53 protein-coding genes and 1 tRNA gene (2 of these 54 cut by a window edge) are annotated in these 57156 nt (G+C 63.0%); 34 read left to right on the forward strand and 20 right to left on the reverse strand.

Annotated elements, in window-relative coordinates; all coding sequences use genetic code 11:
* Positions 1–795: the start of a DNA repair protein RecN gene (gene recN / locus B058_RS0101495; RefSeq protein ID WP_018506695.1), read on the reverse strand. Its footprint begins 861 nt before the window's first position; only the first 795 of its 1656 coding nucleotides appear in the window; its start codon is at positions 793–795; its stop codon lies off the left edge, out of view.
* 19 nt (positions 796–814) lie between these two features.
* A complete protein-coding gene (locus tag B058_RS0101500; RefSeq protein WP_018506696.1) occupies positions 815–1687 on the reverse strand; it encodes an NAD kinase in 873 nt (290 codons plus the stop codon).
* A gap of 98 nt (positions 1688–1785) precedes the next feature.
* Here B058_RS0101500 and hrcA point away from each other — a divergent pair, with 98 nt between their 5' ends.
* The 3 genes from hrcA to B058_RS0101515 all read left to right on the forward strand — a co-directional run bounded on the left by hrcA (position 1786) and on the right by B058_RS0101515 (position 4406).
* A complete protein-coding gene (gene hrcA / locus B058_RS0101505; protein ID WP_018506697.1) occupies positions 1786–2802 on the forward strand; it encodes a heat-inducible transcriptional repressor HrcA in 1017 nt (338 codons plus the stop codon).
* Positions 2802–3905, forward strand: coding sequence for a ferrochelatase (gene hemH, locus B058_RS0101510; protein WP_018506698.1), 1104 nt, complete (start codon positions 2802–2804; stop codon positions 3903–3905). The genes hrcA and hemH overlap by 1 nt, the downstream gene beginning before the upstream one ends.
* Before the next feature lie 189 nt (positions 3906–4094).
* A complete protein-coding gene (locus B058_RS0101515) occupies positions 4095–4406 on the forward strand; it encodes a hypothetical protein (protein ID WP_157265461.1) in 312 nt (103 codons plus the stop codon).
* 47 nt (positions 4407–4453) lie between these two features.
* Here B058_RS0101515 and B058_RS0101520 read toward each other — a convergent pair whose 3' ends face one another.
* The 7 genes from B058_RS0101520 to aat form a co-directional block, all read right to left on the reverse strand.
* Positions 4454–4792 carry a zinc ribbon domain-containing protein YjdM gene (locus B058_RS0101520; RefSeq protein WP_018506700.1) on the reverse strand — a complete coding sequence of 113 codons (339 nt, stop codon included), beginning with the start codon at positions 4790–4792 and terminating at the stop codon, positions 4454–4456.
* 78 nt (positions 4793–4870) lie between these two features.
* Positions 4871–5113 (reverse strand): hypothetical protein, encoded by a 243-nt coding sequence (locus tag B058_RS16225; protein ID WP_018506701.1) that lies wholly within the window; start codon positions 5111–5113, stop codon positions 4871–4873.
* A gap of 76 nt (positions 5114–5189) precedes the next feature.
* Positions 5190–5690 carry a dihydrofolate reductase gene (locus B058_RS0101530; RefSeq protein ID WP_018506702.1) on the reverse strand — a complete coding sequence of 167 codons (501 nt, stop codon included), beginning with the start codon at positions 5688–5690 and terminating at the stop codon, positions 5190–5192.
* A gap of 28 nt (positions 5691–5718) precedes the next feature.
* A complete protein-coding gene (locus B058_RS0101535) occupies positions 5719–6513 on the reverse strand; it encodes a thymidylate synthase (protein ID WP_018506703.1) in 795 nt (264 codons plus the stop codon).
* Between the two features lie 12 nt (positions 6514–6525).
* The gene (locus tag B058_RS0101540; RefSeq protein ID WP_018506704.1) at positions 6526–7362 is read right to left on the reverse strand and encodes a hypothetical protein; all 837 of its coding nucleotides are present in this window, start codon (positions 7360–7362) and stop codon (positions 6526–6528) included.
* Positions 7359–8081: an arginyltransferase gene (locus tag B058_RS0101545; protein WP_018506705.1), complete on the reverse strand. Its 723-nt coding sequence runs from the start codon at positions 8079–8081 to the stop codon at positions 7359–7361. The genes B058_RS0101540 and B058_RS0101545 overlap by 4 nt, the downstream gene beginning before the upstream one ends.
* Positions 8068–8760 carry a leucyl/phenylalanyl-tRNA--protein transferase gene (gene aat / locus B058_RS0101550; protein ID WP_018506706.1) on the reverse strand — a complete coding sequence of 231 codons (693 nt, stop codon included), beginning with the start codon at positions 8758–8760 and terminating at the stop codon, positions 8068–8070. The genes B058_RS0101545 and aat overlap by 14 nt, the downstream gene beginning before the upstream one ends.
* Positions 8761–8865: 105 nt before the next feature.
* Here aat and B058_RS0101555 point away from each other — a divergent pair, with 105 nt between their 5' ends.
* From B058_RS0101555 to panD, 13 genes are all read left to right on the forward strand, one after another.
* Positions 8866–9441 carry an OmpW/AlkL family protein gene (locus B058_RS0101555; RefSeq protein WP_018506707.1) on the forward strand — a complete coding sequence of 192 codons (576 nt, stop codon included), beginning with the start codon at positions 8866–8868 and terminating at the stop codon, positions 9439–9441.
* 78 nt (positions 9442–9519) lie between these two features.
* The gene (locus B058_RS16230) at positions 9520–12009 is read left to right on the forward strand and encodes a heavy metal translocating P-type ATPase (protein ID WP_081616703.1); all 2490 of its coding nucleotides are present in this window, start codon (positions 9520–9522) and stop codon (positions 12007–12009) included.
* Between the two features lie 12 nt (positions 12010–12021).
* A complete protein-coding gene (gene ccoS / locus B058_RS0101565) occupies positions 12022–12198 on the forward strand; it encodes a cbb3-type cytochrome oxidase assembly protein CcoS (protein ID WP_018506709.1) in 177 nt (58 codons plus the stop codon).
* Positions 12199–12248: 50 nt separating this feature from the next.
* Positions 12249–12878 carry a DsbA family protein gene (locus tag B058_RS0101570; RefSeq protein WP_040723154.1) on the forward strand — a complete coding sequence of 210 codons (630 nt, stop codon included), beginning with the start codon at positions 12249–12251 and terminating at the stop codon, positions 12876–12878.
* A gap of 51 nt (positions 12879–12929) precedes the next feature.
* Positions 12930–13607 carry a peptidylprolyl isomerase gene (locus B058_RS16235; RefSeq protein ID WP_018506711.1) on the forward strand — a complete coding sequence of 226 codons (678 nt, stop codon included), beginning with the start codon at positions 12930–12932 and terminating at the stop codon, positions 13605–13607.
* Between the two features lie 6 nt (positions 13608–13613).
* Positions 13614–14540 (forward strand): FecCD family ABC transporter permease, encoded by a 927-nt coding sequence (locus tag B058_RS0101580; RefSeq protein WP_018506712.1) that lies wholly within the window; start codon positions 13614–13616, stop codon positions 14538–14540.
* Positions 14537–15271: an ABC transporter ATP-binding protein gene (locus tag B058_RS0101585; protein ID WP_018506713.1), complete on the forward strand. Its 735-nt coding sequence runs from the start codon at positions 14537–14539 to the stop codon at positions 15269–15271. The genes B058_RS0101580 and B058_RS0101585 overlap by 4 nt, the downstream gene beginning before the upstream one ends.
* Before the next feature lie 39 nt (positions 15272–15310).
* Positions 15311–16702 (forward strand): polynucleotide adenylyltransferase PcnB, encoded by a 1392-nt coding sequence (gene pcnB / locus B058_RS0101590; protein ID WP_018506714.1) that lies wholly within the window; start codon positions 15311–15313, stop codon positions 16700–16702.
* Positions 16699–17205 carry a 2-amino-4-hydroxy-6-hydroxymethyldihydropteridine diphosphokinase gene (gene folK / locus B058_RS16240; RefSeq protein WP_018506715.1) on the forward strand — a complete coding sequence of 169 codons (507 nt, stop codon included), beginning with the start codon at positions 16699–16701 and terminating at the stop codon, positions 17203–17205. The genes pcnB and folK overlap by 4 nt, the downstream gene beginning before the upstream one ends.
* Positions 17202–17843 (forward strand): deoxynucleoside kinase, encoded by a 642-nt coding sequence (locus tag B058_RS0101600; protein ID WP_018506716.1) that lies wholly within the window; start codon positions 17202–17204, stop codon positions 17841–17843. The genes folK and B058_RS0101600 overlap by 4 nt, the downstream gene beginning before the upstream one ends.
* A gap of 2 nt (positions 17844–17845) precedes the next feature.
* Positions 17846–18634, forward strand: coding sequence for a 3-methyl-2-oxobutanoate hydroxymethyltransferase (gene panB, locus B058_RS0101605; protein WP_018506717.1), 789 nt, complete (start codon positions 17846–17848; stop codon positions 18632–18634).
* Positions 18634–19479 (forward strand): pantoate--beta-alanine ligase, encoded by an 846-nt coding sequence (gene panC / locus B058_RS0101610; RefSeq protein ID WP_018506718.1) that lies wholly within the window; start codon positions 18634–18636, stop codon positions 19477–19479. The genes panB and panC overlap by 1 nt, the downstream gene beginning before the upstream one ends.
* A gap of 74 nt (positions 19480–19553) precedes the next feature.
* Positions 19554–19934: an aspartate 1-decarboxylase gene (gene panD, locus B058_RS0101615; protein WP_026240548.1), complete on the forward strand. Its 381-nt coding sequence runs from the start codon at positions 19554–19556 to the stop codon at positions 19932–19934.
* Between the two features lie 67 nt (positions 19935–20001).
* On the opposite strand, the gene B058_RS0101620 is transcribed toward panD, so the two are convergent.
* The 8 genes from B058_RS0101620 to pgi are packed head-to-tail and all read right to left on the reverse strand — an operon-like array spanning position 20002 to position 33318.
* Entirely contained in the window at positions 20002–22497 is a 2496-nt protein-coding gene (locus B058_RS0101620) for a glycogen/starch/alpha-glucan phosphorylase (protein WP_245539235.1), read from the reverse strand.
* Positions 22494–23951 (reverse strand): glycogen synthase GlgA, encoded by a 1458-nt coding sequence (glgA, locus tag B058_RS0101625; RefSeq protein WP_018506721.1) that lies wholly within the window; start codon positions 23949–23951, stop codon positions 22494–22496. Before glgA ends, B058_RS0101620 begins: the two co-directional genes overlap by 4 nt.
* Positions 23952–23996: 45 nt before the next feature.
* Positions 23997–26222 (reverse strand): 1,4-alpha-glucan branching protein GlgB, encoded by a 2226-nt coding sequence (glgB, locus tag B058_RS0101630; RefSeq protein ID WP_018506722.1) that lies wholly within the window; start codon positions 26220–26222, stop codon positions 23997–23999.
* On the reverse strand, positions 26219–27571 hold the full coding sequence (gene malQ / locus B058_RS0101635) for a 4-alpha-glucanotransferase (protein WP_018506723.1): 1353 nt from the start codon (positions 27569–27571) through the stop codon (positions 26219–26221). Before malQ ends, glgB begins: the two co-directional genes overlap by 4 nt.
* Positions 27568–29301: a glycoside hydrolase family 57 protein gene (locus tag B058_RS0101640; protein ID WP_040723160.1), complete on the reverse strand. Its 1734-nt coding sequence runs from the start codon at positions 29299–29301 to the stop codon at positions 27568–27570. The genes malQ and B058_RS0101640 overlap by 4 nt, the downstream gene beginning before the upstream one ends.
* Positions 29285–30604: a glucose-1-phosphate adenylyltransferase gene (gene glgC / locus B058_RS0101645; protein WP_018506725.1), complete on the reverse strand. Its 1320-nt coding sequence runs from the start codon at positions 30602–30604 to the stop codon at positions 29285–29287. The genes B058_RS0101640 and glgC overlap by 17 nt, the downstream gene beginning before the upstream one ends.
* A 22-nt stretch (positions 30605–30626) precedes the next feature.
* On the reverse strand, positions 30627–31628 hold the full coding sequence (locus tag B058_RS0101650) for a glucokinase (RefSeq protein ID WP_018506726.1): 1002 nt from the start codon (positions 31626–31628) through the stop codon (positions 30627–30629).
* Positions 31629–31635: 7 nt separating this feature from the next.
* Complete coding sequence (gene pgi, locus B058_RS0101655; protein WP_026240550.1) at positions 31636–33318, reverse strand: glucose-6-phosphate isomerase; 1683 nt, start codon at positions 33316–33318, stop codon at positions 31636–31638.
* A 425-nt stretch (positions 33319–33743) separates the two neighbouring features.
* On the opposite strand from pgi, the gene B058_RS0101660 reads away from it, so the two are divergent.
* The 6 genes from B058_RS0101660 (at position 33744) to B058_RS18235 (ending at position 42844) form a co-directional block, all read left to right on the forward strand.
* A complete protein-coding gene (locus B058_RS0101660; protein ID WP_018506728.1) occupies positions 33744–34727 on the forward strand; it encodes an NAD-dependent epimerase/dehydratase family protein in 984 nt (327 codons plus the stop codon).
* Positions 34728–34738: 11 nt separating this feature from the next.
* Positions 34739–36124, forward strand: a complete 1386-nt coding sequence (locus B058_RS0101665) for a glycosyltransferase family 2 protein (RefSeq protein WP_018506729.1) — start codon at positions 34739–34741, stop codon at positions 36122–36124.
* Positions 36121–38442, forward strand: a complete 2322-nt coding sequence (locus B058_RS0101670; RefSeq protein WP_018506730.1) for a tetratricopeptide repeat protein — start codon at positions 36121–36123, stop codon at positions 38440–38442. The genes B058_RS0101665 and B058_RS0101670 overlap by 4 nt, the downstream gene beginning before the upstream one ends.
* 51 nt (positions 38443–38493) lie before the next feature.
* Positions 38494–39444: a polysaccharide deacetylase family protein gene (locus tag B058_RS16245; RefSeq protein WP_040723387.1), complete on the forward strand. Its 951-nt coding sequence runs from the start codon at positions 38494–38496 to the stop codon at positions 39442–39444.
* Position 39445: 1 nt separating this feature from the next.
* Positions 39446–40492, forward strand: a complete 1047-nt coding sequence (locus tag B058_RS0101680; protein WP_018506732.1) for an endo-1,4-beta-xylanase — start codon at positions 39446–39448, stop codon at positions 40490–40492.
* A 189-nt stretch (positions 40493–40681) separates the two neighbouring features.
* The gene (locus tag B058_RS18235) at positions 40682–42844 is read left to right on the forward strand and encodes a YecA family protein (RefSeq protein ID WP_018506733.1); all 2163 of its coding nucleotides are present in this window, start codon (positions 40682–40684) and stop codon (positions 42842–42844) included.
* Positions 42845–43053: 209 nt separating this feature from the next.
* On the opposite strand, the gene B058_RS0101690 is transcribed toward B058_RS18235, so the two are convergent.
* The 3 genes from B058_RS0101690 to B058_RS0101700 all read right to left on the reverse strand — a co-directional run bounded on the left by B058_RS0101690 (position 43054) and on the right by B058_RS0101700 (position 45119).
* On the reverse strand, positions 43054–43803 hold the full coding sequence (locus tag B058_RS0101690; protein WP_018506734.1) for a YceI family protein: 750 nt from the start codon (positions 43801–43803) through the stop codon (positions 43054–43056).
* Positions 43804–43813: 10 nt separating this feature from the next.
* A complete protein-coding gene (locus B058_RS0101695) occupies positions 43814–44695 on the reverse strand; it encodes an SRPBCC family protein (protein ID WP_157265463.1) in 882 nt (293 codons plus the stop codon).
* A gap of 337 nt (positions 44696–45032) precedes the next feature.
* Positions 45033–45119, reverse strand: a tRNA-Leu gene (locus tag B058_RS0101700).
* 95 nt (positions 45120–45214) lie between these two features.
* On the opposite strand from B058_RS0101700, the gene queA reads away from it, so the two are divergent.
* From queA to B058_RS0101760, 12 genes are all read left to right on the forward strand, one after another.
* On the forward strand, positions 45215–46240 hold the full coding sequence (gene queA, locus B058_RS0101705) for a tRNA preQ1(34) S-adenosylmethionine ribosyltransferase-isomerase QueA (protein ID WP_018506736.1): 1026 nt from the start codon (positions 45215–45217) through the stop codon (positions 46238–46240).
* Complete coding sequence (gene tgt, locus B058_RS0101710) at positions 46237–47340, forward strand: tRNA guanosine(34) transglycosylase Tgt (RefSeq protein WP_018506737.1); 1104 nt, start codon at positions 46237–46239, stop codon at positions 47338–47340. Before queA ends, tgt begins: the two co-directional genes overlap by 4 nt.
* A gap of 46 nt (positions 47341–47386) precedes the next feature.
* Entirely contained in the window at positions 47387–47704 is a 318-nt protein-coding gene (gene yajC, locus B058_RS0101715) for a preprotein translocase subunit YajC (RefSeq protein ID WP_018506738.1), read from the forward strand.
* Between the two features lie 121 nt (positions 47705–47825).
* Complete coding sequence (secD, locus tag B058_RS0101720; protein ID WP_018506739.1) at positions 47826–49640, forward strand: protein translocase subunit SecD; 1815 nt, start codon at positions 47826–47828, stop codon at positions 49638–49640.
* 10 nt (positions 49641–49650) lie between these two features.
* Entirely contained in the window at positions 49651–50583 is a 933-nt protein-coding gene (gene secF / locus B058_RS0101725; RefSeq protein WP_018506740.1) for a protein translocase subunit SecF, read from the forward strand.
* 74 nt (positions 50584–50657) lie between these two features.
* Entirely contained in the window at positions 50658–51254 is a 597-nt protein-coding gene (locus tag B058_RS0101730; protein WP_018506741.1) for a DedA family protein, read from the forward strand.
* A 383-nt stretch (positions 51255–51637) separates the two neighbouring features.
* Positions 51638–53110 (forward strand): DUF4118 domain-containing protein, encoded by a 1473-nt coding sequence (locus tag B058_RS0101735; RefSeq protein WP_051081996.1) that lies wholly within the window; start codon positions 51638–51640, stop codon positions 53108–53110.
* On the forward strand, positions 53107–53796 hold the full coding sequence (locus tag B058_RS0101740; protein WP_018506743.1) for a response regulator: 690 nt from the start codon (positions 53107–53109) through the stop codon (positions 53794–53796). The genes B058_RS0101735 and B058_RS0101740 overlap by 4 nt, the downstream gene beginning before the upstream one ends.
* Before the next feature lie 15 nt (positions 53797–53811).
* Complete coding sequence (locus tag B058_RS0101745; RefSeq protein ID WP_018506744.1) at positions 53812–54666, forward strand: electron transfer flavoprotein subunit beta/FixA family protein; 855 nt, start codon at positions 53812–53814, stop codon at positions 54664–54666.
* A 15-nt stretch (positions 54667–54681) separates the two neighbouring features.
* The gene (locus B058_RS0101750) at positions 54682–55773 is read left to right on the forward strand and encodes an electron transfer flavoprotein subunit alpha/FixB family protein (protein ID WP_018506745.1); all 1092 of its coding nucleotides are present in this window, start codon (positions 54682–54684) and stop codon (positions 55771–55773) included.
* Positions 55770–57071 carry an FAD-dependent oxidoreductase gene (locus tag B058_RS0101755; protein WP_018506746.1) on the forward strand — a complete coding sequence of 434 codons (1302 nt, stop codon included), beginning with the start codon at positions 55770–55772 and terminating at the stop codon, positions 57069–57071. The genes B058_RS0101750 and B058_RS0101755 overlap by 4 nt, the downstream gene beginning before the upstream one ends.
* Positions 57072–57080: 9 nt before the next feature.
* Positions 57081–57156 carry the 5' end (the start) of a ferredoxin family protein gene (locus tag B058_RS0101760; protein ID WP_018506747.1) on the forward strand. The gene runs 224 nt beyond the window's last position, so only the first 76 of its 300 coding nucleotides appear in the window; its start codon is at positions 57081–57083; its stop codon lies beyond the right edge, outside the window.

Below are 57156 nucleotides of genomic sequence, written 5' to 3' on the forward strand. Positions count from 1 at the left end.
CTCCCCCAGGCTGCCGTCCACCGCCTGCATGGCGTCGAGCCGCGCGCACATTTCACCGAGACGGCTCGACAGCGCCCCCTCGCCCTCGTCCAGCCCCTGGATCAGTGCCTGCCCGCCTTCGATCAGCGTGGTGACATGCGCCAGCCGCGCGTGTTGGGCCTGGATCTCGTCCCAGCGTGCGAGGTCGTCGCCCAGCGCGCGCAGTTCCTCCACGGCAAGGTGCAAACCTTCGCGCTCGATCTGCCGCGCCTGGCTGTGGGTTTCGGCATCCTGGCGACGTTGCCGCGCGGCCTGCCAGGCATGCCAGGCCGCACTCACGGCGGCGGACAGCGCCTGCGCACCGGCATAGGCGTCGAGCACCTCGCGCTGGGCCTGTGGGCGCAGCAGGGCGTGGTGCGCATGCTGGCCGTGGATGTCGAGCAGATATTCGGCCGCGTCCTTCAACTGCGACAACGGCGCCGCGCTACCGTTGATGAACGCGCGCGAACGTCCGCCGGCCTCGATGACGCGTCGCAGGATCAGCGTGCCGCCATCCGACGCGAAGCCGGCTTCGTCGAGCCAGGCAGCCAGAGTCGGCACCCCCTCGATCGCGAATTCAGCGGCAATTTCGGCGCGCGGCGTCCCGCTGCGTACCACTCCGCCTTCGGCGCGGTCGCCCAGTGCCAGCGCCAGCGCATCGACCAGAATGGACTTGCCGGCGCCGGTCTCGCCGGTCAGAACGGTCAACCCCGGCGCAAAATCGAGCTCGACTGATTCGACCAGCAGGTAGTTGCGAATGGAGAGATGGACGAGCATGGAATGCGCGGTCCGGGCGCTAGAGTTTCTTGCCCCAGTGCAGCTTCTGCCGCAGGGTATCGTAGTAGCTGTAGGAGTGGGGGTGCAGCAGCGTGACCGGGCGGCTGGCGCGGGTGATCCACACGTGGTCGCCGCTGAGGAGGTCGAAATAATGCTGGCCGTCGAAGTGCACGCGTGCATCGTCGGCATAGGTGAGATGGATTTCGATGCGCGAATGGCTGCTGACCACGATCGGGCGCGCCGACAGGGTATGCGGGCAGATCGGTACCAACGCCACGGCTTCGAGCGTCGGATGCACGATGGGGCCGCCGGCCGACAGCGCATACGCGGTGGTGCCGGTCGGGCTGGTGACGACCAGGCCGTCGGCACGCTGACTGTAGACGAACTCGCTGTTGATGGCGATTTCCAGATCGATCAGGCGGCCCGAGCCGCCCTTGCCCACCACGACGTCGTTGAACGCCGTGGCCTCGAACACAAGTTCGCCCCCACGGCGAACCTGCCCGTTCAGCAGGATGCGCTCCTCCGCCACGTACTGGCCGCTGAGAATCTCGGCAACGGCATCGAACATGTGATCGACCGTGATGTCGGTGAGAAAACCCAGCCGCCCCTGGTTGATGCCGATCAGCGGCGCGCCGTTCGGCGCCAGTTCGCGCGCGATCGACAGCATGGTGCCGTCGCCGCCCAGTACCACCACGACATCGCTTTCGGTCGCCAGGTCGTGCAGATTGCGCGTGGGGAAGTCCGTGATCCCGAAATGTTCTGCCGTCTGGCAGGCCAACAGGGCCTCGTGCCCACGCGCCTGAAGGAATTCCGCCAGTGCCCGAACCGAGGCTTCCATGCCCTGATTGTCGTATTTGCCGACCAGGCCGACAGTGTGGAAAGGGATTTGCATGAGGGGCGATTATAAGGGGTGAGCAGTGAGCGGTGAGCGGTAAGCGGGAATTCCGTTCACCGTTCACCGCTCACTGCTCACCCCTATATAATCAACTCATGCTCAACGACCGCGCCCGCATCCTGCTGAAAACCCTGGTAGAACGCTACATCAGCGAAGGAGAACCCGTCGGCTCGCGCACCCTGTCGAAGCATGCCGGGCTGGACCTGTCGCCCGCCAGCATCCGCAACATCATGGCCGACCTTGAGGAAATGGGCTTCGTCACCAGCCCGCACACCTCGGCCGGACGCATCCCGACGCCGCGCGGCTACCGTTTCTTCGTCGACACCCTGCTGACCGTGCGCCCCCTGGCGCAAGTCGAGGTCAACCAGCTCGAACACAGCCTGACCTCGTCCGACCCGCAGCGGCTGATGACCGCGGCCTCCACCCTGCTGTCCGATCTCAGCCGGTTTGCCGGACTGGTGATGACGCCGCGCCGCAGCCCGGCCTTCCGTCAGATCGAGTTTCTCAGCCTGTCGGACAAGCGCATCCTGCTCATCATCGTCACGATGGAAGGCGAGGTCGAAAACCGCGTCATCGTCACCGAGCAGCCCTACAGCGCCTCGGCGCTCACCGAGGCGGCCAACTACTTCAACCAGAATTTCGCCGGCCACAGCTTCGACCAGGTGCGCAGCAAGCTGCGCGACGAACTCGGCCGCATGCGCGACGACATCACCCAACTGATGGCGGCAGCGGTGGACGCCGGCAGCCAGGCGCACGACGCCAGCCAGGACAACGTGGTGGTGTCCGGCAGCCGCAAGCTGCTCGACGTGCAGGATCTCTCCAGCAACATGGGCAGCCTGCGCCGCCTGTTCGACGCCTTCGAGAAGAAGACCGGCCTGCTGCAACTACTCGACCAGTCGCGCACCGCCGCCGGCGTGCAGATTTTCATCGGCGGCGAGTCCGAACTGCTGCCGCTCGACGAATGCAGCCTGGTCACCGCGCCCTACTCGGTCGACGGCCAGGTGGTCGGCACGCTCGGCGTCGTCGGTCCCACCCGCATGGCCTACGAGCGCGTGGTGCCGATCGTCGACGTCACCGCCAAACTGCTATCCAGCGCGCTATCCCATCACTGATGTCCTATCTCAAAGAGCCCGGGTCTCCCCACGGCCAGCTGTTCAGAACCGGTATCCTGCTGGTCAACCTCGGCACCCCCGAAGCACCGACACCCAAGGCGCTGCGCACCTACCTCAAGGAATTCCTGTCCGACCCGCGCGTAGTGGAGATTCCACGCGCCGTGTGGTGGCTGATTCTCAATGGCATCATCCTCAACACCCGGCCGAAAAAATCCGCTGCGAAATATGCCGCAATCTGGACCCCGGACGGCTCGCCGCTGAAGGTGCACACCGAGAAACAGGCCAAGCTGCTCAAAGGCTGGCTGGGCGAACGGATCGCCAGCCCGTTCATGGTCGACTACGCGATGCGCTATGGCCAGCCGTCGATTCCCGACACACTGGCGCGGATGAAAGCCGCCGGCTGCGACCGCATCCTCATCCTGCCTGCATACCCGCAGTACGCCGCCTCCAGCACCGCCACCGCATTCGACGCCGCGTTCACCTGGCTGCAGAAAGTCCGCACCCAGCCGGCCCTGCGCACACTCAAGCATTATCACGACCACCCCGCCTACATCCACGCGCTGGCCACCAACATCCGCGACTACTGGCAGATGCACGGCCGTCCCGACCTGCTGCTGCTGAGCTTTCACGGCGTGCCGCGCTACACGCTGGAGAAGGGCGATCCCTATCACTGCGAATGCCAGAAGACCGGTCGCCTGCTGACCGAAGCGCTCGGACTCGACCCGAAGCAGGTTCGCCTCACCTTCCAGTCGCGCTTCGGCCGCGCCGAATGGATCAAGCCCTACACCGACAGGACGCTGGACGAACTCGGGCGCGCCGGTACCTGTCGGGTCGACGTGGTTGCGCCAGGCTTCACTGCCGACTGCCTGGAAACCCTCGAAGAACTGGCGATGGAAGGCCGCGCCACCTTCCTCGCGGCGGGCGGCAAGGCATTCCACTACATCCCCGCGCTCAACGAGCATCCGCAATGGATCGATGCGCTCGGCCATATCGCACTGGAGAACCTGGGCGGCTGGATCGCTGACACCTGGGACCGCGATGCCGACGAGCAGGCGCGCCAAGCCGGCAAGAACCGCGCGCTGGCCATGGGCGCGCGCAGCTAGACACGAACTGTTCGACACGCATGAACACGAACGGGGCCGCGGCCCCGTTTTTTTATTGCGCATCTGCCTTCTTCAGCGCGTTGCCGGATGTATCCGCATTTCGGAATCAAAGACGGTGGTTGTCGCCGAACGGATTGATGACTATTTTTAAGTCATCCAGACGGATACTTTCAATTCAGGAGAATGGGCATGACTGAAACACCTAAAATGAATCATCTGATCCAGCAGCACATCCTCGAACACGAAATGCGTCTGAGGCATGTGGATACCCTGCTCGAACGCGCCCAGCATGGGATTGCCAAGGCGGGAAACAGCGACGTGACGACGCGGTTGGCAAGCGCAAAGACGGAGCGCGACAAACTCTCCAGCCAGGTCGAAGCATACAAACAGCGTCCCGTGGGGCAATGGTCCGAAGCCGAATTCGAAAACAAGGGCCCCATGATCGTCTGGGATACCCTGGCCCAGCAGCTGGAAAAACTGGTCGAACGCATGGAACACTAGACCTGCCGCACACTACACCCAACAGGTTCCATGTACGGTAGACAATGCTAGGCCTTCTTCACGAACGCCGACTTCAGCTGCATCGCCCCGACGCCATCGATCTTGCAGTCGATGTCGTGGTCGCCCTCGACAAGGCGGATGTTCTTCACCTTGGTCCCCACCTTGACGACCAGCGACGAGCCTTTCACCTTCAAGTCCTTGATCACCGTCACCGTGTCGCCGTCCGCCAACACGTTGCCGTTGGCGTCGCGCACGATCTTTGCCTCGTCGGCTGCTGCTGACGCATCCTTGCTCCATTCATGCGCACATTCCGGGCACACGTACTGGGTGCCGTCCTCGTACGTAAATTCGGAGCCGCACTGGGGACACTTGGGCAAACCATTCATGCTGTACGCCCTTGCGGAGTTGCATTACTGTCAATTACATTCATTCGGTTTTCCTTGAAATTTCAATTGGCCGGCATTTCACGCCGTCTTATCCGCATCCAGCGCGTCGTTCCAGATGTCGTAAGGCCCTTTCGGCCGCGGAACCAGCGTCAGCAGCAAGGAGAGATCGGAATACACGTCCGCCGGGAATCCCTGGCGACCGCCCCGGCTGTCCACCAGCAAGGCTTGCAGTTGAGCGAAACAGGTGGGCGATCCCCAGAACGCCACGATCTCGGGGACCAGGCGAGGAAACAGTTCTTCAAGCGGGCTTAGATCGGACATGACTTGCTCCCTTTCCATTGATGCAACGTTCACTGCATGACACGGGACAGCCTGAGCAAGGTGAAGATACCTCCGCTTACCCCCGCTCGTACACCACGAAATCAAACCGCAGCGCATCGCCCTTCACGCCGGTGTGCGACTCGCGCGAGACTTCCCTGAACGCGCTGCGGTCGTAGTCGGGAAACCAGGCGTCGCCCTGCGCGTCGATGTCCACTTCGGTCAGGTACAGACGGTCGGCGAGCGGGATGACCTGCGCATAGAGTTCGGCGCCGCCGATGAAGAAGACTTCGTCAGCGTCCTCACACAGCGCAATCGCGGCAGGAATGGAGTCGGCGACGAGGCAGCCGTCCCTGCGGTAGTCGACATTGCGGGTAATGACGATGTTGGTGCGTCCGGGCAGCGGGCGGCCGAGCGATTCGAAGGTCTTGCGGCCCATGAGGATGGGATGGTTGAGCGTCAAGGCCTTGAAGTGCGCAAGGTCCTCCGGCAGCCGCCAGGGCAGGCGGTTCTCGATGCCGATGACGCGATTTCTGGCAAGCGCGGCGATGACGCTGACGCGCGGTTTGTTCTGGGCCATGTTTTCTCCGCTCACTGCTTTCCGCTCACTAAACTGCCACCGGCGCCTTGATTGCAGGATGCGGGTCGTAGCCGGCGAGCGTGAAGTCCTCGAAGCGGAAGCCGAAAATGTCCTTCACGTCGGGGTTCAGTGTCATGGTCGGCAGCGGGCGCGGCGCGCGACTCAACTGCTCGCGCGCCTGGTCGAGATGGTTGAGGTAGAGATGCGCGTCGCCGAGCGTGTGGACGAAGTCGCCGAGTCCCAGTCCTGTCACCTGCGCCATCATCATGGTCAGCAGCGCATAGCTGGCGATGTTGAACGGCACGCCTAGGAAGATGTCGGCGCTGCGCTGGTAGAGCTGACAACTCAGCTTGCCGTCGGCAACGTAGAACTGGAAGAAGGCGTGGCACGGTGCCAGCGCCATCCTGTCGAGGTCGGCGACGTTCCAGGCCGAGACGATGATGCGACGCGAATCGGGGTTGGTCTTGAGCGTCTTCACCACTTCGCTGATTTGATCAATCGTCCCGCCGTCGGGTTTGGGCCAGCTGCGCCACTGGTGGCCGTACACCGGGCCGAGGTTGCCGTTCTCGTCGGCCCATTCGTCCCAGATCGAGACGCCGTTTTCCTTCAGGTAGCGGATGTTGGTGTCGCCCTGCAGGAACCACAGCAGTTCGTGGATGATGGAACGCAGGTGGCATTTCTTGGTGGTGACGAGCGGGAAGCCTGCGGCGAGGTCGTAGCGCATCTGCCAGCCGAACACCGAGAAGGTGCCGGTGCCGGTGCGGTCGTCTTTGCGGGTGCCGTGCTCGAGCACGTGGCGCATCAGGTCGAGATAGGGTTTCATCGTGAGGTGGCGTTAAGGTTGTGCGGGTGCGGCCTGGATTTGCCCATTATCGTTGAATACGGTGTTGCTCTGAACGCCCTCGTAAAAGCCCGCCAACCGGGTGGCAGGCGACTGGCCGTAGATGTCCCAGAAGGCGATCTCGAAATCGGCATTGGCCTGTACCGCCAGGGCCAGCTGGCGAAAACGCGTCTCGTCCTGCGCCTTGAGCCAGCCGACCAGCAGCATGGACTCGCGGTAGAACTCGAAAATATTGAGACCGAACGCGCCTGCTCGGTGGCGCCGGTCGGGGGTATCGCGCGTGATGAGATCGGCCCGTCGGCCGGCACGGATTGCGGCATACGCCTGCGCATCGGTGGCATATTCGGCGCCGCCACCCTCCGCCGCCAACGAGGCCCATCCCTCGTGGAACCACACCGGCAGGGTGCTGTTGTAGTGGCCGATGCGCTGGCCCAGGTGAAGGTGTGCCAATTCATGCGCCAGCAGCCCGGGCAGGCGGGCGCTTTCGCGGCCATTCAGGTTCGGCGACAGGATCAGGCGATTGTCCGGAATGACCGCGGCGGACAGCCGAGGGGTATACACATAGCGGTTGAAGCAGTCCTCGCTGCCGCAGACATTCACGCGCGGCGGACGAAGGAACGGCAGATAGTGCGCCGCTTCGACTTTGGCAATGGCGGCCGGAAGCGCCGCCGACACGCGTTCGCCGTAGGCTTCGTAGCCAGGCTCGACCCAGACGCGGGCGTCGTCCGCCAGCTGCTCGAAGCCGTCGATCGGCTGCAGGGCGCGCGAATTGCTCACGGTGAGCGCACAGCCCTGCATGGTCGCCAGCAACATGGCGACCAGCCATTTCATGCGTCGAGAACCTGCCAGCGGCCGTCGACCAGCCCCTCCAGCGGCGGGTACTGTTTCTTGTAGGCCATCTTGCGGCTCTCGTCGATCCAGTAGCCCAGATAGAGGTAAGGCAGTTCCAGTCGTTTGGCCAGTTCGATCTGCCACAGAACGCCGTAGACGCCGAGGCTTTGTTGCTCGCGCGCGGGATCGAAGAAAGTGTAAACGGCGGAAATGCCGTCGTCGATCTGGTCGATCACCGAGATCATCACCAGTTCGTCGCCATCGCGGAATTCGACCATCACGGTATCGACGTTGGATGACAACAGGAACTGCGTGTACTGGTCGGGGCCGTCGCGATCCATGCCACCGCCGGCATGGCGGCTGCCGAGATAGCTGCGGTAGAGCGCGTAGTGTTCTTCCTTGAAGTCGAGCGGCAGGAAACGCGCGGCCAGGTGCCGGTTGCGCTTGAGGCAGCGGCGCTGGGTGCGGTTGGGCACGAAGCCAGCCACGTCGACGCGCACCGGCACGCAGGCATGGCACTGCTCGCAGTGCGGGCGGTAGGTGAACTGGCCGCTACGGCGAAAGCCGGCGCGGATCAGCGCGCTGTAGGCCTGGTGATCGATCAGATGGGTGGGCGTGGCCACCTGCGAACGCGCGCGCCGATCCGGCAGGTAGCTGCAGTCGTATTGCGCGGTCAGATAGAACTGGATGCGCTGGAAGGGCGGTTCAGTCGGGTGCATTAAACGTCCAGGGGCCAGGGCGATGCGGCAAGTTTACCAATTCCGCCAGCTTTGCCGTGAACGCCGTGCGCGGCACCGTGCGCGCACCGAGGCTGGCGAGATGCGCGGTTTCCATCTGGCAGTCGATCAGGCCGAAATCCCATTGCTGCAACTGGCGCGCAAGGCAGACCAGCGCGACCTTGGAGGTATCGGGTTCACGGCTGAACATCGACTCGCCGTAGAACATGCGGCCAATCGCCACGCCATAGAGGCCGCCGACCAGGCGGCCGTCGCGCCAGGTTTCCACCGAATGCGCGTAGCCGGCATCGAACAGGTGGGTATAGGCCGCGATTATCGCCGGCGAGATCCAGGTACCGCCGGCCCCTTCACGGGGTTCGGCGCATGCCCGCATCACGTCCGCAAACGCGGTGTCGACGCGTACCTCGAAGCCGCCATTGCGGATACGCTTGGCGAGCGAACGGGTGACGCGGACCTCGCCCGGCACCAGCACCATGCGCGGGTCGGGACTCCACCACAGGATCGGCTCGCCGGGGTTGAACCAGGGGAAGATGCCGTGGCGATAGGCATCCAGCAGGCGTTCCACCGACAGATCGCCCCCCATCGCCAGCAGGCCATTGGGCTCGCGCAGCGCGGTCTCGACCGGCGGAAAATTTGTGGCGTTTTGGAGACGTTCGCTCATGACGCCATGGTAGCGGATTCATTTTTGGCTTGCGTCCGCATTTTTTCTTAATTACGATATGTATGTCTTGTTTATATCTTTGTCTTTTTAAGAGGAGTAGCGAACATGAAAAAAACCCTGCTTGTCCTGGCCCTGGTTGCCGCTCTGCCCACCTCCGCCCTGGCTGAAAACTGGATGATGCGCGTTCGCGCGGTCGACATCGTCCCGGACGTCAAATCCTCCGGTCTGGCCGGACTCGACGTGTCCGACGAAGTGGTGCCGGAAGTTGACTTCACCTATTTCGTGACACCCAACATCGGCATGGAACTCATCCTGGCCACCGCGCGCCACGAAGTGACGCTGAACGGCACCAGTCTTGGAAAACTGAATCATCTGCCGCCCACGCTGACGGTGCAGTACCACTTCAACCCCACGCCGACGATCAAGCCCTACGTCGGTGCAGGCGTGAACTACACCCGCTTCTATAATGTCGATCTTGCTCCCGGCCTGAGCGTCGGGAAGAACAGCTTCGGCGGCGCTCTGCAGGCGGGCGTGGACATCGCGGTAACCAAGAATGGCTATATCAACCTCGACGTTAAGAAAATCTGGATCGACACCGACGTCAAATCAGGCGGCGTCAAGCTCACCAATCTGGAAATCAATCCGGTGGTGTGGGGTATCGGCTACGGGTTCCGTTTCTGACAAGAAGTACCCTCTGACGCCTGCCGGCCCGGCCTCTCTCCCGGGCTTGCCCTCGGGCGTTCTCCTGTGGGGCGATTCGTGAGCGATTCTCCTGCGCTCACGGACGCCCCGTCTTTTTCGGGCTGCTTTCACTGCGGCCTGCCAGTGCCGGCCGGCGCCCACTACCCCATCCAGTTCGAAGGCAATACCCGTCAGGCATGCTGCCGCGGCTGCCAGGCCGTGGCACAGACCATCATCGACAGCGGCCAGGGCGCCTACTATACTCACCGCACCGTACTGCCCGCCACGCCTCAACAAGCGGAGGCCGAGCTCGCACAGCTGGGCCTGTACGATCTGCCGGAGATCCAGGAAAGCTTCGTGCGGACGGAAACAGAGAACATCCGCGAAGCCGCGCTGATCCTGGAAAACATCGTCTGCGCCGCGTGCATTTGGCTGAACGAGCGACACATCGCAGGACTGCCAGGCGTGCTGTCGGTCGAGATCAACTACGCCACCCGCCGCGCGCGGGTGCGCTGGGACAACAGCCGCATCCAGCTGTCGGCGATCCTGAAGGCAGTCTCCGACATCGGCTACATTGCCCACCCCTTCGATCCCGGCCGCTCCGACGACATCTACAAGCGCGAACGCAATACTGCGATCAAGCGGCTCGCCATCGCAGGCCTCGGCATGATGCAAGTCATGATGTACGCACTGCCCTCGTACACCGCCACCGACATGAGCGCCGATATCCGGCTGCTGATGAGCTGGGCGAGCCTGATCCTGACCATACCGGTGGTGGTGTACTCGGCGTGGCCCTTCTTTATCGGCGCGTGGCGCGATCTCAAGCGCCGCATGCTGGGCATGGACGTGCCGGTGGCGCTCGGCGTCGGCACGGCTTTCGTCGCCAGCGTCTACAGCACTTTTAGCGGGCACGGCGAGGTGTATTACGACTCGGTCACCATGTTCATTTTCCTGCTGCTGACCGGACGTTTCCTCGAGATGAATGCACGCCGCCGCGCAGGCGCCGCAGTGGAAGAGCTGGTGAAGCTCATTCCCGCCGCCACCACGCGGCTGCCGAACTGGCCTGCGCATGACGAGGAGCAGGTACCGGTGGCACGGTTGGCGGTAGGCGACCATGTACTGGTGCGCCCCGGCGAAACCCTGCCCGCCGATGGCGAGGTGGTCGAGGGCGACAGCGCGGTGAGCGAAGCCATGCTCACCGGCGAATCGCTACCGGTATCGAAAGGCGTGCGCGCCCATGTGGTCGGCGGCAGCCTCAACCAGGCAAGCCCGCTGGTAGTGCGCGTCGACAGGCTCGGTGCCGATACGCGGCTGGCGTCGATCGTGCGTCTGCTCGATCGCGCGCAGAGCGAAAAGCCGCGCATCGGCCAGCTGGCCGACCGCGCCGCCGCCTGGTTCGTCGGCCTGCTGCTGCTGATCACGCTTGCGGTCGGCCTCGCCTGGTATGTCATCGACCCGTCGAAAGCGTTGTGGATCGTGGTGTCGGTCCTGGTCGTCACCTGCCCCTGCGCGCTCGGCCTCGCCACCCCAGCCGCCCTCACCACCGCCACCGGCCAGCTCACGCGCCTGGGCCTCCTGACCACGCGCGGACATGCCCTGGAAACGCTGGCGCACGCCACCGACCTGGTGTTCGACAAGACCGGCACGCTCACCCACGGCCGCCTCTCCGTACGTCAGGTGGTTCCGCTGGGCGGCCACAGCGAAGCCGAAGTCGGCGCGATCGCCGCGGCACTCGAAGCAGGCTCGGAACACCCCATCGCCAAAGCGCTGCGCGAGTCGGCCGTATCCACCGTGACCGCCAGCCTGATCCGCAATACGCCCGGCCGCGGTGTCGAAGGCAGTATCGATGGCCGTATCTATCGACTGGGCTCGCCACATTTCGCCGCTGCCAGCGAAACGCCGCCCCCGCCACCGGAATCGGACAGCAGCGCCAGCTGGGTGGCGCTGGCCGACGAAGCCGGACTGGTCGCCTGGTTTGCGCTGGCCGATACGCCGCGGGCAGATGCCCCGGCCGCCCTCGCCGCCCTGCAAAAACAAGGGCTGCGCCTGCACCTGCTGTCCGGCGATGCCGAGGCTGCGGTCAGGCGCAGCGCGCAGCAGCTCGGCATCGCCGATTGGCATGCCGGCGCGCTGCCGGAAGACAAGCTCGCCTATGTGAAGAACCTGCAGAACGAAGGCCGCATCGTCGCCATGGTGGGCGACGGCATCAACGATGCGCCGGTACTCGCCGGCGCGCAGGTATCCATCGCCATGGGCGAAGGCGCCGACGTCGCGCAGGCGGCCGCCGACATGGTCATGCTCGGCAGCCGCCTCGGCACCCTGGCCGACGGCGTCGCACTCGCCCGCAAGACGCAGCGCATCATCCGCGAGAACCTCGGCTGGGCACTGGCCTACAATCTCGTCGCCATTCCCGCTGCCGCGCTGGGCCACGTCACGCCCTGGATCGCCGGCATCGGCATGTCGGCCAGTTCGCTGCTGGTCGTACTGAATGCGTTGCGGCTCACCGACTTCAAATCCAGAGCCGCGCCCGCTGTGGCAGACCTCCCCCTGCCCAGACCCGTCACCTGACCGACCCCGCACATGGACATCCTTCTGCTGCTCATTCCACTCAGCCTCGTGCTGGTCGGCGCCATCGCCTGGTTCATGCTGTGGGCAACCAAAAGCGGCCAGTTCGACGACCTTGAAGGCCCGGCGCACAGCGTGATCATGGACGACGACACCCCGCCCAAGTCCGACGACACGCCGAAGAAGACCTAGGGCGTGGATCGCCTATGCTGTGAGCTGTCCTGTTTCGACGGCCACTGCGCATGAACCCTCCCATCCTCTGGTATTTCGCCGATCCGATGTGCTCCTGGTGCTGGGGATTTTCTCCGGTGATCGAGACCTTGCGAGACGAATACCGCGAACGCATGAAAATCGCGCTGGTGCTCGGCGGCCTGCGGCCGGGCGAAACCGCGCCGATGACCGCAACGGGGCGCGAAGACATCCTGCATCACTGGCATGCGGTACAGGCCCGTACCGGCCAGCCCTTCCGCTTCGACGGCGCGCTGACGGAAGGCTTCGTGTACGACACCGAACCCGCCTGCCGTGCGGTGGTGACGGTCGGCGGGATCGATTCCACGCAGATATTCGCGATGTTCAAGACAATCCAGTCGGCGTTTTATGCCGAGGGGCGCGACGTGACGCAAGCCGGTATGCTGACCGACCTGGCGGAGGGCCTTGGCGTGGATGGCGAAACCTTCCTGCGCGACTTCGACAGCGGCACGGCACGTGCTCGCACCCAGGCGCATTTCAGACAGGCGCGTCAGGCCGGCGTGCGCGGCTTTCCTACCCTGATCGTGCAGCGGGACACGCAACTGCACCCGGTCTGCAGCGGCTGCCTGCCGCTGGATACCGTGCGCATAGAAATCGACCGTTGCCTGCGCTCGGATGCGTAACCGTGCTTCTCGCCGCTAGAATCTCTCTTTCTCTTCCTGGAGCGCGTTCCGATGGCCCGTTTTCCCCTGTTGTCCACCACGCTGTTTCTCGGCGCGATCCTGCTCGGCATGTCGGGCTGCGGCGCCAGCGAGCCCGGCAAGCAGACTGTCTCCACCACCCCGGCTGGTGGCCAGCCACCCAATCCGCGCATCCTGATCGAAACCAGCAAGGGCAACATCACGGTCGAGCTTTTCACCAGGAACGCGCCGCAGTCGGTGGGAAATTTCATCAACTACGTGAAGACCGGTTTCTATGACGGCCTGATCTTCCACCGCGTGATTCCCGGCTTCATGATCCAAGGTGGCGGCATGACGCCGGACATGGCGGAAAAACCCAAGAACGCACCGATCAGGAACGAGGCCGACAATGGCCTCAAGAACCTGCGCGGCACGCTGTCGATGGCGCGCATGGCCGATCCCGATTCGGCCTCTTCGCAGTTCTTCATCAACGTGGCGGACAACGCCTTCCTCGATCACCGCGGCACAAGCTACGACACTTGGGGCTATGCCGTGTTCGGCCAGGTGGTCGACGGCATGAAGGTGGTCGATGCCATCGTCGCGACGCCGCGCGGCGACCGCGGCCCCTACCAGGACGTCCCCATCGAGCCGGTCGTGATGAAGCGCGTCACCCTGCTGCCGGAAGCGGCCGCTGCCGTCCCGCCCGGCGCCGACAACAAGCCGAAGCAATAGGCCTGTTTGTCCTCCGCCGCCAAACTGCTGCTGCTTGGGCTGACCGCCCTGCTGGCGCTGGCGCTGGGCCTGATGGCCGGCGCCCTGCCCGCCGACCATGAACTCGCCATGCAGATCCTCACCGAATTGCGCGGCCCGCGCGTGGCCGCGGCGTTCGCCTGCGGCGGCCTGCTGGCACTGGCCGGTGCGCTGATGCAGACGCTGTTCCGCAATCCCCTGGCCGAACCCTATCTGCTCGGCGTGTCCGGCGGAGCCGGCCTGCTGGCGCTATTGGGCATGGCCGCCGGACTGGCGTGGCCGTGGGTGTCGATGCTGGCCTTCGCCGGCAGTCTCCTGGCGCTGGCGCTTGCCGCCGCGCTCGGCGGCCGCCTGCTGGCGCGCGACCATACGCCGCTGCTGCTTGCCGGAGTGATGCTGGCCGCCGGCTTCGGCGCTCTGATTGCGCTGGTATTGAGCGTGGCGCCGATCGAGCGCCTGCCCGGCATGCTGTTCTTCCTGATGGGCGACCTCGCATGGACCAGCAATCCGTTCATGCTGTGGGCGGCGCTGCTGCTGGCCGTAGGCGCCGCGCTGGGCCTGTCGAGGCGGCTCGACGTACTGCAGCTGTCGCCGCTGAAAGCCGCCTCGCTCGGCGTGACGGTCGCGCCCACGCGCTGGATGCTGTTCACGCTGGCCGGCGCCTGCACTGCCTTGGTGGTGGCGCAGGCCGGCAGCATCGGCTTCGTCGGCCTCATGGTGCCGCATGCGCTCAGGAAAACCGGCTTCGCCGGTCACCGCGTGCTGCTGCCTGCCTGCGTCCTGGCAGGCGGCAGCCTGCTGGTGCTAGCCGACGCGCTGGCGCGCACCGTGATCGCGCCGCGGGAACTGCCGGTCGGCGTGCTGACTGCGCTGCTCGGCGTGCCGATGATGCTCTGGCTGTTGCGCAAACCATGAGCCTCGTCGCCCACCGAGTGACCCTGCAAGTCGGCCCTCGCACGCTGGTGGACACGCTCGACCTCGTACTCGAACCCGGCGAGGTGCTCGGCATCCTCGGACCCAACGGCGCCGGTAAGTCGACGCTGATCTCGATGCTGGCCGGGCTCGCCGTGCCCGCGTGCGGGCAGATCATGCTCGACAACCAGCCACTCGCTGCGCTGCTGCCACTCACCCGTGCGCAACACATTGGCGTGCTGCCGCAGGGCGACGAAGGCGGATTCTTCGGCAGCGTGGCCGACTTCGTCGCATTGGGCCATTATCCGTTCGGTGTGACCGCTCTCGATCTGACGCCCCTGTTCGCCGCCTGGGAGCTTGCCGATCTCGCCCACCGCCCGCTCGACAGCCTGTCGGGCGGCGAGCGCCAGCGCGCACGGCTGGCGCAACTGGCGGCGCAACAGCCGCGCATCGCCCTGCTCGACGAGCCGCTGACCCATCTCGATCCGGCGCATCAGGCCCGGCTGCTGGCCTGGGCACGTAATGAAGCCGATGCAGGGCACAGCGTGGTGCTGACCCTGCACGACCCCAACTGGGCCGCCGGCCACTGCGACCATCTGCTGTTCCTGTACGGCGACGGACGCTGGCAGCTGGGCACGCCGGCCGCGCTGCTCACCCCGGTATCGCTCGAAGCACTGTATGGTGCCGGCACGGCGGCGCTCTGGCGGAAGAGCGATCGGGCTCAGCCTGTATAATCGCCACTTGGTCAGCATTCCACCGCCCTCGCGCACCTCATGATTCGTCGCATCATCAACAAAGTATTTGGCCGCAAACCGCGTGTCGACGGCACCCGGGCGCAGATCCTGCCGCTGTCCGCACACGGCATCCGCCGTGACCAGCTCGACGACTGCGCGCTGAAAACCTGCGAAACCCTGGCCCAGGCCGGATACAAAGGCTATCTCGTCGGCGGCGCGGTGCGCGACCTGCTGCTGAACATGACGCCCAAGGATTTCGACGTCGCCACCGACGCCACCCCGGAAGAGGTGCGCAGGCTGTTCCGCCGCTCGCGCATCATCGGGCGGCGCTTCCAGATCGTGCACGTGATGTGCGGGCGCGAGACCATCGAGGTCACGACCTTCCGCGCCAATGGCCAGAAGGAGACCGAAGAGGACGACGAGCACGCTGCCGGCGACAAGTCCCCGGCAGCGCACAAGCGCCTGACCGACGAACATGGACGCCTGCTGTCCGACAACGTGTTCGGCAGCATGGCGGACGACGCCGCGCGCCGCGACTTCACCATCAACGCGCTGTATTACGACCCGGCGCGCGAGGAAGTGCACGACTATTTCGGCGGCGTGGCCGATTGCAAGAAGCGCGTACTGCGCATGATCGGTGATCCCGACACGCGCTACCGCGAAGATCCGGTGCGCATGCTGCGCGCCGCACGCTTTGCCGCCAAGCTCGACTTCCACATCGACCCCGCCACGCGCAAACCGGTGGCGGCGCTGGCGCCGCTGCTCGCCAACATCCCGCGCGCGCGCATCTTCGACGAGGCGCTCAAGCTGCTGCTGTCCGGCCACGCCCTGCGCGGTGTCCACCAGCTGCGCGCCGAAGGCCTGCATCACGGCATGCTGCCGCTGCTGGACACCATCCTCGACGACCCCACCGGCGAACGTTTCATCAATGCCGCGCTGAAGAGCACCGACGAGCGCATTCAGTCGGACCGACCTTCGTCGCCCGCCTTCCTGTTCGGCACACTGCTATGGCCGCAGGTGCTGCTGCGCTGGCGCGCGCTCGAGGCCGCCGGCGAAAAGCCACAGCCCGCCTTGTTTGCCGCGATGGACGAGGTGCTCGATACCCAACGCAGCCAGCTCGCCATTCCGCGCCGCTACGACGGCATGATGAAGGAGATCTGGGCACTGCAGCCGCGCTTCGAGCAGCGCGGCGGACAACGCCCGTATCGCCTGCTGGAGCATCCGCGCTTCCGTGCCGCCTACGATTTCCTGCTGTTGCGCGCCGAGTCGGGCGAGGTCGCTGCCGAACTCGGCGAATGGTGGACGCGTTTCCAGGAAGTCGGCGAAGACGAGCGCGCCGGCATGTTGCTGGCCGACAACGCGCCCAAGCCGCGCCGCAAGCGCAAGCGCAAGAAGCCGGGCGAAGCCGCCGGCGAGACGCAGCCCGCATGAAAATCACCGCCACCATCGGCCTCGGCGCCAACCTCAACGACCCAGCGGCGCAGGTGGAATACGCGCTCGCCGAGCTCGACCGCTTGCCAGGCACCCGGCTGCTGTCCCGTTCCTCGCTGTACGCTTCGGCGCCGGTCGGCCATGTCGACCAGCCCGACTTCATCAACGCGGTGGCGCAGGTGGAAACCGAACTGGCGCCGCGCGTGCTGCTCGCCGCCCTGCTGGATCTTGAACACCGCCACGGCCGCGAGCGCAGCTTCCGCAACGCGCCACGCACGCTCGATCTCGACCTGCTGCTCTACGGCAACGCGCATTTCCACGAAGATGGCCTGACACTGCCGCATCCGCGCATGCATACGCGCGGCTTCGTGCTGCTGCCGCTGCTGGAGATCGCACCCGATGTCGTGATCCCCGGCCACGGCCGCGCCGCCGACTGGCTCGCCGGCTGTGCCGACCAAAGCGTGGTCCACCTTCCCCCTCCTGCCGCTGCCGTCAACGCATGAGTCTCTCCCGTTACCGTTACATCGTTGTCGAAGGCCCGATCGGCGCCGGCAAGACCAGCCTCACCTACAAGCTGGCCGAGCGCATGGACGCCGACACACTGCTGGAAAATGCCAGCGACAACCCCTTCCTGCCGCGCTTCTACCAGGAACCCAGGCGCTATGCGCTGCCGACTCAGTTACACTTCCTGTTCGAACGCTCACGCCAGTTGCGCGATCTCGCCCAGGGCGATCTGTTTCGCGCCGGCACCGTGTCGGATTTCCTGATCGACAAGGACATGCTGTTTGCACGCCTCAATCTCGACGATGACGAGTTCGAGCTCTACCAGAAGGTATATGCCGACCTCGCGCTGCAGGCGCCGACACCTGATCTGGTGATCTATCTGCAGGCGCCGGTCGAGGTGCTGCAGGAACGCGTCAGGCGACGCGGCGTGGAATTCGAGCGCGGCATGGATGCCGGCTATCTGCAGCGCCTGGCCAACAGCTACAGCGAGTTCTTCCATCGCTACGAGGCCGCGCCCCTGCTCATCGTCAACACCAGCAACCTCAACTTCGCGGAGAACGAAGCTGACTTCGAGCTGCTGCTGGAGCGTATGAGCAAGATGCGCGGTCCGCGCGAATTTTTCAGCCGGGCGGCCTGAACATGGCCGTCACCCTGTCCACCCTCAAGGCAATGCGCGAACGCGGCGAGAAGATCGCCGTGCTCACCTGCTACGACGCCAGCTTTGCGCGCGTGCTCGAAGCCGCCGGCGTCGAGGTGCTGCTGGTCGGCGATTCCCTCGGCATGGTGGTGCAGGGACACGCCTCGACGCTGCCGGTGAAGCTTGCCGAGATGACGTACCACACGCGCTGCGTCGCCACCGGGGCCGAACGTGCCTTCATCGTCGCCGACCTGCCTTTCGGCAGCTACCAGCCTTCGCCGGAGCGTGCGTTTTCCGCCGCGGCACGGCTGATGGCTGCGGGCGCACATATGGTCAAGCTGGAAGGCGGCGCGGTCATGGTCGGCACCGTCGCCTTCCTGACGCAGCGCGGCATCCCGGTGTGCGCGCATCTCGGCCTGCTGCCGCAGTCGGTCAACCAGCTCGGCGGCTACCGGGTACAGGGACGCGAGGACGCGGCTGCCGCGCAACTGGTCGCCGACGCCCGCGCGCTGGAAGCCGCCGGTGCCGGACTGATCGTGCTGGAAATGGTGCCCGCCGCGCTGGGCCAGGCCATCACCGAGGCGCTCACGATTCCGACCATCGGCATTGGCGCTGGGGCCGGCTGTTCCGGCCAGGTACTGGTGCTGTACGACATGCTGGGCCTGTATCCGCGCGCGCCGAAATTCTCGAAGAACTTTCTTGCCGGCGCCGACGGCATCGAAGCCGCCGTGCGCGCCTATGTCACCGCGGTGAAGGACGGCCGTTTCCCCGGTCCCGACCACACCTTCTGATGCAGGTCCTGCATACCGTCGCCGAACTGCGCACCGCACTCGCCGGACAAGCCGGCACCGCATTCGTACCCACCATGGGCAATCTGCACGCCGGCCATGTGTCGCTGGTCGAACTGGCAAGGCGGCATGGCAGTCCGGTTGTCGCGAGTATCTTCGTCAACCCGCTGCAGTTCGGTGCCGGCGAGGATTTCGAGCGCTACCCGCGCACCCTCGCAGCCGACTGCGAGAAACTCGCCGCCGCCGGCTGCGACTTGGTGTTCGCGCCCGACGTCGATGCCCTCTATCCGGCCCCGCAGGATTTCATCGTGCAGCCGTCCGAAGCGCTGACGCGGGACTTGTGCGGCGCCTTCCGTCCCGGTCATTTCGCCGGCGTGGCAACGGTCGTGCTAAAGCTTTTCAACCTGGTGCAGCCGCGCGTAGCCGTGTTCGGAAAAAAGGATTTCCAGCAATTGCGGGTGATCCAGGAATTGGTCCGGCAGTTCAACCTGCCGATCGACATCGTGGCGGGCGATACGCTGCGCGAATCCGACGGGCTGGCGATGAGTTCGCGCAACGCCTATCTCGGCGCGACGGAACGCATCCAGGCGCCCCAGCTGCAGCGCGAACTCGCTGCCGTCGTGGCCGCCGTCCAGGCAGGCGAACGGGATTTCGAGGCCTTGTGCGCCACCGCCGGCCGCCACCTGAAAATGGCAGGCTGGCGGGTCGATTACGTGGCGCTGCGCGATGCCGCGACCCTGCAATCGCCCATGCCAGACAGTGCCCGGCTGGTGGCGTTGGGCGCGGCCTGGCTGGGGTCGACCCGGCTGATCGACAACCTCGATTTCAGCTTGGGCAATCCGGCCTGAAGTTTTACTTGTACCCTTTGGGTCGTCAAAACCAAAGGGTATAATATGAGCCCTTTCTTATTGAGGGCACCGTCATGCAAAGAACGATGCTCAAGTCCAAGCTGCACCGGGCGACCGTCACGCATTCCGAGCTGCATTACGAAGGATCCTGCGCAATCGACGAAACCCTGCTGGACGCGGCCGACATCCACGAATACGAGCAGATCCAGATCTACAACATCACCAATGGCGAACGTTTCACGACGTATGCCATCCGTGCCGCGCGCGATTCCGGCATCATTTCGGTGAACGGCGCCGCCGCGCACAAGGCGAACCCGGGCGATCTCATCATCATCGCCACCTTTGCGTCCTACAACGAACTGGAACTGGCGCGCTATGCGCCGGAACTGGTGTACGTGGACGCGGACAACCGCATCATGGACACGCGCCAGGCGATCCCGGTTCAGGCCGCGTAAGGTCACATATTGCCTGCAAGAAAGCAGGGAATCCCCGGCTTTCTTGTTGCTGGGTTCCCTACGGCACTCAGGTCAGCTTCCAGATATCCGCGTTGTATTCCTGCATGGTGCGGTCGGTCGAGAAAAAGCCGCTCGACGCCGTGTTGAGGATGCTCATGCGCGTCCAGCGCGCCTCGTCCTGCCAGGCCTGGTCCACCCGTTCCTGCGCATCGACATATGTCCGGAAATCCGCCAGCACCATCCAGGGATCGTTCGGGCTCATCATGGCCCCGAGAATCATGTCGAAGATGCCCGGTTCGCAGGGGTTGAAATGGCCGGAGATGAGCAGGTCGATCACCTGGCGCAAGGCCGGATCGCGCTCCATATAGGACAGCGGCTGATAGCGGCCGCGCAGTGCCTCGACTTCGTCGGCGCGCAGGCCGAACAGGAAGAAGTTGTCCTCACCCACGGCATCGAGAATCTCGATATTCGCCCCATCGTAGGTGCCGATGGTGACGGCGCCGTTCATCATGAATTTCATATTGCCGGTACCGGAGGCTTCCTTGCCCGCAGTGGAAATCTGTTCCGATAGATCGGTGGCCGGCGCGATGATTTCCATGCTGCTCACCCGGTAATTGGGCAGGAAGGCCACCTTGAGCCGGCCATTGACGTCGGGATCGTTGTTGACCACGTCGGCCACGCTGTTGATCAGCTTGATGATGCGCTTGGCCATCACATAACCCGGTGCGGCCTTGCCGCCGATCAAGACGCAACGGTTGACCGAGCCCTCCAGATGCCCGTGTTTGATGCGGTTGTAGAGATGAATCACATGCAAGACGTTGAGCAGTTGGCGCTTGTATTCGTGGATGCGCTTGACCTGTACGTCGAACAGGGCGGACGGATCGAACGTCACGCCGCATTCGGCCTCGACCAGCGCCGCAAGCCGCACCTTGTTGGCACGTTTCGCGGCACGCCATTCGGCATGGAACGCCTCGTTTCCGCTCGCCGCCAGGGGCTTCAGCCTGGCCAGGTGCGACAGGTCGGCAATCCAGCCTTCGCCGATTCTCGAACTGATCAGCGCCGTCATGCCGGGGTTCGCATGCGCTACCCAGCGACGCGGTGTGACGCCATTGGTCTTGTTGTTGAACTTGTGCGGCCAAAGCTCGACGAAATCGCGGAACAGCCCTTCCTTCAACAGGCGCGAATGCAGCGCCGCCACGCCGTTGATCGAAAAGCTGCCGACGATGGCCAGCCACGCCATGCGAATCTGGCGTACCGGTTCTTCCTCGATGATTGACATGCGTCGCTGGCGGTCGATGTCGCCCGGCCATTTGATCGCCACCTGGCGCAGGAATCGGGCATTGATTTCGTAGATGATTTCCAGCGGGCGCGGCAGCAAGCGCTCGAACAATGCCACCGGCCAGCGTTCCAGCGCCTCGGGCAGCAGCGTGTGGTTGGTATAGGCCATGCACCGCGAGGTGATCGCCCAGGCTTCGTCCCACTGCAGCCGTTCGTCGTCGAGCAGCAGACGCATGAGTTCGGCCACCGCGATGGTGGGGTGCGTGTCGTTCATCTGGAAGACGTTGTGCTCGGCGAATTGCATCAAATTGCTGTTGCCGGCCGCGCGCCACTGGCGCAGCGCATCCTGCAGGCTGGCCGAGGCCAGGAAATACTGCTGGCGCAGGCGCAGTTCCTTGCCGTTCTCGCTGCTGTCGTTGGGATACAGCACCATCGAGATGTGCTCGGCGTGATTCTTCGCCTGCACCGCCTCGGAGTAGCTGCCGGCGTTGAATTCGTTGAGATCGAACACGTCGGTAGCGGCAGATTTCCACAAACGCAGCGTGTTCACCGCATGATTGCGGTAGCCCGAGATCGGCATGTCGTAGGGAATCGCCAGCACATCGCTGGTATCCGCCCAGCGCGCGCGGGGAATCCCCGTCTTGTCGTGGAAATGCTCAGTGTGTCCGCCGAACGGCACGCGGCAGGTGAATTCGGAGCGTTCGACCTCCCATGGATTGCCGTCGCGCAGCCAATGGTCGGGTTCCTCGACCTGATAACCGTTTTCGATGTGCTGGCGGAACATGCCGTATTCGTAATGGATGCCATAGCCCATCACCGGCAGGTTCAGGGTGGCGCAGCTGTCCATGAAACAGGCCGCCAGCCGGCCCAGGCCACCATTCCCCAGCCCGGCGTCGGTCTCCTCCTCCGCCACGGTCTCGAGCGTCTGGCCGAAGCTCTGCAATGCCTCGCGCGAGGCCGCGTCCAGCCCCAGATTAAGCACGTGGTTGGACAGCGCGCGGCCGATCAGGAATTCCAGCGAAAGGTAATACGCGCGGCGCTTGCCAGGCTGGTCACGCTCGGCATAGGTGTTCATCCAATCCGACATGAGACGGTCGCGCAACGTCCAGGCCAGCGCATGGTAGGTATAGACGGCGGGACAGCCATGGAAACGTCCCAGATGGTAAAACTGGTAACGCTGGAAATCCTCGGTCAGCGCCTCGCTGCTATCGGGCAATTGCTTGAGGGCGATGCGGTTGGGGGAGACAGGTTTCTCGTCTGGCATGGTGGTTCCCGCTGAGTTCATGTGGAATAGAGCGCTAGGTAATGGCCGGCGCTATCCGCCCAGTCGAACGACTGGCGCATGCCGTTCTGCTGCAGGCGGCGCCATTGCGTGGGCTGGCGGTACAGGTCGAACGCGCGCCGGACGGCCTGCAGAAAAGCCGCCACCTCCGGCGTGTCGAACACGAAACCGGTGGCGTTGCCCGCCGCCAGATTCTCCGCGTCGGCGTCGATCACCGTGTCGGCCAGCCCCCCCGTCTTGAAGACAATGGGCGGCGTGCCATATCGCAGGCTGTACATCTGGTTGAGCCCGCACGGTTCGAAGCGAGAGGGCATCATGAACAGGTCGGCGCCCGCTTCGATATGATGCGCCAGCGCCTCGTCGTAGCCGATCTCGACGAATACGCGCCCAGGATGCTGCTTGGCCAGTCGCGTAAGCTTATGCTCGTATGCAGCCTGACCGCTGCCGAGCAGCACGAAGCGCGCATCGGTCTCGGACAGCAGCACCGGGATCGCCGCCAACACCCAGTCGATCCCTTTCTGCTCGACCAGCCGGCCCACCAGTCCCAATAGCGGCGCCTGCATCGCATCGTCGTCTGCGCGCGGCAGAAAACGCTCGATCAGCGCCTGCTTGTTGCGCCGCTTGCCGGGCAGAATGCGGCTCATCGAATAATGCGCGGGCAGGTGCGGATCGGTGGACGGGTTCCATATCCGGGTATCGATTCCGTTGAGAATACCGTGCAGCTTGTATTGCCGGGAAAGCAGCAGCCCGTCGAGTCCATAGCCGAATGCCGGCGTGCAGATTTCGGCCGCATAAGTGGGACTCACGGTGGTGACGGCATCGGCGTAGACGATGCCCGCCTTCAGCATGGACAGGCCGCCGTGGAATTCCACGCCCTCGGACGACCACCACGAGCCGGGGAGTTGCAGGCGAACAAAATCACCATGCGAGAAATAGCCGCCGTAGGCCAGATTGTGGATAGTGAACACGGTTTTCGGGCGCCCGGGCTGGTCGGCCAGGAACGCCGCCACCAGCCCGGTCTGCCAGTCGTGAGTATGCACCACCGCGGGCTGCCATCCGATATCGAGCGCATCCTGCGCCAGCAGCGCAGCCACCCGCGCGAACACTGCGAAGCGCTCGGCATTGTCGGGCCAGTCCTGGCCGTTGGCGTTGACATAGGGATTGCCCGGGCGGTCGAACAAGGGCGGGCAGTCGATCACCCAAAGCGGGAAGGCAAAATCGGGATGGCGCGTTTCCAGGATGCGCGCACTGACGATGCCTTCGGCGCCGCGCACGTCGAGCCAGCCGAGGATGCGCACCTGGTCGAGCTGGCGCAACAGCGCCCGGTAGCCCGGCAGCACCAGACGGATATCGGCGCCGCGTGCCTGCAAGGCATGCGGCAGGCTGTAGGCCACATCGCCCAACCCGCCGGTTTTCACCAGCGGGTAGGCCTCGCTGGCGACAAACAGGATTTTCATTGCTCCGCGTTTCATTGTTTTTTTCCGTGTTTTTATTTGATCGAATCAACTGCAAGGTTTGAGAAAGATCGCCCCCAGTGGCGGCAGCGTCACTTCAACGGAATGGTCGAACCCCATCCAGGGCAGATTCTGCGGATGCAGCGGCTGGCCGTTGCCGAGGTTGCTGCCGCCGTAATACATCGAATCGGTATTCAGCGCCTCGCACCATGCGGCGCCCGACGGCATGCCGATGCGATAGCCGCGACGCGGCACCGGCGTGAAATTGAGCAGCACCACCAGCTGGGCGGACGCATCCCGCCCCTGCCGCACGAGGCTCAGCACCGACTGGTCGGCATCGTGGCAATCAATCCAGCGGAATCCGCGCGGATCGAAGTCGAACTCATGCAGCGCCGCCTCGTTGCGATAGAGTCGGTTCAGATCGCGCAGCAGCGCACGGATGCTGTCGTGCGCAGGAAACCCGAGCAGCACCCAGTCGAGCTGGCCGGCCTCCTTCCATTCGTTCCACTGGCCGAATTCGCCGCCCATGAACAGCAGCTTCTTGCCCGGATGCGCGTAGTGCCAGGCGTAGAACAGCCGCAGGTTGGCAAAGCGCTGCCAGACGTCGCCCGGCATCTTGTCGAGCAGGCTTTTCTTCATGTGCACCACTTCGTCGTGCGACAGCGGCAGCACGAAGTTCTCGGTCCACGCATACATCTGGCTGAAAGTCAGCTGATTGTGCTGGTACTTTCGATAGATCGGCTCCTTCTCGATGTAGTCGAGGCTGTCGTTCATCCAGCCCATATTCCATTTCATCGAGAAACCCAGGCCGCCGAGCTCGACCGGACGCGACACCGCCGGCCACGCAGTCGATTCCTCGGCGATGGTCAGCACGCCGGGAAAACGGCCATGGACTTCGGTATTCATTTCGCGCAGGAACTGAACCGCCTCGATGTTCTCGCGCCCGCCATACTGGTTCGGCAGCCATTCGCCCGGTTGCCGCGAATAGTCCAGATACAGCATCGAAGCGACCGCATCGACACGCAGGCCGTCGATGTGGAACTCGTCCAGCCAGTAGAGCGCATTGGCCACCAGGAAATTGCGCACTTCGTTACGGCCGAAGTCGAACACCAGCGTGCCCCACTCCTGATGTTCGCCACGGCGCGGATCGGCGTGTTCGTAGACCGGCTCGCCGGTGAAACGCGCCAGCGCGAAATCATCCTTCGGAAAGTGTGCGGGTACCCAGTCGAGCAGCACACCGATGCCGGCCTGGTGGCAGGCGTCGACGAACGCACGGAAGTCGTCAGCCGAACCATAGCGCGCAGTCGGCGCGTAATAGCCGGACACCTGATAGCCCCACGAAGCATCGAGCGGATGTTCGGCCACCGGCATCAGTTCGATGTGGGTATAGCCAAGATCCAGCACATAGGGGATCAACTCGGCCACCAGTTCGCCCCAGGTATAGAAACCGCCATCGGCGTGCCGCCGCCAGGAGCCAGGATGAAGCTCGTAAATACTGACAGGTCGGTGCTGCCAGTCGAAGTGGGCGCGTGCCGCGATCCAAGTGCCGTCCTGCCAGGCATAAGGCGTGTCATTCGGTACGCAGCTGGTGGTCTCCGGACGCATGAACATCTGCCGTGCGTAGGGATCAGTCTTTCTCACCAACTGGCCATGCCGGCCGAGGATTTCATATTTGTAGGCATGCCCTGCGGTCAACTCGGGAACAAACAATTCCCAGATACCTGAAGTGCCCCGGCAGCGCATCGGGTGGCGGCGCCCATCCCATTCATTGAAGTCACCGACGACGCTGACCCGTTGCACCGCAGGCGCCCATACGGCAAACAGGCACCCCTCCACGCCATCGATGGTTTTCACGCGCGCGCCGAGTATTTTCCAGACTTCGAAATGGCGACCTTCTCCAATCAGATAGAGATCCATTTCGCCCAATTGCGGTCCGAAACTGTAGGGGCAATGCGTGGTATGCCAACTGCCCGCCTGCTTGTCCTGCCAACGTAAAACCGGATGCGGGTCAACCGCAGTGCCTGGCGGTAGTTTTCGCTCGAAAAAATCGGTGCCCGCTACCCGTATCATGCGATCGCCTGCCACCTCGACCGCTTCGGCGGCAGGCAGAAAGACACGGATCAGGATGCTGCCATCCGGCTGGACGAGCAAGCCCAATACTTCGAACGGGTCATGGTGCGTGCCGGCCTGTACTCGCAAGATCGGTTCGCTGATCGCCGGCAGGCTGGTACCAGGCGGAGCATGCCGCGGCGAAGTCGTGGGCGCTGCCTTCATGGTTTTGGGGGTGTCTCGCATCGATGGGCTTTCTGTAATTGTTGTAGCAAACGGGAAGCCAGGCCGGGCGCCAGCGCATCCCATTCAAACCGCCAAGTCCAGTTGCCGCTGTCCGTACCAGGCGTATTCATGCGCGCCTCGCTGCCGAGGTGCAGCACATCCTGCAGCGGCAACATCGCCAGGGCGGCACGACTTTCCAGCACCGTGGCAATCATCGCGCCCAGGACCGCATCGGGATCCGAGACGCCCAGCCGCTGCATGACCTCGGGCCGGACATGATCGGGCAGCGTGCGCCACCAGCCCAGCGTGGTGTCGTTGTCGTGCGTGCCCGTGTAATACACCGTATCGGGCTGCACATTCTCGGGTTTGTGCGGGTTGTCGGCATGGGCGTCGAATGCGAACTGCAGCACCGACATGCCGGGCAGCCCGAACTGGTGCCTCAACGCGGTCACGTCCGGCGTGATGATGCCGAGATCCTCGGCCACCAGCGGCAAGTCCCGCATTTCGGCACTGACCGCCTGCAGCAGCGCCACGCCGGGGGTCGCGCGCCATTCGCCATGGATGGCGGTCGGCTCGCTGGCCGGAATCGTCCAGGCCGCGGCCAGCCCGCGAAAATGGTCGATACGAACCAGATCAAACCACTCGAAATGGGCGCGCAGCCGAGCCCGCCACCAGGCGAAGCCGTCGGCCTGCATCATGTCCCAGTTGTAGTGCGGGTTGCCCCAGCGCTGTCCGGTCTCGGAAAAGTAATCCGGCGGTACTCCGGTCACCACGGTGGGATGTCCCGTTTCATCCAGCAGGAACAGGTGCCGTTGGGCCCACACGTCGGCACTGTCGTGCGCAACGAAGATCGGCATGTCTCCAAACATCCGGATCCCGCGTTCCGCTGCCGCCGCGCGGATGTGCTGCCCCCGCACGGTGGACCGATACTGCTCGGCCATGACGGCTTTCAGTGCATCGGCATGGCTGTCATCGAACGCGGAGAGCGTCTGCGCATCGCGGTCGCGCAGTTCACGCGGCCAATCAGTCCAGGGAGCGCCGCCCTGCTCCTGCTTGATCACCATGAAGCGCGCGTAATCGTCCAGCCAGTGGTGCTGTTTCTTGCGCCAACTGGAGAAACCGCGCATGTCGGCACGCGCTCCGGGAAACAGTGCAGGGTTGACCGCAAACGCCGAGGCGCATTGGTAGGGAGACAGTCCAGACAGCGGAATGCCGAGCGGCAGCATCTGCCATACCGTGATACCGGCCGCCTGCAGGAAATCCAGCCAGCGCTCGACGTCTTCCAGCGCGCAGGATGGCAGCGACGTCGGGTGCAACAATATGCCGGCGCGGCGCGTATTGAAATTCATCCGGCATTCCTGCGCATGGTGCCGGCGTTTTCCGCCCAGCCGCCACCGCTCGACAGCGGCACATCCAGCAGGGCCGGCGGCGCGACGCCCAGCAGACGATACAGTTCGCGCAACTGGGTTCGATACAACTGCTCGAAGTCGCTCACGCTGCTTGCCGGGTTGTAGTCGCCGAACCACCAGAACCAGTCCGATCCCTCGCAAACGGCGAGCTGGCGGGTGGCCATCGCCAATTGATCGACATTCAGTTTCCCGGACGCCACCACGCTGTCGTAGGCCTGCTTGGCGGCAACCAGATAATCCCAGCCGCGATTCTTGTCGTTCGAGCCGATCCAGGTCGAAAAGCTGCCGTACACCCAGCTGCCGGCCGCCAGCCGCTTCATCGGTTTCGACGGGATGTGCGCGACCTGTTCGGCAAAGGTCCCGATCTTGAGCGTGGGATGGTTGGACAGCACCGCATACAGGGAATTCAGGAAATGATGGCCGTTGTCGGGGTAATACTCCCAGGCATTCTCGCCGTCGAGAATGATCGAGACGACATGTCGGTTCGCCTCCTTGCCGAAAAAGGTGGCGATGTTTTCCAGATGTTGGACAAAGTCACCCACCGCGTCGTCGGCGTGCCAGTCGCTGTACTTGAAGCCGATCAGATCCGACAGGCCGTCGTCGCGAAAGAAGACCCGCGTCTTGAAGCCGTCGACCTGGGCTGGCGAGAACAGCGCACGCTTGGTTTGCGTCTGCTCTGGCGGGCATCCCGACTTGTCGCAGCTGTTGCGCCACACGCCCTCGCCCGACGCTGTCCAGGAAAAATTCATTTTGTCGAGCTGGGCCAGCGCATCCTCGCTGACACCGCCTTCCGACAGCCACACGCCGGACGGCTTCATGCCGAAATAGCGCTCGAACACCTCGACACCATGCGCCAAATGCCAGCGCGAACGCTCCGCCCCGCCCGGATAGCCGGGCGCATCTGGTACGGGAGCGTCAGGCATTGCATCGCGCAGGTTGGAGAAATCGTTCAGCAGGGGCACGATGGGATGGCCATAAGGGGTCATCGACAACTCGATCTGGCCGCGTTGGGCAAGCGCGCGATAACGCGGAATCAGCCCGGCGATGCAGTTCTGAATCAGGTGCAGCAGCTCATGACGGTCGGCTGCCGAATAATTCCTTTCCTGTGCCATCAAGCGCCGTACCAGCGGCAGCTGCCTGAGCGAATGCCCCAGCCAGACGAGGTGATACCAGGTCAGCAGATCGAGGAAATACTGCTCGGACAGATAACCCATCAGCCAGGGAAGACCGGCGCTGTCGCCACTCGTCTCATCGGTCACGCCGATCATGCTCAGCAGGCGATGGAAGGCCGGATACGGATGGATCATGCGCGCCGCGTTGCAACGCTGGCAATCCCGCACGATGCGCAGGCGGCTGGCGGCATCCGACGGGATGCGCTCGACGCCGGACAGCAGATTCAGCATGTGGTCCTGGGTGGGTTTGCCGTGCTTCAGCAACACGTCGAGTTGCTGGGCATAATCATCCAGCTGCTCCAGGAGCACCGGCGCAAAGTTGACCACCGTACGCATCTCCGGGTAGCGCTCCAGATGCGCGGCCATGTCGCTGTAATCCTTGATGCCATGCAGGTACACCCAGGGCAGATGGTAGGCGCCCTTGAGGCCCTCCCGGTAATACGGCTGGTGCATGTGCCAGCACAGCACCACATTGAGCGATTTAGCCGTCGTAGTCATTCTGCAGTCTCGCGTAAAGGTTCTGGCCGAGCATCGCGGGCGTCACCAGCACGATGCCCTCGGGCGTGACGTGGAAGCGCTTGGCGTCTTCCACCAGGTCCTCGCCGATGACCATGCCGTCCGGGATGACCGTCCCCTTGTCGATGATGGCGCGGGTGATGCGGCAATTGCTGCCGATCGAGACCTTGGGCAGGATCACACTGTCCTTGATGAGGCTGTAGCTTTCCACCGTGGTGGCGAAAAACAGGACCGAGCGCTTGACCCGCGCGCCCGACAGGATGCAGCCGCCTGCGATCAGCGAATCGATGGCCTCGCCGCGCCGTCCTTCGTCGTCGAAAATGAATTTCGCGGGCGGGTATTGCGGCTGGTAGGTCCAGATCGGCCAGTCGCGGTTATACAGATTGAGTTCGGGCTCGATCGAACACAACTCCATATTGGTCTGCCAGTAGGAAAACAGCGTTCCCACATCGCGCCAGTAGGCGGGGTCGCCATCCTTGTCACGGAACGGGAAGGCCATGGCGCGGGCCTCGCCGATGTTGGCGGGAATGATGTCCTTGCCGAAATCGTGGCTGGAACTGGTTCTGCCCGCATCCTCGATCAGGGTCTTGTAGAGGAAGTCCTTGGAAAAAATATAGATGCCCATCGATACCAGGGCTGTCCCGGGTTTGCCGGGAATGCAGTCGGGATTCCTGGGTTTTTCGGTAAAACGGGTGATGCGCATCTCCTCGTCGACCGACATCACGCCAAATCCGCTCGCTTCGGTAGCCGGCACCTCGATGCTGCCGACGGTGAAATCCGCACCGGTCTGAACGTGGTACAGCAGCATCTCCGAATAATCCATGGTGTAGACATGATCGCCGCCAAGCACCAGCACGTATTCCGGGTGATGGCGCTGCATGATGTCGATGTTCTGGAACAGCGCATCGGCCGTCCCCTGGTACCACTCCTTCTTGTGGGTACGCTGCTGCGCGGGCAGGATCTCGACGAACTCCCCGATCTCGGCACGCATGAAACCCCAGGCGCGCTGCAGATGCCGGATCAGCGAATGCGACTTGTATTGCGTGAGCACACCGATGCGGAGAATCCCGGAATTGACGCAGTTGGACAGCGGGAAGTCGATGATGCGGTATTTGCCACCGATCGGGACGGCTGGCTTGGCGCGCCAGGCGGTCAGGTCCTTCAGCCGCGAACCCTCTCCGCCCGCCAGCACGAGCGCCAGCGTCTTGCGGGTGAGATCAGTCACCATTTTCGGTTCGGTGTAATAGCGGTAAAGGCGTTCCTGTTCGGCCTTGGAAAGAGTCATGAACTGCTCCTCGTCTGTCTCGTTATTGATTGAAGGGCGGGACGGGATGCTGCCCACGGGACATGGTCTGCCCCACTGCAAGCGCCCCCGCCACGCCCAGCCTGCTGCTGGTAACCAGGAAAATCGGTGTGCGCTCGACCACGTTGCGCATGCGCCCCTTGGCAACGGCGGCTTCCATGAAGCGGGCGGACTGCATCCGCATGCGCAAATGCGCACTCACCCCGCCCGCAATATACAGGCCGCCATGCGGCCGATACAGCAGCGCCACGTTGCCCACCCACGCACCGTACAGGTCGACAAAAAGATCCAGTGCGGCTTCGGCGGCGGCATCGCCCGATTCAGCACGCGCAGCAAGCCCGGCACCGTCCACCGCGCCATTGGGCAATGGCCGTTCATGCTCAATGCAGCAAAAGCGGTATAGATCGTTCATGGCCGAACCCGAGGCCACGCGTTCCCAGGACACATGACCGTATTCTCCCCGCAAACGTTCCAGCAGGCGCGCCTGGACCGGGCTGGCCGGCGCAAAGTCGATATGCCCGCCCTCGGTGGCAAACGTCCGGTAATGCCCGCGGTCGTCCGCCAGCATGAAGGCGAGCCCCAGCCCCGTCCCTGCGCCCGTGATGACACGCACGCCGCCGGGCTCGGCCAGCTGCGGATTGAGCGCGACCCAATCGGCCGCCGACAAGGCGGCCACCCCGGCTGCGGCGGCTTGAAAATCATTGATGAGATGGACCCCGGCGATGCCCAGCACAGTCTGCAGCGAGCCTGCATCGACCGTCCAGTCGAGATTGGTCAGGCTCACCCGCTGCGCATGCAGCGGCCCGGGCAGCGCCAGAACCAGCCTGTCCGGCCGGGGCGCATCCTGTGCATCGGCGATGAACTGCCGCAACAAGGCTTCTGCAGACGCAAAATCGGCACTGGCATATACCCGTTCGAAGCGCAGACGCATCGCATTGTCCGCCTCGCCTGTCGTCCAGGCCAGCCAGCTTTTGGTTCCGCCAATATCGCCTGCAATCAACTCCATCTTCAAACTATAGGCCAGTGCGTGGGTGACTCATGCGGCGATAGTAATTGATCAGCGCGTTGGTCGAGGCATCATGCCCTGCCACCGGTGCGTCGGCATGCAACTCGGGCAGGATGCGGCTGGCAAGCTGCTTGCCGAGTTCCACTCCCCACTGGTCGTAGGAATTGAGGTTCCAGATCACGCCCTCCACGAAGATCTTGTGCTCGTACAGCGCGATCAGCATGCCGAGCGCATGCGGCGTCAGCTTCTGCAGCAGGATCGCGTTGCTGGGGTGGTTGCCATCGAACACCTTGTGCGACACGAACTGGCCGGTCTGAGCCAAACCCATTTCACGCTGCGTCTCCTCGCGCGTGCGGCCGCGCATCAGCGCCTCGGTCTGCGCGAGGAAGTTGGCGATCAGGATGTCGTGATGTTCCTGCAATTCGGTGTGCGATTCGATCGACACGATGAAATCGGCCGGGATGATCTTGGTACCCTGATGCAGCAGCTGGTAGAACGCATGCTGGCCGTTGATGCCGGTGGCACCCCATACGATTGCGCCGGTGGGGTAGTCGACGATGTTGCCGTCGCGGTCGACCGATTTGCCGTTGCTTTCCATGTCGGCCTGCTCCAGGTAGGCCGGCAGGCTGCGCAGGTAATGGTCGTAGGGCAGGATCGCGTGCGACTCGGCGCCGAAGAAGTTGTTGTACCAGACGCCCAGCAGCGCCAGGATGACCGGCATGTTGGCGGCCAGCGGCGCATGGCGAAAATGCTCGTCCATGGCGTGGGCCCCCTCCAGCAATTCGACGAAGCGTTCTGCGCCTACCGCCAGCACGATCGACAGCCCGATGGCCGACCACAGCGAATAACGTCCCCCCACCCAGTCCCAGAATTCGAACATGTTGGCGGGATCGATGCCGAATGCGGCGACCGCGTCGCGGTTGGTCGACACCGCCACGAAATGCCTTGCGATGTGCTTCTCCGCCTGCGACTGCGCCAGGAACCACGCACGCGCATAGTGCGCGTTGGTCATCGTCTCCTGCGTGGTGAAGGTCTTGGACGACACGATGAACAGTGTCGTTTCCGGATTCAACGCCTCCAGCGCCTCCTTCACATGCGCGCCGTCGATATTGGAGATGAAATGCATCTTCAGGCGCGGATGGCGGTACGGCTTCAATGCCTGGTAGACCATCTGCGGACCGAGGTCGGAACCGCCGATGCCGATGTTGACGATATCGGTGATGCGCTCGCCGGTATAGCCACGCCACTCGCCGCTCCGCACCCGCTCGGCGAACGCACCCAGGCGCTCGATCACTGCGTTCACCTTCGGCATCACGTCCTCGCCGTCGACGATGACTGGATGGTTGCTGCGGTTGCGCAGGGCCACATGCAGGACCGCGCGATTCTCGGTGTTGTTGATCTTGTCGCCGCTGAACATGCGCTCGCGCCAGCCGGCAACGTCGGCCTCCTCGGCCAGCTTGACCAGCAGGCCCATTGTCTCGCCGGTGATGCGGTTCTTCGAATAATCCAGCAACAACTCGCCGACCTGGAGCGAGAACCGTTCGAAGCGCGCCGGATCGGTTGCGAACATGTCGCGCATATGGGCTGCCGCGATCGCGGCCTGATGCGCTTTCAACTGAAGACAGACCGGGCGATGCAACGGGCCCGCCACTTCATTCCTTTTCTCTTGCACAAATACTGATGATGTCATGCAGTGTTTCTCCCTACCGGAATGTGCCGCGCCATTTGGCTATGACATTCGATGCCGCCCGATCGTCAACAAGCAACGGCTATGCCACTGACGCAATAAAAACGTCACCACTTGATTAACCATAGGAAAAATTGGTGATGGGCACATGACAGGCCAAAACGCCGCCCCAAAAATGTGCCCCGAATCTTCAATGTCGCCGTAAGACAGGGACGAGCATGCACCCAAAAGGTGCCCTTGAAGGGATCTATCCTACATACGTACGAATTGGTACGCTCCTTGCTGCACCATGGATAGGCACGATGCTAGCAGTCCGGCCTCCAACAAAATCCGACAACTCATTGTTTTTACTGGGTCTCGATTTTGGACCGCACGGGCAGCCTGTTAATCGTTCGGCAGTAGCTGGCGAAAACTCGGAGAGGTGGGATATGCATGTTTTGATCACGGGCGGCGCAGGGTTCATCGGATCGCATCTGGCGGAGCACCATTTGGCGCTGGGCGACCAGGTCTATGTCGTGGACAATTTGAGCACCGGCTCCCTTGCGAACATCGACCCCTTCCGCGGCAACTCCGCCTTCCGCTTTGCCGAGGCCGACATCCTGCACTGGAACGGCCTCGACAAGGCTGTCGCCTGGGCCGACCGCATCTACCACATGGCTGCGGTCGTCGGCGTGAAAAAGGTACTGGAAGATCCGGTGGCCGTGATGGCGACCAACATGACCGGCACCGAACGGATCCTGCGCGCCATCCAGCACGGTGGCTGGAACCCGCAGGTCATCATCGCCTCGACCTCGGAGGTGTATGGCTTCAACACCAGCAGCAGCTTCTCCGAGATCGACTACATCGTGCTACCCTCCGCCGGCCGCCTGCGCTGGGCCTATGCCGTGACCAAGCTGGCGGACGAGTTCCTCGCCTTCTCCTACGCCCGCAAATACGGGCTGAACATCGTGGTCGCCCGGCTGTTCAACACCATCGGCCCCAACCAGGTCGGGCATTACGGCATGGTGGTGCCCAGTTTCGTCAGGCAGGCGGTCAACAACGAGCCGCTCACCGTCTACGGCGAAGGCAACCAGACACGCTCGTTCTGCGACGTACGCGACACCGTGGTGGCGCTGGACCGCCTTGCCGGCTGCCCGGCAGCCTGGGGCGAAGTGGTGAACGTCGGCAACGACCAGGAGATATCCATCCACGATCTGGCCTCGCTGATCGTGCAACGCGCGCACAGCAGTTCGCCGCTGCACTACATTTCCTACAAGGATGCCTACGGCGAGGAATTCGAGGACGTCACACACCGGCGTCCGGTGCTCAACAAACTGCGGGCGCTCACCGGATTCGAACCGGAATGGAAGCTGAACGACACACTTGACGACCTGATCACGCGCGAATCCGCGAAGATCCGGCGCGTCGCCTAGAATAGACGCCCATGGCCACGACACCTTATTTCATCCTCAGCCCGAACACGGTGCTGAGCCTCATCGGCCTGGCCCACGGACCGGACAAGACCCTTCCCAATCCGGCCGAGGATTGGCGCGAGGCCACGGTCGATGTCGTGATCCCCGCCTTCAACGAGGAGAGCAACATCCCTCTGTGTCTGGCCGCACTGGCGCGCCAGACCCGCAAGCCCACGCGCATCATCCTGATCGACGATGGCAGCCGCGATCGCACGGTCGAATATGCCCAGACCTTCTGTGCCCTCAACGGCATGGACCTGATCACAATCCGGCGCGCGCACTCGATCGGCAAGACGCCGACCCTGAAGCGCCAGTCGCGCGAATTCGATTCTGACGTCGAGTTCATTCTCGACGGCGACACCGTGCTGGAATCGGACAACTACATCGACCGCGTGGTCGAGGAACTCTATAAGGGCATCGCCAGCGCCTGCGGCACCGTGTTGCCGCTGCGCGACCGCGACCGCCACGCCATGCTCAAGACCGAGGCGCTGCAAACCTTTCTCAAATCCCATCCCGAAGCCACCATCTATCCCAGGGTAGGCTGGTTCCACCACCTGCAGCGCGGCATCACCAACATGTACCGCGACGTGTTGTATTACTTCCTGCAGAAATTCGTGTACTTGGGGCAGGTGACCTTCTTCGGCAGCATTCTCAATCCGGTGGGATGTGCCGTGGCCTACCGCCGCAGCGTGCTGAAAACCATCGTGTTCGACCGCTACGAGCCGATCTTGGGCGATGACCTCACCAATTCGGAAGACATCTTCATCGGCTTCGCCATGAACGACAACGGCTACCGCAACATCCAGGTGACCGACGTCTACGCCCGCTCGCAGGAACCGGAAGTCGGCCGGGTGCCAGGGCAGATCTATCTGTGGTCCTCGTCCTTCCTGCAGAGCTGCTACTATTTCGACGACCTGATGCGCAGCCCGTTCAAGGCCTTCAAGCGCTACCGCCGCAAGAAGAAGGAAGCCGCCAAAGTGACCGGAAACCACGCCGACAAACGCGTGCATTTCGAACAGTACCGCCAGCCCTTTGGCGCCGACTACACGCGCAAATACGGTCGTCCGATCGGCTGGGTGCTGTTCATGTCGGCGTTCGAGAAAGTGGCCTTTCCGACCGCGCTGCTGATCATGATCCTGCTGCAACTGTGGGAACCGCTGGCGATCACGCTCATTGCGGAAACCGCCGTCGGCACCAGCATCCTGGTCACGGTGGCCAAGGGACATCGACTGGAATATTTCTTCAAGAGCCTGCTGGTGATGCCGTTGCGTTATGCCGTGCTACTGTTCGATCTCATCACGGTCGGCCGCTTCGCCGCCGATCTGTGGATCTTCCGTAACCGGCGGTGGCGCAAATGAAATTGCTTCCGATCCTCGCTCTGGCCTGTCTCGCGGCGGCACCGCTGCCGGCGGCTGCGCAGCCCGTCCCCGACGCCGGCCTGCGTGCCGAGATGCAGGGTCAATGGACCGACGCAGTGGGCATCTATCAGCAAGCGCTGGCAGCCAACCCGGCGCAGGCGGATTTGTGGGAACGCATCGCCGACATTCGCGCCACCCAGCTCAAAGATCCTGTTGGTGCCGCCGAAGCCCTGCGTGAGGCAACGCAATACGCGCCCATGGACGCCCGCCTGCACTACAAGCTTTCGCAGGCCTATGCCGCCATCCAGAAAGGTCCGAGCGCGCTGGCCGCCATCGCGCAAGCCGTCGAACTCGACCCGGGCAATCCGACCTACCTGCGTGCGCGCGGCGAAATCGCCCTGTGGACCGGCTATTACGCCGTGGCGACCGACAGCTTCGAACGCATCCTTGCCGCGACGCCCCAGGATGCCGATGCCCTGCTCGGTCTCGCCCGGGCCAGCGCGCGCAGCGGCAAGAAGGACGCCGCCGTGCCGCGCTATCGTACCTACCTGACGCAGCGTCCGCAGGACAAGGACGTGATGCTGGAGTACATGGAACTGGAAGCCGAGCGCGGCGACACCCAGGCCGTCCAGGAATACGACGCGCTGTTCCGCCAGCGCTTCGGCACGAGCAAGGATTACTGGCTGCGCATGGCCGATCTCTATGCGTTGGGCAACCATCCCGCGGCCGCGTCGGCCGCACTCAAGGAAGCGAGCCGCCTCGCCCCGCAGGATCATGCCCTGTACTACCGCCTGGCGCAGAGCTACTCCACCGACAAGGAAGCCGGCGACGCAGCGGACGCCATCGAGCACGCGGTGGCGCTCGACCCGACCAACCTCGAGTACCTGCGCAGCCGCGCCGATATCGCCGCCTGGCGCAGCGACTACGCCACGGCGCTGGACAGTTACCGGCGCATCCTCGCAATCGCACCGGACGACCCCGGGGCACGCCTGGGGATTGCCCGTGTGTATTACTGGCGCAACCAGCTGGACGACTCGGCGCGCGCCTATCGCGACTACCTGGCCAGGCAGCCCGGCGTGGCAGCCGCATCGATGGAATACATCGTCGTCGTCACCGAACTGGGCGACTACGCGCGTGCGATGGAGCTGCTGGAAGCCTACAAGACACGCTTCGGCGACAACCTTGCCTACCGCAAGCAGAAAGCGCGCGTGCTGGCTTGGGCGGAACGGCCGACGCCCGCCCTCGGCTTCATCGCCGCACTCGAACCGGAACTGCGCGACGACTACGAACTGGGCTACACCCGCACCATCGCCCTGCATTACGCCCATCGCCCGCGCGAAGCGCTGGCGAGCCTTGCCGACGTCGCGCGTCTGCGCCTGGACAGCAAGGAAACCGCCGACCTGACCCGCTTCATCTACACGCCGCAGCGGTCCAACGCCACTCTCAATCTGGGCTACGAGTCGGCCTCCGACAACATCACGCTCCGCCATGCCGGACTGGCGGGCGAATACGTGATCAACCCCGAAACCCGCCTGTTCGGCGGAGCCGACCGCCAATCGATCAATACGAAAGCCGGCAGCCCCTACGCCAGGCCGGACGGCGGCACCACCGTCGGCTACAACCGTGCCTGGCTGGGCGTCCAGCACCGCATTTCGCCCAGGCTGTCGCTCGACGCGCAGGTCGGCGGCGGCACGGCCACGGGCGACAGCCGCTTCATCTACGAACTCGGCGCCGACCTGCAGCCGAGGGACGAGCTTGCCCTGCGGCTGTCGCGTCGCCAGGATTTGTTTGCCGTGTCGCCCCGTGCCGCGGCGCTCGGCATCGAGCGCCGCGCCAATACCCTCGACGCGACCTGGACCCCCGACCTGCGCTACACCGTCGCCGGCCGCCTCGCCTACGACACGTTCTCCGACGGCAACGACCGCTGGGAGGCCGAGCTTGCGCCGCGCCGCGCCATCCTGCGCACGCAGCGCCTGAACCTGGACCTCGGCGTGAGCGGCCGCTGGTTCGGTTTCGACCAGGACCCGGGCAACGGCTACTACGCCCCCTCCCTCTATCAACGCTACGCACTGACCGCCTTCACCTACTGGAAGATCAGCGACGACGACGGCGTGAGCGTGGCCTTCAGCTACGGCCCCTACAAGGACAACACCCAATCCGGCTTTCGCAGCGGCGGCGACATCGTGGCGGAAGGCTTCTTCGGCCTGTACCGGGACTGGTTCCTCGACGTAAAGGCCGGCTTTTCCAGCTATGGCGGCGGCCCCACGGCAGGATACCGCTCGCGCACGTTCGAACTCGGCCTGACACGCCGTTTCTAAGTCCCGTCCAGCAAGGCGACCCCCCTCCGGAATGCGTCGCACTTGGGCAACATGACACGCTGGCTGTTTCTCCTTCTCTGCCTGCTCCCCTTCGCCGCGTCGGCCGCGCCGCCGCTGGAACGCACGGTGGCGGTCACCTTCGATGATCTGCCCTTTGCCTCGGTTCCGACCGAGGACGACGGCTATCTCGAGGACATGACCGCCCGCCTGCTGCACAGCCTGCAGGCCGAGCATGTACCCGCAGTCGGGTTTGTCAACGAGGCGAAACTGACCCGCGACGGCATCCTGGATGCAGGTCGGGTCGGCCTGCTGCGCGTGTGGCTGCAGGCTGGCTTCGAGCTCGGTAATCACACTTTTTCGCACCTCTCGCTCAACCGGGTGCCACTCGCTGAGTTCGAGGCCGATCTGCTGCAGGGCGAAACCGTGACCCTCCCCCTCATGCAGCGCGAAGGCAAGACTCTGCGCTGGTTCCGCCATCCATTCCTGCACCAGGGGACGACCCCCGAAGTACGCGCGGCTTTCCGGGATTTCCTGACGGCGCATGGCTATGTCGTGGCCCCCGTGACCGTGAACAGCCCGGAATGGGTGTTCGCCGCTGCGTATGCCCGGGCGCAGGCGCAAGGCGACGAGGACGCGGCACGCCGCATCGGCGCCGCCTACGTGCCCTACATGCAGACGGTGTTCGCGCAGGCCGAGCAGCTGGCGCTCGACCTGTTCGGCCGCCCCATCGCCCACGTGCTGGTGCTGCACGCCAATTCGCTCAACGCGGATCACTTCGACGCGCTCGCCGACATGCTCAGGCAGCGCGGCTACCGCTTCGTCACGCTGGATGACGCGCTCAGGGATCCCGCCTACGCCGCGCCCCTGGGGGCCAGCGGCGCGGAAGGCGAATCCTGGCTCGAAGGCTGGGCCCGCCAGGCCGGCCTGCGGCCGCCGCTGCCACCACCCGTCCCGGGTTTTGTCACCCAGTGGGCCGGGACCGCCGCGCTACGCGGCTACTGACATGTCCTGGCGCATCACCCTCATGGCAATCGCGTCCGCCGTCGTGTGCACCACGGCCACCTTCGCCCTTGCCGCCGGCGGCGTGCGCAGCCTGGCGCACACGGCCGGGATCCATTTCGGCACGGCCGTGAACGTCGAGGCCCTGGGCACCGACGCCCCCTATTCCCGGCTGCTGGCGCGCGAGTTCGACCTCGTCACGCCGGAGAACGCGATGAAATTCTCCGTCATCCAGCCCGAACGCGGACGCTTCGATTTCTCGCAGGCGGATGCCCTTGTCGCATTCGCCGAAGCGCATGCCATGCAGGTAAACGGCCATGTACTGGTGTGGGATCAGCAACTGCCGGACTGGCTGACGCAGGGCCATTTCAGTTCCGACGAACTGAAGGCCATCCTGCGCGAGCACATCCAGACCGTCGTCGCCCGCTATCGCGGACGCGTGGCCTCATGGGACGTGGCGGCCGAAGCGGTCGGCGAAGACGGCAAGCCACGCGAGACCTTCTGGTCGCGCGGCATCGGCGCGGACTATCTGGCGCTGGCATTCCGCTGGGCACACGAGGCCGACCCGCAGGCGCGCCTGCGCTACAACGACTATGGCGGCGAAGGCGCCGGGGCCAAGTCGGACGGCATCTACACGCTGGTGGCCGGCCTGCGCACGCACCGCGTCCCGATCGACGCCGTGGGCCTGCAGATGCACGTGAGCCTGAACGACGCGCCCCGCCCCGAGGACGTGCGCCTCAACATGAAGCGCCTGGCCGCGCTCGGGTTGCAGACCGACATCACCGAAATGGACGTGATGCTGCCTCTGCCAGCGAGCCGCGCGGCTCTCAAGAAACAGGCTGTGCTGTATGGCGCCATGCTGCAGGCCTGCCTGGCCGTACCGCAGTGCCGCAGCTTCTCCACCTGGGGGGCGACCGATCGTTATTCGTGGATACCGGAATTCTTTCCCGGCCAGGGTGCGGCGCTGCTATTCGACGCATCCGGTCATGCGAAACCCGCATACTGGAGCATCAAGCTCGCGCTGCTAACTAAGGCATCTCACAAGCGTTAAAAACCGCAGGCAGGTAAATCCGGGAGTACGAAACCCGAGGTTTCAGTATTCAAGCTTTCTTCCATGACTGTCTGGTTCTCGGCCAGAGCCGCCAGTGGAACCAACTCAGTGGAATGGCTGTAATCGCACAATTTTCTACCCTTAGTATCGGCCTTGGACGTTGGGTATGTTTGAGTTACGGTGTCGGCGATGAAGCCGACAACTCGTTCAGAACAAGAAGTTTTTGCTGACCTAGCCGCGCTCTGTTGCCGGCCTGGCTACATCCATGCTGTCGCGCACATCTGCTTCCGGGACAATATCATCCTCCACTCGGGTGACATGAAGGAAGCCGATTTGAGGAAGATGTTCTCACCCTTGCGACTCATCCGAACGGAGATCAATACCTTGCTTGGCTTAATGGTCAAGGCTGAGATCGATTGGAGCCTGCCTACACCGAAGCTAGTGCAGGAGTACATGGATGCGACAGAGCAACTCCTTGAAGAGTTGCACCACTGTCTGTCTGGAGAGTTCTGGTCGGGTCTAACCAAAGAAGCTGTTGACAGCGGCTTCGATCCATTTGAGCGGGGGGCTGTACTGCGAGAGCCGATCTTCTACAGCGGGGAAGCGGCTTACAACTTCCAATACCTCGATTTGGCCGTCCGTAAATACGCGGCCGACGCGTCATGGCTCGAGGCAAACCGAGGCTTCACCATCGATCTGGCCTCGCGTGTCGCCAAAGCGGTTGAAGAGGTCCACGCCGACCACTTTGACGCAATTCGTGAGCACATGCGAAAGCAGCACCCTGACGAATGGACCATGCTTCCTCTATTCGCCTTCACTGCTGATGAGATTGCAGTGAAGGCGAAACTTGCTCCCGACGTGGTGGAACGGGTGCTTGGCATATTTGAATTGTCTTCTGCTGAACGCAATGCGGGGTTCAACGAGCTTCACGACTTCAACGTCATCACAGCCATGCCCCTGCTGCGGATGCCAAGCGGAGAGCTCCTATCACTCCAATCCTATTCGCTTGCCGAGGCCATTTACGAAGCGCCCTTTTACTGGATGGCCCAGGACAAGCTATATCTGCCAACGCTTACTAAAAACCGAGGCGGCTTCACTGAGACCTTTGTAGCTGAGCGCCTCGGCTTGGTCTTTGGTGACGATCATGTTCATTTGAACGTGGATGTTTTCGAGACCAAGGCGACGAAGGTTTCTGACATCGACGTGCTAGTCGTCTGGGGCAATCGGGTCGTCATCGTGCAGGCCAAATCGAAGCGCCTGACTCTGGAATCGAAAAAGGGGAATGACCAGGTTATCCGGGACGACTTCATGAAGGCAGTCCAGGCTGCTTACGCCCAGGGGGCCGCTTGCGCCAAGGTCTTACTCGGCAAGCCATACCGGCTGGCAACCGCAGACGGGCATACGGTTGAGCTACCAAGTGAGATCAAAGAAATCTACATCTTCTGTGTCGTCAGCGATCACTACCCAGCCTTGAGCTTTCAGACACGGCAGTTTCTGAAGACAGAATCGATCGATCGGGTTCAAGCACCGCTGGTTATGGACGTTTTCGCTGTGGATGCCATGACCGAAATGCTGCAGTCACCGCTACAGTTTCTCAGCTACGTGAACCGCCGTGCCAACTATGCTGAGCAACTCATGGCATCGCAGGAACTGACTATCCTTGGCTATCACCTGTCCAAAAATCTATGGGTGCAGCCTGATGTTAACCTGGTGTATTTAGGGGATGACTTTTCAGCCGGGTTAGACATCGCGATGGCCGTTAGACGTGCTGGCGTACAAGGGGCCGCAACGCCCGATGGCGTCCTGACACGGTTTGGAAAAACGACACTTGGTAAAGTAGTGAAGGAAATTGAGGCGCGACCAGACCCTGTAACTATCGACCTCGGCTTCATGCTCCTTGCAATGAGCGAACAAGCTGTAAACGAAATAAGTCGTGCTGTTGACAGGCTAGCTGCTCGGACGCGTGCAGATGGCGAGATGCATGACGCCACATTTGGCTTCAAGGAAGGTTTTGGGATTACCTTCCACTGCACCGATGAGCCTGCACAAGTGGCTGGCCCTCGCTTGAAGTCTTATTGCGTGCTTCGGAAATACCGGGAGAAGGCTGGGCGGTGGTTTGGGCTCTGCATGACCTCATCGGCGCCGGACGTAAGGTTTGGTGTCTCTTTGGTTTTTCCGTGGGTTCACGATGAGAACCTGGATGAAGAAACCAAAGGGATGCAGGCGCCTGTTCCTATCGATCAGGGTCTTGAAGCACTGATGGGAAGACGAAATCGGGCAAAGAAGACTGGCCGGAACGACCCTTGCCCCTGTGGCAGTGGACGCAAATTCAAGAAATGCTGCCTTGACTAAAGTTGATCCAAGCCTCCAATCAACCTAGTACATGGCACCCGTTGTTGCCGTACCAGAACCGCCGCGTCAGCTTTGAGGCTATCACCAGACACTTTTTCCTTGAATGCGATTGTCCGTTTTGGCCGATCACCAGTCACCCCACTGTCCCTGACTCGGCCAAACCGAACTCACAAGCTCGACTCAAAGGTCTTTACAGCGTTCTAGGCGATTCACGGTGGCCCTCGGTCGCCCAGCAATTTGAATTCGACCACGACCTCATCCTGCACTGCGAGAAACCCACCCAATACCGAGTAGGGTTGCACCCCAAAATCGGTTTGACGCAGGACGAACGATCCCGCGACCACCAGGTGCTCCGGCAAACCCTCAACGGCAAGAGGAATCCACATCACGTGCTGCTGGCCGTGCATTTCGATCTGCACCTTGGCGGCAAATTTGGGGGATTCCCCGGTGATCCGAAGCGAATGCACGCGAACAAAGGGGAATTTGTCGGCTTGTAGGTTATTCACGCCCAGCATGTGCTCACGCGCCCCTTTTATGGCCTCGGGAGACAGGATGGACGCGAAGGCGCTACCGAGAGTCGACCGGTACTTCGAATTGTCGATCTCCAGTTGGTCGAGACGAAATGCCAGATCAAATCGTCCGTTTGCCGCTCCGGTGGCCGGCAGGTAAAAAAACCCGACGAACCGGGGCGCGGAGAGGACATGATTGTGCCCCACTGCGGCAGCCCGGCCGCCACGAAACACATAGATTCGAACCGTCGATTGGCCCGGATCGAGAGTGAAGACTTTTCCACTCGCGCCACTCAACGCGGCATATTCGGTTTTCAATTCCGCCTGGCGGTCGCTCTGGGTGAGCGACGCTCCACTCGTTGGCGAAGCGGGCGATATGACGGTGCAGCTGAGCAGCGTTATGGTGACAGCTGCGCTGGAAAGAAAAGTCAGGATCTTCTTTAGATGCATGCTGGCTCCTTCAAGGTCCGGCAGTTCGTTGGATCTCCGCTAAATTCCGCGTTTCCGATTTGGAATCGGCGAACCATGAATTGTCCCAAGCCGGCCGGATACCGCTGAGCCTTAATCCATCAAGGGTGCGGCCCTCCATTTGACGGTTGTCCGCCCGCCGATGCATCTCCGACACCATACCCTCGAACTGACGCTTGATCTGGCGGCTGATCAAGAAATCGCCGATCAGCGGCGGCAGCCAGAAATCCGGTGTCATCCGGACCTGATAATCGATCCGGGTGTATGTTCCGTTGCCCTGCACCCGCACGACACCGTGGATGGCCAGATTGCCTGCCACCGAGTTGATGACAATGGATCCGTCGGGGGGATACATCACATCCAGGGTCGTGCGGGTTGGGTATTCCAGGAACAGGAGTCGCGCCACGCCTTCGATCTCCACGCGTTTTCTCCCGGCTCCGGCACTGATCAGACGGGCGGCAAGGATGTCTGGAACGAAGCGGGGCATGTTCTCGTAATCGTTCAACACGTCCCAGACCACTTCATGCCTTATCGGCAGCACCAGCGCCACGCCTACCTGGATAGCCTTGCCGTCGGCAACGCGTGCGGTATTCACGGTGACCTCGTCGGCAATGCTGTCGCCCGGGTTGGCGGCAAGACGGTCCCACTTAATCGCCGCCAAATCGTCCTTGGCCACGCTGTGTCCTTCCCCGTACAACCACTCGAGATCGAACTTCGCGCTGGCATCTGCTTGATCTGGCGGCGGTTGCCAAAGGTCGTATGTCTTGTGGTAATCGCCCACTGCATGCGCTGCTGTGCCATCTGCGCCCCCACCCCCCAGGGCGGCAACCAAAGCCGCTGCCAGTGGCACCCAGCCTGGAATTCTCTTTGCCATGTCCGGGTCGTCCTCGTATGGAAATCGGTGGCGCTGCCTTGTCGCGAGAGTCGTCCAGGGTGGCCAGGCCTTGGGCGGGTGCATCGCATCCTAAAGGCGCAACATCAAGGCGGATTTATCCCGTGCCATCACACGTGGATACGCTTGTCATGTGAGTAAACAGAAATGGATTGGGATTTATTCCCGAAGCGACGAAGATTTTTTTGGGAGGCGGTAGCAGGCAGTTCGATTTTCACGGCTACCCACAATTGGGGCGAACGGTCGTATTCTGATGGGCTGAGGGACGGAAGGACCTTAGCGTCCGGGAACGCCATACAACAAAACCACGCGTATTTATTGGTGCCGGGAGGGGGACTCGAACCCCCACAGTGTTACCACCGGCGGATTTTGAATCCGCTGCGTCTACCGATTCCGCCATCCCGGCAAAGGGGCCGGATGCGAACGCGTCCGGCGACAGAAGCCGCGCATTATCGCCGAATCGGACGGCCTGCCGCAAGGCGACCGTTATAATCGCGCCCCATGCGTGTTGCCGATTTCGATTTCGATCTCCCTGCCGACCTGATTGCCCAGTTTCCTCCCGCGGTACGCGGCGGCAGCCGGCTGCTGCACGTCGAGGCGACCGGTGCACTGCATGACCGCTGGTTCAGCGAGCTACCTGCGCTGCTGCGGCCGGACGATCTGCTGGTGATGAACGATACGCGCGTGATCAAGGCGCGGCTGTTCGGCCAGAAGGACTCCGGCGGCAAGGTCGCACTGCTGGTGGAGCGGGTCGTGGGCGAATTCGAGGCGCTGGCCTTCATCCGCGCCAGCCACGCGCCGAAACCAGGCTCGCACATCCATCTTTCCGAAGACACCCTCCTTGATGTGCTGACGCGGCAGGACGATCTGACGCAGCTGCGCTTTCCGCGCCCGGTGCTGGAGGTGCTGGACCAGTTCGGCCGGTTGCCGCTGCCGCCCTACATCGAACACGTGCCGACGGCAGACGACGAAGCGCGCTATCAGACCGTCTACGCCGACGAGCCGGGTGCGGTGGCGGCGCCGACGGCCGGCCTGCATTTCGACGACGCGATGCTGGCTGCGCTAAAAGAACAGGGGGTCCGTGCGGAACGGGTGACCCTGCACGTCGGCGCCGGCACCTTCCAGCCGGTACGGGTGGACGACGTGGCCGAGCATAAAATGCACAGTGAGCGCTACACGATCCCCCCGCAGACGGTCGATGCCATCACTGAGACCCGCGCACGCGGCGGCCGCGTGGTGGCTGTGGGCACCACCAGCCTGCGCGCGCTGGAAGCGGCCGCGCAGGCTGGTCGATTGCACGCAGGCTCCAGCGAAACCGACATCTTCATCACGCCGGGCTATCGATTCCGGGTGGTCGACACGCTCATCACCAATTTCCATCTGCCCCGCTCCACGCTGCTGATGCTGGTCTCGGCGTTTGCCGGCGTGGACACCATCCGCGCCGCCTATGCGCATGCCATCAAAGAGCGCTACCGCTTCTTCAGCTATGGTGATGCGATGTTTTTAGAGAAACGCCCCCCCGAATGAAATTCGATCTCCTCACCACCGACGGCGGCGCGCGCCGCGGCCAGCTCCAGCTCGCGCACGGCACCGTGCAGACGCCCGTGTTCATGCCGGTGGGCACCTACGGCACGGTGAAGGCCATGTCGCCGGCCGAACTCACCGATATCGGCTTCGAGATGGTGCTGTCCAACACCTTCCACCTGTGGCTGCGGCCAGGGCTGGACGTGATCGAAAAATTCGACGGGTTGCATCGCTTCATGGGCTGGGACAGGCCCATCCTTACCGATTCGGGCGGCTTCCAGGTGTTCAGCCTGGGCAAGCTGCGCAAGATCACCGAGGACGGCGTGAAGTTCGCCTCGCCGATCAACGGCGACAAGCTGTTCCTGACGCCGGAAATCTCGATGCAGATCCAGCGCACGCTGAATTCCGACATCGTGATGATCTTCGACGAGTGCACGCCCTACCCTGCCACCGAGCGCGAAGCGGCCGACTCGATGCGGCTCTCGTTGCGCTGGGCGGCACGTTCCAAGGCGGCACATGCCGGCAATCCCAATGCGCTCTATGGCATCGTGCAGGGCGGCATGTACGAAGGCCTGCGCAACGAATCGGCGCGCGAGCTGATCGCCATGGACTTCGACGGCTACGCCATCGGCGGTCTCTCGGTGGGCGAGCCGAAGGACGACATGACGCGCATCCTCGCCCACACCGCGCCGCAATTGCCGGCTCACAAGCCGCGCTACCTGATGGGCGTCGGCACGCCGTCCGACCTGGTCGCGGCAGTAACCCAGGGCATCGACCAGTTCGACTGCGTGCTGCCGACGCGCAACGCGCGCCACGGCATCCTGTTCACCCGGCGCGGCGAGATGCGCATCCGCAATGCGCGCTGGAAGACCGACACCGCGCCGATCGACGACGAATGCGACTGCCATACCTGCCGCCACTTCAGCCGCGCCTACGTGCACCATCTGATCCGTGCCAACGAAATCCTTGGTGCGCGGCTGGCAACGATCCACAACCTGCACTACTACCACCGGCTGATGGCCGGGATGCGCGCCGCGATCGAAGCGCATCGCTTTGCCGACTTCACGGCCCGGTTTCACGAGATGCAAACGCGTGGGTGGTAGAATCCCGTGGTTTTAACTGAATAGCCTTGATTCGGAGCGTTTACCCATGATTTCCCTTGCCCATGCACAAGCCGCCGCAGCGGCCAACCCGGGTTATGAGCAGTTCCTCCCGCTCATCATCATCTTCGTCCTGTTCTGGTTCATGCTGATCCGTCCGCAGATGAAACGCGCCAAGGAGCAGAAGAAAATGCTGACGGAACTGGCCAAGGGCGACGAAGTCGTCACTGCAAGCGGCCAGGTCGGCAAGATCGTCAAGCTCGGCGATCAATATGTGTCCCTGGAAATCGCCGACGGTGTCGTCACTCACGTACAGAAGCAATCGGTACAGACGCTGTTGCCCAAGGGCACGATCAAAGGCCTGTAAAGACGATGGGTTAGGCGCCAGGAGCCAGGATTGGCGGTTGGCCTGCGGCCACACAACCAACCCCTGGCCACCCGTTTTTCCCGACCCCTACTTCCTCGCTCTCCAATCCTCGCCTCCTAAAATGAACCGCTTCCCGCTCTGGAAATATGTATTCATCGGCATCACGCTGGTGATCGCCTTCCTCTACACCCTGCCCAATTTCTTTGGCGAAGTGCCTGCGGTGCAGATTTCCCCCGTCCGCACGACCGAAAAGGTCGACACGGCACTGCTGGGTCAGGTGGAATCCTCGCTGAAAGCCACCAATCTGGGCAATCAGGGGGTGGAGCTGGCGGGAAATAGCATCAAGGTCCGTCTGGCCAGCACCGACCAGCAGATCAAGGCCAAGGACGTGCTGCAGAACAGTCTGGGGGAACGCTATACCGTCGCGCTCAACCTGGTGTCGGCCTCGCCTGCATGGCTGTCGTCGATACACGCGCTGCCGATGTATCTGGGTCTGGATTTGCGCGGCGGCGTGCATTTCCTGCTTGAGGTCGACATGAAAGCCGCACTGGAAAAGGCGGCCATCCGCTACCAGAACGATTTCCGCACCGAACTGCGAGGCGACAAGATCCGCTACGGACGCATCAGCCGCGAAGGCAACGCCGTGACCGTACACTTTGCCACCCGCGACCAGCGCGATGCGGCCCTCAGCAAGCTGGGGAGCACGTTCACCGAGCTCTTCTTCGCCACTGATGACCAGGCCGAGGGCTTCACGCTGACCGCACGCCTGAAACCGCAGGCCGAAACCAAAGTGCAGGAATTCGCCCTGCAGCAGAACATCACCACGCTCAGAAACCGCGTCAACGAACTTGGCGTGGCCGAGCCCGTCATCCAGCAGCAGGGCGCCAGCCGCGTCGTGGTACAGCTCCCTGGCGTACAGGACACCGCCAAGGCAAAAGACATTCTGGGTCGCACGGCCACGCTGGAAATCCGCATGGTCGACGAACAGGCCGATCCGACCGCCATCCAGCAGGGGCAGGCCCCGTTTGGCGACGACATCGTATCCAGCCGCGACGGTGGGAAGATCGCCGTGAAGAAGGACGTGGTGCTGACCGGCGATTCGATCACCGACGCTTCGCCCGGCTTTGAAAGCACCAGCGGCCAGGCGGCCGTCCACATCAACCTGGATGGCAAGGGCGCACGCATCTTCAAGGATGTGACGCGCGAGAACGTCGGCAAGCGCATGGCCATCCTGCTGATCGAGAAAGGCGTGGCCGAGGCCATCACGTCGCCGGTCATCCGCGAGGAAATCGGTGGCGGCCGCGTACAGATCACCGGCATGGAATCCGCCCAGGAAGCCTCCGACGTCGCCCTGCTGCTGCGCGCCGGCGCGCTGGCCGCCCCGATGCAGATCGTGGAGGAACGCACCGTCGGCCCGAGCATGGGTGCGGAGAACATCAGCAAGGGCTTCCACTCCAACCTGTGGGGGTTCCTCGCCGTCACGCTGTTCATGGTGATCTACTACCGTATCTTCGGACTATTTTCCTCGATTGCGCTTGCCATCAACGGCTTCTTCCTGATCGCGCTGCTGTCGATGCTGCAGGCCACACTGACCCTGCCCGGCATGGCGGCGATCGCGCTTACGCTCGGCATGGCGATCGACGCCAACGTACTGATCAACGAGCGGATCCGCGAGGAGCTGCGCAATGGCGCCACCCCGCAGGCGGCGATCCACGCCGGTTACGAACGCGCCTGGGCCACCATTCTCGACTCCAATCTCACCACGCTGATCGCCGGCGTCGCCCTGTTCTGGCTGGGTTCCGGTCCGGTGCGCGGTTTTGCAGTCGTCCTGTGTCTGGGCATCCTCACCTCCATGTTCAGCGCCGTCACCGTGTCGCGCGCCATGGTCAATCTCACCTATGGCCGCCAGGCGCGGCTGGCCAAAGTCTCGATCTAAGGGCAACGCCATGCTGGAATTTTTCCCATTCAAGAAGAACATCCCCTTCATGAGCTGGGGGAAGGTGACGACGGCAATTTCGCTGCTCACTTTTCTCTTTGCGATCTGGGCACTGTGGGACAAGGGCCTGAATCTGGGCGTCGACTTCACGGGCGGTACCGTCATGGAAGTGCGCACCAGCCAGCCCGCCGATTTGCCGGCCATCCGGACGGTACTGGAAAACGCCGGCCTGACGGAAGTGTCGGTGCAGACCTTCGGCACCAGCCGCGACGTGCTGATCCGCTTGCCCAACAAGGGTGAAAGCAACGCTGCGGAAACCAGCAACCGCGTGATGACCGCACTGGCCGCCACCAACCCTGGGCTCGAATTGAAGCGCGTCGACTTCGTTGGCCCGCAGGTCGGCAAGGAACTCTACGACAACGGCGCACTGGCGCTGCTGGTGGTCGCCTTCGGCATCATGGCCTACCTGGCGATCCGCTTTGAATGGCGCTTTGCGGTGGCGGGGATGCTCGCCAACATGCACGACATCGTCATCATCCTCGGCGTGTTCGCCTTCTTTCAGTGGGAATTCACGCTCACCGTACTGGCCGGCGTGCTGGCGATTCTCGGCTACTCGGTCAACGAATCGGTGGTGGTGTTCGACCGGATCCGCGAAAACATCCGCAAGATGCGCGGCGCGACCATCCCGGACATCATCGACGACGCCATCACCCGCACCATGAGCCGCACCATCATCACCCACGGGTCGACGCAGATCATGGTGCTGTCGATGCTGTTCTTTGGCGGCGAAGCGCTGCACAACTTCGCGCTCGCGCTCACCATCGGCATCATGTTCGGCATCTATTCGTCGGTGCTGGTCGCCTCGCCACTGCTGCTGATGTTCGGCGTCAAGCGCGAGCACTTCATCAAGCCTGTGGAAAAGAAGGAAGAAGCGGTGGTGTGAGGTAAGTCGCAAGTGGTGAGTGGAGTTTCCACTTTCCGCCACCACTCACCACTTCCCACTCACCCCTCACCCCCATGCTCCAAGACTTCATCGCCTGGATCCTCGCCACCGTCCACGACTGGGGCTATATCGGCATCTTTATCCTGATGGCGCTGGAATCCACGGTATTGCCGGTGCCGAGCGAACTGGTCCTGATTCCGGCAGGCTACCTCGCTCACCAGGGTCAAATGAATATCGGGCTGATTCTGCTCACCTCCACTGTCGGCTGCCTGGTCGGTGCGTTATTCAATTACGCGGTAGCGATGTGGGTCGGGCGGCCTTTCCTCGAACGCTGGGGCCGCTACTTCTTCGTGCGCCCCGAACTGCTGCACAAGACTGACGCGTTTTTCGTCAAGCACGGTGCAGTGTCCACCTTTACCGGTCGCCTCATCCCCGGCATTCGCCACCTGATTTCCATCCCCGCGGGGCTCTCCCGCATGAATCTCGGCGCATTTGCGTCCTACACCAGCCTCGGCGCGGGGCTCTGGTCGCTGATTCTCACCCTGTTCGGCTATTTTCTGGGCGGCAACGAAGCCCTCATCAGGGAATATCAGCACTTCATCACTGCTGGCGTCATCGCATTTGTGGCGCTGATTATTGGTGGCTACGTGTGGTGGCAGAAACGCTGCTGAAAAGCGACCAGAGACAGTCGAGAATGTCCAGTTGTCGACGCTTCCGCTAGAGAACGTCAAGAAGACGATCCCACCGCCGTGACGGGTGCACCACCCATCACGTGCGTAAGCGAGTCTCGCTTCGTGATTCTCGAGCTGGCCAACGTCCTTGAAACGACACTCAAGGCCTCGTCACTTCTTCGTCCGATTCGGCTAGGCAGAAGGCTCCATCGGCCTTGAATGGTTGTCCGCTTTATCCGAGTCTTCATTTTCGGCATACGGGATGCCCTTCGCCACTCCGATGATGACGACATTCTCTTGCCGCTATTTTTATAATTTTTTTATTGGACCCCGGGTACCATGACCCTCCGGTTCAAGACTCTCAGCTCTCAAGTACCTTTATCGTGCGAATCAGGCCATATGGGCTTGGAATCTTTGGCTGTATAGCACTCACCCTGCTGATCGCCCCTCTGCGGACGGCCATCGATTTATCCAACATTGCTTTGCTTTATGTCCTCCTGGTGGTCGCAACGGCCGTCTGGTCGGGACGCGGTCCGGCTGTCGTGACGGCCTTGCTGGGGTCGCTGGCGTTCGCCTATGTCTTTGTCCCGCCCTACTTTTCCTTGGCCATTACCGAAATTCAGCACCTCATCACAGCCCTCATCATGCTGGGAGTGGCCTTGCTGGTGGGGCATCTGACCTCTACGTTGAAAAATCACGTCGAAGCCGCCAAAGTGCGGGAGCAGCATTCGCGAGCCTTGTATGTGCTGGCAAGCCAGCTCACCGCCGCGCAGACTCCGGCGGACGTGCTGAAGATCAGTAGTCATTTTCTGACGACATCGTTTAGCGTGGACGATGTCAGAATCTTCACACCTGACGCGTTCGACAATCTGCCGGCGCCATTAAGCCCAGCAGGCCTGGCTGACATCATCGCCAGCCGGAATCTCGCCATTGTGCCTGTTCCGGGTACCACGCGTGCTCTGACCGTTGTGCCTCTACGAGTGGCGAGAGGATTGCAAGGCGTCCTTGGTTTCGTTCTGGACGACGCGGACACGCTGACGGGCTATGCCCGGGAGTTGCTGGAAATCATGGCATCGGTGGTCGCGGTGGCCTTGGAGCGCATCCATTGCGCCGAACTCGCCAAGACGACTGAGGTGAAAATGGCCTCCGAAACCCTGCGCAGTACCATTCTTTCCGCGCTCTCCCACGACTTGCGCACCCCTCTTACAGCCCTGGTAGGAATGGCTGATACGTTGGCAGAGGGGCGGGCGACCGAGCCGGAAAAGCAGCGGGCCATGATTATTGCCATTCGCGACCAGGGCCTGACCATCAACCGGTTGGTCAGCAATCTCCTGGAAATGGCGCGCCTGCAGTCCGGGGCGGTCACTCTCAACAAGGCATGGCAGCCGGTGGAAGAGGTAATCGGCGCCAGCCTTCAGCAGATGCGGATGCAGCTCGATGGACATCCCGTCAAGGTCGAGATCATGTCGACGCTTCCTCCGGTCGAAATCGACTCCGTGTTGATGGAACGTGCGCTTTGCAATTTGCTGGAGAACGCCACGAAGTACAGCCCGCCTGGAACCGGGATCGATCTGTCGGCAGGGCAGATGAAAAATTGGCTGGAAATCGAAATTTGCGACCGCGGTCCAGGTTTGCCGGACGGCTGCGAAGCGGAAATCTTCGGCCTGTTCCGCCGCGGCCAGTGCGAATCGAACATCCCCGGCGTGGGGCTGGGCCTGGCCATTGTTCGCACGATCGTTGAAGCGCATGGAGGGCGCGTCGATGCGGAAAACCGCAGCGACGGCGGCGCCTGCTTCAAGGTTCGTCTGCCGATGGAAACGCCTCCCCTTGTCGCCGAACTGGAGGCCCAGGCATGAGCGAAGACATGCGGATTCTGGTAGTCGAGGACGACCGGCACATCCGGCAATTCGTTGCCTCTGCCCTGGAGAGCGAAGGCTACCGCGTTGCGATGGCCGGTTCCGCCCGCCAGGCCGGCATTGAACTGGGGTTGCGCCAACCCAGTCTGATCGTGCTTGATCTCGGGCTGCCCGATCAGGACGGAGTTGAATTCATCCAGGATTATCGGGGGTGGTCCGCTGTCCCTATCCTGGTGCTCTCTGCACGCTCGTTGGAGACCGAGAAGGTGGCGGCGCTCGACGCCGGCGCCGACGACTATCTGACCAAGCCCTTCGGCGTATCGGAATTGTTGGCGCGAGTCCGTGCCCTGATGCGTCGCCGCAGCGCCGAAAACGAGCAGGATCAGCCGCTGATCCATTTCGGCGATTTTGAAATCGATTGCGTCGGACGCATGGTGCGGCGTAAGGGCGAGGTTGTCCATCTGACCCAGATCGAATACCGCCTGTTACTTTGCCTGGCCACGCATCCCGGGCGGGTGATGACCCATCGCCAGCTGCTTGCCCAGGTCTGGGGCGCCCAGGCGGTGGAAAGCCATCAATACCTCCGGGTCTATGTCGGTCATCTGCGCCAGAAGATCGAATCCGACCCCACCCAGCCGCGCCACATTCTCACCGAGACCGGCGTCGGCTATCGCTTCCAACCCTGACCTCGCTTATCCGCCATGCATATCGTCGTTTGCATCAAGCAGGTTCCGGACAGCGCTCATATCCGCGTGCATCCGGTCACCAACACCATCATGCGCCAGGGGGTGCCCGCCATCATCAATCCCTACGACCTGTTTGCCATCGAGGCAGCCCTGCGCTTGAAGGATCAACTGGGAGGCCGGGTGACAGTGATGAGCATGGGACCGACCCAGGCCGAACCGGCCCTGCGCAAGGCCATTTCCCTGGGCTGCGACGAGGCCATCCTGGTTACCGATCGCATCTTCGCGGGCGCCGACACCTTGGCCACGTCCTACGTCCTCGCTTCAGCCATCCGCACCCTGGACAAGGAAATGCCGGTCGGCCTGGTGTTCACCGGCAAGCAGACCATCGACGGCGATACCGCCCAGGTCGGCCCGGGCATCGCCAAGCGGTTGGACATGCAGCTGCTGACCTATGTTTCGCGCATCGTCGAGGTCGATCCGGCGCAGCGGCGCATCGTCGTGGAACGCCGTGCCGAAGGCGGTGTGCAGGTTCTGGAAACGGCCATGCCAGCGCTGATCACCATGCTGGAAGGCAGCAACGAGATCCGCTTCGCCTCGACGCCCGGCATGTTCCGCGCGGCACGGGCGACCATCCGCCACTGGGATCGCAATGCCGCCGGCATCGAGGACATCAAGCTGGTGGGGCTGAAAGGCAGCCCCACCATCGTCAGCCGCGTCTTCGGGCCGGCGGCGCGCGCCGAAAAGGCCAAGCCAATTCCATTTGACCCTGCCGACCCGGATAGCTGCGCAAACAATCTGCTGGAGCGCCTCCTCAACGAAATGCCGAAAGTCCGCAAGGAACTGGAGCAACGCCGTTCGGACACGCAATAACCCACACTCTCCGCCATGTCAGCCACGCCAACCACGAAACCCGTCAAGAAACGCAAGATCAAACTCGACGAACACCTGCTCGCCTATCGCGGCGTCTGGGTCTTCGTCGAGAGCGAACGCGGACACGTTCACCCCGTATCCTGGGAACTCATGGGACAGGGGCGGCGACTTGCCGACCAGTTGCAGGTGGAACTCTGCGCTGTCGCCATGGGCGCACCGGGACCGGAACTCGACACCCATTGCGAGGCATCTTTCCACTATGGTGCGGACCGCTGCTACCGGGTCGCCAGCCCGGTGCTGCGGGATTACCGTAACGAGCCCTATACCCAGGCGCTGACGCAACTGGTCAACGCCCACAAGCCGGAGATTCTCTTCCTGGGCGCGACCACGCTGGGCCGGGATCTGGCCGGCTCGGTGGCCACCACCTTGAAGACCGGCCTGACCGCCGATTGCACCGAACTGGCGATCGACCCGGAAGACCGCTGCCTGCTGGCTACGCGACCCACCTTCGGCGGCAGCCTGCTGTGCACCATCGCCACGCTCAACTACCGGCCTCAGATGGCGACGATACGCCATCGCGTCATGCCGATGCCGGAACCGCAACCGGAGCGCCGCGGCTTGATCGTCGATTTCGAGCCTGGCCTGGTGGAGGACAGCATCGTCACCAAACTCCTCGATTTCCTGCCCGACGCGCTCGGCGACAAACAGCACTTGCCTTATGCCAAGATCGTTGTCGCGGGCGGCAAGGGCCTCGGCAAGGCGGAAAATTTCCGGCTGGTATGGGATTTGGCCGGGGTGCTGGGCGCCGAGGTAGGGGCCACCCGCGCCGCCATCCACGCCGGCTGGATCACGCCCGACCGCCAGGTGGGGCAGACCGGCAAGACGGTGCGCCCCGCACTCTATATCGCAGCGGGTATCTCGGGCGCCATCCAGCACCGGGTCGGAATGGAAAGCTCTGACTGTATCGTCGCCATCAACAATGATGCCAATGCTCCCATTTTTGATTTCGCCCACTATGCCCTGGTCGGCGATTGCGTGAGCGTACTGCCTGCCCTGACCAAGGCCTTCGCCAGCTACCTGGGCAAACCCTTCAAGGAAGCCACATGAGCGAAAAGTTCGACGTCATCGTGGTGGGCGCCGGCCCCGCCGGCAACGCGGCGGCCTACACCCTCGCCAAGGCGGGGATCAATGTCCTGCAGATCGAACGCGGCGAATACCCCGGCTCGAAAAATGTCCAGGGCGCCATCCTGTATGCCGATGCCTTGGAACGGCTGATCCCCGATTTTCGCGACAGCGCGCCCCTGGAACGGCACATCATCGAACAGCGCATGTGGGTACTCGACGAGGATTCCTACATCGGCGGTCATTACCGCTCGGCCGAGTTCGCGCGGCCCCCGCACAACCGCTACACCATCATCCGCGCCCGTTTCGACAAGTGGTTCTCCGATCAGGTGCAGAAAGCCGGTGCCCTGTTGCTATGCGAGACCACGGTGAAGGCCCTGCTGCGTGACGTGCAGGGCAAGGTCATCGGTGTCGAGGTGGATCGCGAGGACGGCCGGATCTACGCCGATGCCGTCATTCTGGCCGACGGCGCGAATTCCCTGGTCGCCACCCGAGCCGGACTGCGTCAGGACATACGCGCGGAGACGGCGGCCTTGGCGGTGAAGGAAGTCATTTTCCTGCCCAAGGAAACCGTGGATGCGCGCTTCAACCTGAGCGGCCAGGAAGGTGCCGTGATCGAGATGCTGGGCAGTATTTCACAGGGCATGGTGGGCACCGGTTTCCTCTACACCAACAAGGATTCGATCTCCATCGGCATTGGCTGCATGCTTTCCGATCTCAAGCGGCAACACCTCGCCCCGGTGGAACTGCTGGAACGGATGAAAGCCCATCCGGCCATCGCGCCGCTCATCGCCGGCGGCGAGCCGCGCGAATATGCCGCCCACCTCATTCCCGAGGGAGGCTACGACGCGCTGCCGCAACTCTACGGCGAAGGCTGGATGCTGGTCGGCGACTCGGCCGGCTTCGTCAACGCCGTGCACCGCGAGGGTTCGAATCTCGCCATGACCAGCGGCCAGATGGCGGCCGAGACCCTGATCGAACTGTTACGGGAAAAGCGACCGGCGACCGCGGCCAACCTGGCCCGCTATCGCGCGCGGCTCGACGCCAGTTTTGTCATGAAGGATCTGAAGAAATACCGCCGCCTGCCGGAGACGCTCGACCGCCAGCGCCAGTTCATCAACGATTATCCCGCCCTGCTCAATCAGGCCGCTCACACCATGCTCCGCGTCGATGGCATGGACAAGCGCCACAAGGAGAAGGAAATTTTCAACGCCTTCCGCGAACGGCGTTCGCTTCTGGGCCTGCTGGGCGATGCCTACCACCTGTGGCGGGCCACCCGCTAGGAGAACCACATGCCGTCCAATGTCCAGGCACAGGTCGAGAAAAAGCTCTATCTCAACCGTTATCGGGTCGATGCTGGCCGACCGC

This window comes from Thiobacillus thioparus DSM 505, from assembly GCF_000373385.1.
GTDB lineage: Bacteria > Pseudomonadota > Gammaproteobacteria > Burkholderiales > Thiobacillaceae > Thiobacillus > Thiobacillus thioparus.

Excerpts from the sequence above, each read along its gene's own strand:
- B058_RS0101500 (WP_018506696.1), bottom strand. The coding sequence starts at position 1,687 with ATGCAAATCCCTTTCCACACTGTCGGCCTGGTCGGCAAATACGACAAT.
- hrcA (WP_018506697.1), top strand. The coding sequence starts at position 1,786 with ATGCTCAACGACCGCGCCCGCATCCTGCTGAAAACCCTGGTAGAACGC.
- hemH (WP_018506698.1), top strand. The coding sequence starts at position 2,802 with ATGTCCTATCTCAAAGAGCCCGGGTCTCCCCACGGCCAGCTGTTCAGA.
- B058_RS0101515 (WP_157265461.1), top strand. The coding sequence starts at position 4,095 with ATGACTGAAACACCTAAAATGAATCATCTGATCCAGCAGCACATCCTC.
- B058_RS0101520 (WP_018506700.1), bottom strand. The coding sequence starts at position 4,792 with ATGAATGGTTTGCCCAAGTGTCCCCAGTGCGGCTCCGAATTTACGTAC.
- B058_RS16225 (WP_018506701.1), bottom strand. The coding sequence starts at position 5,113 with ATGTCCGATCTAAGCCCGCTTGAAGAACTGTTTCCTCGCCTGGTCCCC.
- B058_RS0101530 (WP_018506702.1), bottom strand. The coding sequence starts at position 5,690 with ATGGCCCAGAACAAACCGCGCGTCAGCGTCATCGCCGCGCTTGCCAGA.
- B058_RS0101535 (WP_018506703.1), bottom strand. The coding sequence starts at position 6,513 with ATGAAACCCTATCTCGACCTGATGCGCCACGTGCTCGAGCACGGCACC.
- B058_RS0101540 (WP_018506704.1), bottom strand. The coding sequence starts at position 7,362 with ATGAAATGGCTGGTCGCCATGTTGCTGGCGACCATGCAGGGCTGTGCG.
- B058_RS0101545 (WP_018506705.1), bottom strand. The coding sequence starts at position 8,081 with ATGCACCCGACTGAACCGCCCTTCCAGCGCATCCAGTTCTATCTGACC.
- aat (WP_018506706.1), bottom strand. The coding sequence starts at position 8,760 with ATGAGCGAACGTCTCCAAAACGCCACAAATTTTCCGCCGGTCGAGACC.
- B058_RS0101555 (WP_018506707.1), top strand. The coding sequence starts at position 8,866 with ATGAAAAAAACCCTGCTTGTCCTGGCCCTGGTTGCCGCTCTGCCCACC.
- ccoS (WP_018506709.1), top strand. The coding sequence starts at position 12,022 with ATGGACATCCTTCTGCTGCTCATTCCACTCAGCCTCGTGCTGGTCGGC.
- B058_RS0101570 (WP_040723154.1), top strand. The coding sequence starts at position 12,249 with ATGAACCCTCCCATCCTCTGGTATTTCGCCGATCCGATGTGCTCCTGG.
- B058_RS16235 (WP_018506711.1), top strand. The coding sequence starts at position 12,930 with ATGGCCCGTTTTCCCCTGTTGTCCACCACGCTGTTTCTCGGCGCGATC.
- B058_RS0101585 (WP_018506713.1), top strand. The coding sequence starts at position 14,537 with ATGAGCCTCGTCGCCCACCGAGTGACCCTGCAAGTCGGCCCTCGCACG.
- pcnB (WP_018506714.1), top strand. The coding sequence starts at position 15,311 with ATGATTCGTCGCATCATCAACAAAGTATTTGGCCGCAAACCGCGTGTC.
- folK (WP_018506715.1), top strand. The coding sequence starts at position 16,699 with ATGAAAATCACCGCCACCATCGGCCTCGGCGCCAACCTCAACGACCCA.
- B058_RS0101600 (WP_018506716.1), top strand. The coding sequence starts at position 17,202 with ATGAGTCTCTCCCGTTACCGTTACATCGTTGTCGAAGGCCCGATCGGC.
- panB (WP_018506717.1), top strand. The coding sequence starts at position 17,846 with ATGGCCGTCACCCTGTCCACCCTCAAGGCAATGCGCGAACGCGGCGAG.
- panC (WP_018506718.1), top strand. The coding sequence starts at position 18,634 with ATGCAGGTCCTGCATACCGTCGCCGAACTGCGCACCGCACTCGCCGGA.
- panD (WP_026240548.1), top strand. The coding sequence starts at position 19,554 with ATGCAAAGAACGATGCTCAAGTCCAAGCTGCACCGGGCGACCGTCACG.
- B058_RS0101620 (WP_245539235.1), bottom strand. The coding sequence starts at position 22,497 with ATGAACTCAGCGGGAACCACCATGCCAGACGAGAAACCTGTCTCCCCC.
- glgA (WP_018506721.1), bottom strand. The coding sequence starts at position 23,951 with ATGAAAATCCTGTTTGTCGCCAGCGAGGCCTACCCGCTGGTGAAAACC.
- glgB (WP_018506722.1), bottom strand. The coding sequence starts at position 26,222 with ATGAAGGCAGCGCCCACGACTTCGCCGCGGCATGCTCCGCCTGGTACC.
- malQ (WP_018506723.1), bottom strand. The coding sequence starts at position 27,571 with ATGAATTTCAATACGCGCCGCGCCGGCATATTGTTGCACCCGACGTCG.
- B058_RS0101640 (WP_040723160.1), bottom strand. The coding sequence starts at position 29,301 with ATGACTACGACGGCTAAATCGCTCAATGTGGTGCTGTGCTGGCACATG.
- glgC (WP_018506725.1), bottom strand. The coding sequence starts at position 30,604 with ATGACTCTTTCCAAGGCCGAACAGGAACGCCTTTACCGCTATTACACC.
- B058_RS0101650 (WP_018506726.1), bottom strand. The coding sequence starts at position 31,628 with ATGGAGTTGATTGCAGGCGATATTGGCGGAACCAAAAGCTGGCTGGCC.
- pgi (WP_026240550.1), bottom strand. The coding sequence starts at position 33,318 with ATGACATCATCAGTATTTGTGCAAGAGAAAAGGAATGAAGTGGCGGGC.
- B058_RS0101660 (WP_018506728.1), top strand. The coding sequence starts at position 33,744 with ATGCATGTTTTGATCACGGGCGGCGCAGGGTTCATCGGATCGCATCTG.
- B058_RS0101665 (WP_018506729.1), top strand. The coding sequence starts at position 34,739 with ATGGCCACGACACCTTATTTCATCCTCAGCCCGAACACGGTGCTGAGC.
- B058_RS0101670 (WP_018506730.1), top strand. The coding sequence starts at position 36,121 with ATGAAATTGCTTCCGATCCTCGCTCTGGCCTGTCTCGCGGCGGCACCG.
- B058_RS16245 (WP_040723387.1), top strand. The coding sequence starts at position 38,494 with ATGACACGCTGGCTGTTTCTCCTTCTCTGCCTGCTCCCCTTCGCCGCG.
- B058_RS0101680 (WP_018506732.1), top strand. The coding sequence starts at position 39,446 with ATGTCCTGGCGCATCACCCTCATGGCAATCGCGTCCGCCGTCGTGTGC.
- B058_RS18235 (WP_018506733.1), top strand. The coding sequence starts at position 40,682 with ATGAAGCCGACAACTCGTTCAGAACAAGAAGTTTTTGCTGACCTAGCC.
- B058_RS0101690 (WP_018506734.1), bottom strand. The coding sequence starts at position 43,803 with ATGCATCTAAAGAAGATCCTGACTTTTCTTTCCAGCGCAGCTGTCACC.
- B058_RS0101695 (WP_157265463.1), bottom strand. The coding sequence starts at position 44,695 with ATGGCAAAGAGAATTCCAGGCTGGGTGCCACTGGCAGCGGCTTTGGTT.
- queA (WP_018506736.1), top strand. The coding sequence starts at position 45,215 with ATGCGTGTTGCCGATTTCGATTTCGATCTCCCTGCCGACCTGATTGCC.
- tgt (WP_018506737.1), top strand. The coding sequence starts at position 46,237 with ATGAAATTCGATCTCCTCACCACCGACGGCGGCGCGCGCCGCGGCCAG.
- yajC (WP_018506738.1), top strand. The coding sequence starts at position 47,387 with ATGATTTCCCTTGCCCATGCACAAGCCGCCGCAGCGGCCAACCCGGGT.
- secD (WP_018506739.1), top strand. The coding sequence starts at position 47,826 with ATGAACCGCTTCCCGCTCTGGAAATATGTATTCATCGGCATCACGCTG.
- secF (WP_018506740.1), top strand. The coding sequence starts at position 49,651 with ATGCTGGAATTTTTCCCATTCAAGAAGAACATCCCCTTCATGAGCTGG.
- B058_RS0101730 (WP_018506741.1), top strand. The coding sequence starts at position 50,658 with ATGCTCCAAGACTTCATCGCCTGGATCCTCGCCACCGTCCACGACTGG.
- B058_RS0101740 (WP_018506743.1), top strand. The coding sequence starts at position 53,107 with ATGAGCGAAGACATGCGGATTCTGGTAGTCGAGGACGACCGGCACATC.
- B058_RS0101745 (WP_018506744.1), top strand. The coding sequence starts at position 53,812 with ATGCATATCGTCGTTTGCATCAAGCAGGTTCCGGACAGCGCTCATATC.
- B058_RS0101750 (WP_018506745.1), top strand. The coding sequence starts at position 54,682 with ATGTCAGCCACGCCAACCACGAAACCCGTCAAGAAACGCAAGATCAAA.
- B058_RS0101755 (WP_018506746.1), top strand. The coding sequence starts at position 55,770 with ATGAGCGAAAAGTTCGACGTCATCGTGGTGGGCGCCGGCCCCGCCGGC.